54 protein-coding genes and 1 tRNA gene (1 of these 55 only partly in view) are annotated in these 49,204 nt (G+C 61.6%); 26 read left to right on the forward strand and 29 right to left on the reverse strand.

Features of this window, described 5'->3' with window-relative positions; translation table 11 throughout:
- Together TRP66_RS16395 and TRP66_RS16400 are read right to left on the reverse strand one after the other, a co-directional pair.
- Positions 1-921, reverse strand: the 5' portion of a protein-coding gene (locus TRP66_RS16395) for a benzoate/H(+) symporter BenE family transporter (protein WP_333404614.1). The gene continues 270 nt to the left of window position 1, outside the view; the window shows 921 of its 1,191 coding nt (coding positions 1-921); it begins with the start codon at positions 919-921; the stop codon falls past the left edge of the window.
- A gap of 144 nt (positions 922-1,065) precedes the next feature.
- Positions 1,066-1,518: a MarR family winged helix-turn-helix transcriptional regulator gene (locus TRP66_RS16400; RefSeq protein WP_333404616.1), complete on the reverse strand. Its 453-nt coding sequence runs from the start codon at positions 1,516-1,518 to the stop codon at positions 1,066-1,068.
- Positions 1,519-1,599: 81 nt separating this feature from the next.
- On the opposite strand from TRP66_RS16400, the gene TRP66_RS16405 reads away from it, so the two are divergent.
- Together TRP66_RS16405 and TRP66_RS16410 are read left to right on the forward strand one after the other, a co-directional pair.
- The gene (locus tag TRP66_RS16405; protein WP_333404618.1) at positions 1,600-2,766 is read left to right on the forward strand and encodes an aminotransferase-like domain-containing protein; all 1,167 of its coding nucleotides are present in this window, start codon (positions 1,600-1,602) and stop codon (positions 2,764-2,766) included.
- A gap of 24 nt (positions 2,767-2,790) precedes the next feature.
- Positions 2,791-3,177, forward strand: coding sequence for a lysozyme inhibitor LprI family protein (locus TRP66_RS16410; RefSeq protein ID WP_333404620.1), 387 nt, complete (start codon positions 2,791-2,793; stop codon positions 3,175-3,177).
- A gap of 17 nt (positions 3,178-3,194) precedes the next feature.
- Here TRP66_RS16410 and TRP66_RS16415 read toward each other — a convergent pair whose 3' ends face one another.
- The 5 genes from TRP66_RS16415 to TRP66_RS16435 all read right to left on the reverse strand — a co-directional run bounded on the left by TRP66_RS16415 (position 3,195) and on the right by TRP66_RS16435 (position 6,279).
- A complete protein-coding gene (locus tag TRP66_RS16415; protein ID WP_333404622.1) occupies positions 3,195-3,560 on the reverse strand; it encodes a glutaredoxin family protein in 366 nt (121 codons plus the stop codon).
- A 71-nt stretch (positions 3,561-3,631) separates the two neighbouring features.
- Positions 3,632-4,177, reverse strand: a complete 546-nt coding sequence (gene folE, locus TRP66_RS16420; RefSeq protein WP_333404624.1) for a GTP cyclohydrolase I FolE — start codon at positions 4,175-4,177, stop codon at positions 3,632-3,634.
- 423 nt (positions 4,178-4,600) lie between these two features.
- A complete protein-coding gene (locus TRP66_RS16425; protein WP_333404626.1) occupies positions 4,601-5,158 on the reverse strand; it encodes a Smr/MutS family protein in 558 nt (185 codons plus the stop codon).
- A 45-nt stretch (positions 5,159-5,203) separates the two neighbouring features.
- Positions 5,204-5,524 (reverse strand): hypothetical protein, encoded by a 321-nt coding sequence (locus TRP66_RS16430; RefSeq protein ID WP_333404628.1) that lies wholly within the window; start codon positions 5,522-5,524, stop codon positions 5,204-5,206.
- A 164-nt stretch (positions 5,525-5,688) separates the two neighbouring features.
- Entirely contained in the window at positions 5,689-6,279 is a 591-nt protein-coding gene (locus tag TRP66_RS16435) for a cysteine hydrolase family protein (protein WP_333404630.1), read from the reverse strand.
- Between the two features lie 201 nt (positions 6,280-6,480).
- Between TRP66_RS16435 and prmB the strand changes: the two genes are divergently transcribed.
- Positions 6,481-7,389 carry a 50S ribosomal protein L3 N(5)-glutamine methyltransferase gene (gene prmB / locus TRP66_RS16440; RefSeq protein ID WP_333404632.1) on the forward strand — a complete coding sequence of 303 codons (909 nt, stop codon included), beginning with the start codon at positions 6,481-6,483 and terminating at the stop codon, positions 7,387-7,389.
- 49 nt (positions 7,390-7,438) lie between these two features.
- Here the strand turns inward: prmB and TRP66_RS16445 are convergent, their stop codons facing one another.
- Positions 7,439-8,236 carry a hypothetical protein gene (locus TRP66_RS16445; RefSeq protein ID WP_333404634.1) on the reverse strand — a complete coding sequence of 266 codons (798 nt, stop codon included), beginning with the start codon at positions 8,234-8,236 and terminating at the stop codon, positions 7,439-7,441.
- A 106-nt stretch (positions 8,237-8,342) separates the two neighbouring features.
- On the reverse strand, positions 8,343-9,338 hold the full coding sequence (locus TRP66_RS16450; protein WP_333404636.1) for an alpha/beta hydrolase: 996 nt from the start codon (positions 9,336-9,338) through the stop codon (positions 8,343-8,345).
- Between the two features lie 143 nt (positions 9,339-9,481).
- On the opposite strand from TRP66_RS16450, the gene aroC reads away from it, so the two are divergent.
- From aroC to TRP66_RS16470, 4 genes are all read left to right on the forward strand, one after another.
- Positions 9,482-10,573 carry a chorismate synthase gene (aroC, locus tag TRP66_RS16455; RefSeq protein ID WP_333404639.1) on the forward strand — a complete coding sequence of 364 codons (1,092 nt, stop codon included), beginning with the start codon at positions 9,482-9,484 and terminating at the stop codon, positions 10,571-10,573.
- 37 nt (positions 10,574-10,610) lie between these two features.
- A complete protein-coding gene (locus tag TRP66_RS16460) occupies positions 10,611-11,795 on the forward strand; it encodes an MFS transporter (RefSeq protein ID WP_333404641.1) in 1,185 nt (394 codons plus the stop codon).
- Positions 11,796-11,815: 20 nt separating this feature from the next.
- Positions 11,816-12,361: an acireductone dioxygenase gene (locus tag TRP66_RS16465; protein WP_333404643.1), complete on the forward strand. Its 546-nt coding sequence runs from the start codon at positions 11,816-11,818 to the stop codon at positions 12,359-12,361.
- A gap of 205 nt (positions 12,362-12,566) precedes the next feature.
- A complete protein-coding gene (locus tag TRP66_RS16470) occupies positions 12,567-13,289 on the forward strand; it encodes a helix-turn-helix transcriptional regulator (RefSeq protein ID WP_333404645.1) in 723 nt (240 codons plus the stop codon).
- A gap of 117 nt (positions 13,290-13,406) precedes the next feature.
- Here the strand turns inward: TRP66_RS16470 and TRP66_RS16475 are convergent, their stop codons facing one another.
- Positions 13,407-13,685: a DUF3509 domain-containing protein gene (locus tag TRP66_RS16475; protein ID WP_333404647.1), complete on the reverse strand. Its 279-nt coding sequence runs from the start codon at positions 13,683-13,685 to the stop codon at positions 13,407-13,409.
- Between the two features lie 326 nt (positions 13,686-14,011).
- Here TRP66_RS16475 and TRP66_RS16480 point away from each other — a divergent pair, with 326 nt between their 5' ends.
- Both TRP66_RS16480 and TRP66_RS16485 read left to right on the forward strand, forming a co-directional pair.
- Positions 14,012-14,542 carry an ankyrin repeat domain-containing protein gene (locus TRP66_RS16480; protein ID WP_333404649.1) on the forward strand — a complete coding sequence of 177 codons (531 nt, stop codon included), beginning with the start codon at positions 14,012-14,014 and terminating at the stop codon, positions 14,540-14,542.
- A 242-nt stretch (positions 14,543-14,784) separates the two neighbouring features.
- Entirely contained in the window at positions 14,785-15,309 is a 525-nt protein-coding gene (locus TRP66_RS16485) for a hypothetical protein (RefSeq protein ID WP_333404651.1), read from the forward strand.
- Here the strand turns inward: TRP66_RS16485 and TRP66_RS16490 are convergent.
- Complete coding sequence (locus TRP66_RS16490; protein ID WP_333404653.1) at positions 15,306-16,232, reverse strand: ZIP family metal transporter; 927 nt, start codon at positions 16,230-16,232, stop codon at positions 15,306-15,308. The two genes, TRP66_RS16485 and TRP66_RS16490, sit on opposite strands and share 4 nt — an antisense overlap.
- A gap of 148 nt (positions 16,233-16,380) precedes the next feature.
- Between TRP66_RS16490 and TRP66_RS16495 the strand changes: the two genes are divergently transcribed.
- From TRP66_RS16495 to TRP66_RS16510, 4 genes are all read left to right on the forward strand, one after another.
- Positions 16,381-16,572: a PLD nuclease N-terminal domain-containing protein gene (locus TRP66_RS16495; RefSeq protein ID WP_333404655.1), complete on the forward strand. Its 192-nt coding sequence runs from the start codon at positions 16,381-16,383 to the stop codon at positions 16,570-16,572.
- A gap of 198 nt (positions 16,573-16,770) precedes the next feature.
- Positions 16,771-18,864 carry an LTA synthase family protein gene (locus tag TRP66_RS16500; RefSeq protein ID WP_333404657.1) on the forward strand — a complete coding sequence of 698 codons (2,094 nt, stop codon included), beginning with the start codon at positions 16,771-16,773 and terminating at the stop codon, positions 18,862-18,864.
- Between the two features lie 136 nt (positions 18,865-19,000).
- Positions 19,001-19,234: a hypothetical protein gene (locus TRP66_RS16505; RefSeq protein ID WP_333404659.1), complete on the forward strand. Its 234-nt coding sequence runs from the start codon at positions 19,001-19,003 to the stop codon at positions 19,232-19,234.
- Between the two features lie 240 nt (positions 19,235-19,474).
- Positions 19,475-19,816, forward strand: a complete 342-nt coding sequence (locus TRP66_RS16510; protein WP_333404661.1) for a ribonuclease E inhibitor RraB — start codon at positions 19,475-19,477, stop codon at positions 19,814-19,816.
- Positions 19,817-20,089: 273 nt separating this feature from the next.
- On the opposite strand, the gene TRP66_RS16515 is transcribed toward TRP66_RS16510, so the two are convergent.
- Complete coding sequence (locus tag TRP66_RS16515; protein ID WP_333404663.1) at positions 20,090-20,461, reverse strand: rhodanese-like domain-containing protein; 372 nt, start codon at positions 20,459-20,461, stop codon at positions 20,090-20,092.
- A 67-nt stretch (positions 20,462-20,528) separates the two neighbouring features.
- Positions 20,529-20,792 (reverse strand): hypothetical protein, encoded by a 264-nt coding sequence (locus tag TRP66_RS16520; RefSeq protein WP_333404742.1) that lies wholly within the window; start codon positions 20,790-20,792, stop codon positions 20,529-20,531.
- 281 nt (positions 20,793-21,073) lie between these two features.
- Here TRP66_RS16520 and TRP66_RS16525 point away from each other — a divergent pair, with 281 nt between their 5' ends.
- Complete coding sequence (locus TRP66_RS16525; RefSeq protein WP_333404665.1) at positions 21,074-21,802, forward strand: amidotransferase; 729 nt, start codon at positions 21,074-21,076, stop codon at positions 21,800-21,802.
- A 24-nt stretch (positions 21,803-21,826) separates the two neighbouring features.
- On the opposite strand, the gene TRP66_RS16530 is transcribed toward TRP66_RS16525, so the two are convergent.
- The 3 genes from TRP66_RS16530 to TRP66_RS16540 all read right to left on the reverse strand — a co-directional run bounded on the left by TRP66_RS16530 (position 21,827) and on the right by TRP66_RS16540 (position 24,090).
- Positions 21,827-22,798 carry a magnesium and cobalt transport protein CorA gene (locus tag TRP66_RS16530; protein ID WP_333404667.1) on the reverse strand — a complete coding sequence of 324 codons (972 nt, stop codon included), beginning with the start codon at positions 22,796-22,798 and terminating at the stop codon, positions 21,827-21,829.
- A 117-nt stretch (positions 22,799-22,915) separates the two neighbouring features.
- Positions 22,916-23,605: a crotonase/enoyl-CoA hydratase family protein gene (locus TRP66_RS16535; protein ID WP_333404669.1), complete on the reverse strand. Its 690-nt coding sequence runs from the start codon at positions 23,603-23,605 to the stop codon at positions 22,916-22,918.
- 191 nt (positions 23,606-23,796) lie between these two features.
- A complete protein-coding gene (locus tag TRP66_RS16540) occupies positions 23,797-24,090 on the reverse strand; it encodes a DUF6388 family protein (RefSeq protein WP_333404671.1) in 294 nt (97 codons plus the stop codon).
- Positions 24,091-24,236: 146 nt separating this feature from the next.
- Here TRP66_RS16540 and TRP66_RS16545 point away from each other — a divergent pair, with 146 nt between their 5' ends.
- Positions 24,237-24,557, forward strand: coding sequence for an EthD family reductase (locus tag TRP66_RS16545; protein WP_333404673.1), 321 nt, complete (start codon positions 24,237-24,239; stop codon positions 24,555-24,557).
- A gap of 132 nt (positions 24,558-24,689) precedes the next feature.
- On the forward strand, positions 24,690-24,848 hold the full coding sequence (locus TRP66_RS16550; RefSeq protein ID WP_333404675.1) for a DUF6021 family protein: 159 nt from the start codon (positions 24,690-24,692) through the stop codon (positions 24,846-24,848).
- 46 nt (positions 24,849-24,894) lie between these two features.
- Here TRP66_RS16550 and TRP66_RS16555 read toward each other — a convergent pair whose 3' ends face one another.
- From TRP66_RS16555 to TRP66_RS16565, 3 genes are all read right to left on the reverse strand, one after another.
- Positions 24,895-25,272 carry a c-type cytochrome gene (locus TRP66_RS16555; protein WP_333404677.1) on the reverse strand — a complete coding sequence of 126 codons (378 nt, stop codon included), beginning with the start codon at positions 25,270-25,272 and terminating at the stop codon, positions 24,895-24,897.
- Between the two features lie 153 nt (positions 25,273-25,425).
- A tRNA-Ser gene (locus TRP66_RS16560) sits at positions 25,426-25,515 on the reverse strand.
- A 153-nt stretch (positions 25,516-25,668) separates the two neighbouring features.
- Entirely contained in the window at positions 25,669-26,418 is a 750-nt protein-coding gene (locus TRP66_RS16565) for a 3-oxoacyl-ACP reductase family protein (protein WP_333404679.1), read from the reverse strand.
- Between the two features lie 162 nt (positions 26,419-26,580).
- On the opposite strand from TRP66_RS16565, the gene TRP66_RS16570 reads away from it, so the two are divergent.
- On the forward strand, positions 26,581-27,135 hold the full coding sequence (locus TRP66_RS16570) for a cysteine hydrolase family protein (protein WP_333404680.1): 555 nt from the start codon (positions 26,581-26,583) through the stop codon (positions 27,133-27,135).
- Between the two features lie 11 nt (positions 27,136-27,146).
- On the opposite strand, the gene TRP66_RS16575 is transcribed toward TRP66_RS16570, so the two are convergent.
- The 3 genes from TRP66_RS16575 to mfd all read right to left on the reverse strand — a co-directional run bounded on the left by TRP66_RS16575 (position 27,147) and on the right by mfd (position 33,936).
- Positions 27,147-29,882, reverse strand: coding sequence for a DEAD/DEAH box helicase (locus TRP66_RS16575; protein WP_333404682.1), 2,736 nt, complete (start codon positions 29,880-29,882; stop codon positions 27,147-27,149).
- A gap of 67 nt (positions 29,883-29,949) precedes the next feature.
- On the reverse strand, positions 29,950-30,474 hold the full coding sequence (locus TRP66_RS16580; RefSeq protein WP_333404685.1) for a CsiV family protein: 525 nt from the start codon (positions 30,472-30,474) through the stop codon (positions 29,950-29,952).
- A gap of 3 nt (positions 30,475-30,477) precedes the next feature.
- Positions 30,478-33,936: a transcription-repair coupling factor gene (gene mfd / locus TRP66_RS16585; RefSeq protein ID WP_333404687.1), complete on the reverse strand. Its 3,459-nt coding sequence runs from the start codon at positions 33,934-33,936 to the stop codon at positions 30,478-30,480.
- A gap of 190 nt (positions 33,937-34,126) precedes the next feature.
- Here mfd and TRP66_RS16590 point away from each other — a divergent pair, with 190 nt between their 5' ends.
- Positions 34,127-35,590: a glyceraldehyde-3-phosphate dehydrogenase gene (locus TRP66_RS16590; protein ID WP_333404689.1), complete on the forward strand. Its 1,464-nt coding sequence runs from the start codon at positions 34,127-34,129 to the stop codon at positions 35,588-35,590.
- 78 nt (positions 35,591-35,668) lie between these two features.
- Here the strand turns inward: TRP66_RS16590 and TRP66_RS16595 are convergent, their stop codons facing one another.
- Entirely contained in the window at positions 35,669-36,952 is a 1,284-nt protein-coding gene (locus TRP66_RS16595) for an MFS transporter (protein WP_333404691.1), read from the reverse strand.
- A gap of 409 nt (positions 36,953-37,361) precedes the next feature.
- On the opposite strand from TRP66_RS16595, the gene sthA reads away from it, so the two are divergent.
- Positions 37,362-38,756, forward strand: a complete 1,395-nt coding sequence (gene sthA / locus TRP66_RS16600) for a Si-specific NAD(P)(+) transhydrogenase (RefSeq protein ID WP_333404692.1) — start codon at positions 37,362-37,364, stop codon at positions 38,754-38,756.
- Between the two features lie 42 nt (positions 38,757-38,798).
- On the opposite strand, the gene TRP66_RS16605 is transcribed toward sthA, so the two are convergent.
- Positions 38,799-39,521: a glycerophosphodiester phosphodiesterase gene (locus TRP66_RS16605; RefSeq protein WP_333404694.1), complete on the reverse strand. Its 723-nt coding sequence runs from the start codon at positions 39,519-39,521 to the stop codon at positions 38,799-38,801.
- Positions 39,522-39,579: 58 nt separating this feature from the next.
- On the reverse strand, positions 39,580-40,167 hold the full coding sequence (locus tag TRP66_RS16610) for a PilZ domain-containing protein (RefSeq protein WP_333404695.1): 588 nt from the start codon (positions 40,165-40,167) through the stop codon (positions 39,580-39,582).
- A gap of 110 nt (positions 40,168-40,277) precedes the next feature.
- Here TRP66_RS16610 and TRP66_RS16615 point away from each other — a divergent pair, with 110 nt between their 5' ends.
- The 4 genes from TRP66_RS16615 (at position 40,278) to queF (ending at position 44,462) form a co-directional block, all read left to right on the forward strand.
- Positions 40,278-41,528 (forward strand): lipoprotein-releasing ABC transporter permease subunit, encoded by a 1,251-nt coding sequence (locus TRP66_RS16615; protein ID WP_333404697.1) that lies wholly within the window; start codon positions 40,278-40,280, stop codon positions 41,526-41,528.
- Positions 41,529-41,535: 7 nt separating this feature from the next.
- Complete coding sequence (gene lolD, locus TRP66_RS16620) at positions 41,536-42,219, forward strand: lipoprotein-releasing ABC transporter ATP-binding protein LolD (RefSeq protein WP_333404699.1); 684 nt, start codon at positions 41,536-41,538, stop codon at positions 42,217-42,219.
- A 59-nt stretch (positions 42,220-42,278) separates the two neighbouring features.
- Positions 42,279-43,523: a lipoprotein-releasing ABC transporter permease subunit gene (locus tag TRP66_RS16625; RefSeq protein WP_333404701.1), complete on the forward strand. Its 1,245-nt coding sequence runs from the start codon at positions 42,279-42,281 to the stop codon at positions 43,521-43,523.
- Positions 43,524-43,631: 108 nt separating this feature from the next.
- Positions 43,632-44,462, forward strand: coding sequence for an NADPH-dependent 7-cyano-7-deazaguanine reductase QueF (gene queF / locus TRP66_RS16630; RefSeq protein ID WP_333404703.1), 831 nt, complete (start codon positions 43,632-43,634; stop codon positions 44,460-44,462).
- 62 nt (positions 44,463-44,524) lie between these two features.
- Here queF and TRP66_RS16635 read toward each other — a convergent pair whose 3' ends face one another.
- Both TRP66_RS16635 and TRP66_RS16640 read right to left on the reverse strand, forming a co-directional pair.
- Positions 44,525-44,794, reverse strand: a complete 270-nt coding sequence (locus TRP66_RS16635) for a DUF4404 family protein (protein WP_333404705.1) — start codon at positions 44,792-44,794, stop codon at positions 44,525-44,527.
- A gap of 96 nt (positions 44,795-44,890) precedes the next feature.
- Positions 44,891-45,508, reverse strand: coding sequence for an HAD family phosphatase (locus TRP66_RS16640; RefSeq protein WP_333404707.1), 618 nt, complete (start codon positions 45,506-45,508; stop codon positions 44,891-44,893).
- Positions 45,509-45,711: 203 nt separating this feature from the next.
- Here TRP66_RS16640 and TRP66_RS16645 point away from each other — a divergent pair, with 203 nt between their 5' ends.
- The gene (locus TRP66_RS16645) at positions 45,712-46,413 is read left to right on the forward strand and encodes an MlaA family lipoprotein (protein WP_333404709.1); all 702 of its coding nucleotides are present in this window, start codon (positions 45,712-45,714) and stop codon (positions 46,411-46,413) included.
- Positions 46,414-46,491: 78 nt separating this feature from the next.
- Here TRP66_RS16645 and TRP66_RS16650 read toward each other — a convergent pair whose 3' ends face one another.
- On the reverse strand, positions 46,492-46,791 hold the full coding sequence (locus tag TRP66_RS16650) for a PilZ domain-containing protein (RefSeq protein ID WP_333404711.1): 300 nt from the start codon (positions 46,789-46,791) through the stop codon (positions 46,492-46,494).
- Positions 46,792-47,062: 271 nt separating this feature from the next.
- Between TRP66_RS16650 and rssB the strand changes: the two genes are divergently transcribed.
- Together rssB and rssC are read left to right on the forward strand one after the other, a co-directional pair.
- Positions 47,063-48,247 (forward strand): two-component system response regulator RssB, encoded by a 1,185-nt coding sequence (rssB, locus tag TRP66_RS16655; RefSeq protein ID WP_333404713.1) that lies wholly within the window; start codon positions 47,063-47,065, stop codon positions 48,245-48,247.
- Positions 48,244-48,729 carry an anti-sigma factor antagonist RssC gene (rssC, locus tag TRP66_RS16660; protein ID WP_333404715.1) on the forward strand — a complete coding sequence of 162 codons (486 nt, stop codon included), beginning with the start codon at positions 48,244-48,246 and terminating at the stop codon, positions 48,727-48,729. Before rssB ends, rssC begins: the two co-directional genes overlap by 4 nt.
- A gap of 381 nt (positions 48,730-49,110) precedes the next feature.
- On the opposite strand, the gene TRP66_RS16665 is transcribed toward rssC, so the two are convergent.
- Positions 49,111-49,204 (reverse strand): IS3 family transposase (locus TRP66_RS16665; RefSeq protein ID WP_333399869.1); only part of this gene is annotated, 94 nt, incomplete at its 5' end.

Genomic DNA, 49,204 nt, shown 5'->3' on the forward strand with positions numbered 1-49,204 from the left:
GTAGAAGATGCCGCACCAGATAGCTGCCGTATAGCGCTTGCTCTTGTCTTCGTGGGCATGGGGGCCTGTGCAGATCGCGGCGCTGATGGCGGCCAGATTGATCCCGTGCGAACCGAAAGGCGCGGTCAGTAGCGAGGCGATGCCGGTCACGGTGATCAAGGGCGATGTAGGGGTGTCGTAGCCATCGGCGCGCAGCACCGCGACGCCGGGCATATTCTGGGAAGCCATCGCGACCACGAACAGCGGAATGCCGATACTGATGGTCGCCGCCAGAGAAAAGCTAGGCGTAGTCCAGACCGGCGCTGCCAGTTCCAGAGCAAAGCCACTGAAATTCAGCAAGCCGAGCATGCCTGACACGGCAATGCCTACCAGCAGCGCGGCAAGCACGGCGTAGCGCGGCGATACCCGTTTGATAATCAGGTAGGTGAAGAACATGCCCAGCACCAGGGACGTTCGATGTTGCGCGGCAATGAAGATTTCACTGCCGATCTTGAACAGGATACCGGCCAGCAAGGCGGCGGCAAGCGATGCGGGCAGGCGGCGTACCAGGCGCTCGAAACTGCCGGTCAGGCCGCAGATCGTTACCAGCAGCCCGCTGGTGATGAAGGCACCAATCGCTTCCGGATAACTGACCCCGCCCAGACTGGTGATCAGCAGCGCGGCACCCGGCGTCGACCATGCCACAGTGATCGGGGTGCGATAGCGCAGGGACAAGCCGATGCTGCAGATTGCCATGCCGAGAAACAGTGACCACAGCCATGACGAGATCTGCCCTCCGGTCAGGCCCGCCGCCTGGCCCGCCTGGAACATCAGCACCAGCGAACTGGTGCAACCCGTCATCATGGCGATGAATCCGGCCACCACGGCCGAGGGCGAGCTGTCGGCCAATGGGCGCAACGGCGCTCTGAGAATCACGGTCATGGATGCTTCCTTGTGTCTGCGGATCGAAACTGCATCAAGCCTAATCGCAAGCGTTGCGGGCGCTACGATACAGCGATCCCTTGAATGACCAGCACAGTTGCTCCAGGCCCTCCCATTCGTGGAGTGTGTACCGGTACGCTTTCATCACTCGGGCTTGGGAGTCTGCTGGGTCTGGCCCAGCGCCTGATTAACTGTCAGCCAGCCGTCCACCGCCTCCTGGCCGGCTTCGGCGAATACCCGTTGCAGAAGTTTCACCTGCTCGCGGCGCAAGGCCTGCTCGAACTTTACCCCTTCGTCGCTCAGCCCTAGCAGGCGTTTGCGCTTGTCGGTTTCCGGAGTAGTGCTGCGCACCAGGTTCATGGCGATGAGCTGCCGCAATGGTGCATTGAGCGCCTGCTTGCTGACGCCCAGCACGGTGAGCAGTTCTTTCACGCTCAGCCCCGGATAGCGCGCGATGAAAAACACGATGCGCTGGTGGACTCTACTGAAGCCGCGACGCTCAAGCATTTCATCGGCCTTGGCCGTGAAAGCCTGGTAGCCGAAGAAAAACGCTTCCATAGCAATTTGTTGATTGGCGGGATTTTTAAGGTCAAGCATGTTGACGTTTCCGGCAAGGCTGTCGTAATTTGAGTCAACCAGTTTGACTCATTTCCCTTCAGTACCGCCAGAGGTGTCCGCATGGCTTTCTCCGAACGCGTTGCCCGTCTCAAGAGTTCCTTGATCCGCGAAATCCTGGCAGCGGCGCAACGTCCGCAGGTCATGTCGTTCGCCGGCGGGTTGCCCGCCGAAGCCATGTTGCCCAAAGTGGAGTGGGCGCAGATGCCGGTCACTCTCGGCCAGTATGGGATGAGCGAAGGCGAACCGGCGTTGCGCGAGGCGCTGGCAGCGGAGGCGCGGGCACTGGGCGTGCCCTGCCAGGCAAGCCAGGTGCTGATCGTCAGCGGCTCACAGCAGACGCTCGATCTGGCCGCCAAGCTGTACATCGACAAGGACACCGAGATCGTCATGGAAGCGCCGACCTATCTGGCGGCACTGCAGATTTTTCAGCTGTTCGGCGCTAATTGTCTGACCGTACCGCTGCAAGCGGACGGGCCGGACCTGGCGGCCCTGCGCGAGCGTCTGGAGCGTCACCGTCCGGCGTTCGCCTACCTGATTCCGACCTTTCAGAACCCGTCGGCGGTGCGTTACAGCGAGCAGGCGCGGGACGCGGTCGCGGCGTTGCTGGACGAATTTGCCGTCACCCTGATCGAAGACGAGCCCTACCGGGAGCTGACCTTCGACGGCGCGAGCGCGCGGCCCGTCGTCAGTCGCCTCGCCCGCGCCAGCTGGATCTATACCGGGACGGTTTCCAAGACTCTGCTGCCCGGCCTGCGGGTCGGCTATCTGATTGCCAGCCCGGACTTGTTCCCGCATTTGCTGCGCCTCAAGCAGTCAGCGGACCTGCACACCAACCGCATCGGCCAGTGGCAGGCGCTGCAATGGATCGGCAGCGAGCGCTATCAGCGTCACCTGCTGGAGCTGCGGGCATTTTACCGTGAGCGGCGCGATGCGTTCGATGCCGCGCTGCAGCGCCACTTCGGCGATCTCGCGGACTGGAATACACCGCAGGGCGGCCTGTTTTTCTGGCTGACGCTCAAGCAACCGCTGGATACCCGGACGCTGCTCGATGCCGCGCTGGCGCAGGACGTCGCGTTCATGCCCGGCGAACCGTTTTTCGCCGACCCGGACGTCAACCCGGGCCATCTGCGCTTGAACTTCAGCCACATCGATCCTGCGCGCCTGGATGAAGGACTGGGTAGACTGGCCGCAGTAGTACGCAATGCTCAATTGATCGAGGCAGCTTGATTGCCAACCTTTAAGGAGATATCGATGCGAATGACCATGACGATCCTGGCGGCCCTGATGGCGTTGGGCGTGGGCTGCTCCGCTCAGGCGCAGGACTGTGACGCCAGTCAGGCCAGCATGAATCAATGTGCGGCAAAGGAACTGGCCAGTCTCGATGCCAGGCTCAACCAGCAGTACAAGACGCAGATGGCCTGGTTGCAGAGTCCTGCGAAAAAGCAGGCGTTGAAGGATGCGCAGGTGAAGTGGATCGCGTTCCGTGATGCCGACTGTGGCTACGAAGCGGGCAACGCCGGCGATGGCGGCTCGATGTGGCCGCTGGTGCAGTCGAACTGCCTGATCAAGCACACGCGGGTTCGCGTCGAGCAGCTTGAGAACTATGTGGTCTGCCGCGAGGAGGGCTGTCCTCGCTGAGGCAGACCAAGCGACATTCAGAGGGCGCCGAAGCGCTGATCGAGGTAGGCAATGATGGCTTTGGACTCGTACATCCAGGTCGTCTTGCCGTCTTCCTCGATGCGCAGGCACGGCACCTTGATGCGGCCTCCGCCTGCCAGCAGAGCCTGACGATCGGCTTCGTTGTTCTTCGCGTCCCGCAGCGCCACCGGAACATTGAGGCGACGAAGGCTGCGACGCGTCTTGACGCAGAACGGGCAGGCGTGGAACTGGTAGAGCGTCAGGGCCCTGGCCGACTGGTCGACCGCGGCCTGAGCCTGGGGAGTACGCTGCTTCTTGCCGGGACGGGTGACGAAATCACCCGCGATGATGAGCTGGCCGAGACCAACCCTGAGCGCTTTCATGAGCACAGTGACGACTCCGGGGCTATCGAGGCCCGCGCGCCCTGATCGTCAGGGCCGCGCGGTTTCTGGGATCACTTGATGAGGCTGAGAAATTCGCTGCGTGTGGCAGCGTTGGCGCGGAACTCGCCCAGCATGACCGAAGTGATCATGGCCGAATTCTGCTTCTCGACGCCGCGCATCATCATGCACATATGCTGCGCCTCGATGACGACCGCAACGCCCAGCGCGCCGGTGACCTGCTGAATGGCTTCGGCGATCTGGCGGCTGAGGTTTTCCTGGATCTGCAGGCGACGGGCATACATGTCCACGATACGGGCGACCTTGGACAGACCCAGCACTTTGCCGTTGGGAATATAGGCGACGTGCGCCTTGCCAATGAACGGCAGCAAATGGTGCTCGCACAGCGAATACAGCTCGATGTTCTTGACCATCACCATTTCGCTCGCATCGGAGCTGAACAGCGCGCCATTGGTCACTTCTTCGAGGGTCTGCTCGTAGCCGCGACACAGGTACTGCATGGCCTTGGCGGCACGCTTGGGAGTGTCGCGCAGACCTTCGCGCGAAACGTCTTCGCCCAGTTGACCCAATATCGCGGTGTAATTCTGTTCCAGTGTCACAGGGCTGTGTTTCCGTGTGGGTTTCGATGAACGCGAAGGCCAGGCCCTCGCCGAGGCGCACATAGTAGCCCAGGCATGGCCCGAGGTGTATGGCGGACGAGCAAATCCTCGTTGCAAATGCTTTGTATCGAGCTGCTTACCAACGAACGACCAGTCCGATACCCACTTTCGACTCCGGTCAAGGTCAGATGCGGCGGTTATCTACTGTACGTTGGAGCGTTTACCCGGATGTTGAATCGAGTTTGCAAAATTGCACTGTTGGCTGCGGTACTGTCCGCCATGTCGGGCTGCTGGCCGTTCTGGGGACCGGGGCCGGGCGGCCACGGAGGCGGACATGGCGGCGGTGGCGGCCATCATGAAGGCGGCGGTCCTGGCGGTTTTGGCCCGGGAGGCGGCGGACCTCGTTGAGATCGGCGGCCGCAGCTACTCGTCGCGGCCTTCCATCATGTTGCGCCTGAGCAACACGTAAAGCGCGCCGGCGCCGCCGTGCCGGGCCTGGCATGAGCAGAAACCCAATACCTGCGGGTGCTGGCGCAGCCAGGTGTTGACGTGGCTTTTGATCATCGGCCGCTTGCCGTCAAGACGCACCGCCTTGCCGTGGGTCACCCGCACGCAGCGGACCTCCAGTCGGGTGGCTTCGGCGAGAAATTCCCAGAGTGTTTCCCGCGCCAGCTCGACAGTCATGCCGTGCAGGTCAAGGCTGCCCTCGAAAGCGATCTGGCCGAGCTTGAGCTTGCGCATCTGGCCTTCCTGCACACCGTCACGGCTCCATTGCAGGACATCTTCCGGACCTACGTCGATCACGAATTGATCCGACAGCCCGTCCACCGTCACCGAATCGGTGCGTACCGTGGCCGACTGACGCAGTCTGGCAAGCAGCTTGCGGTCGGCCTTCGGTTTGCCGACATCGGCATGCTCGTGCTTGAGCGGCTTGATGCCACGCGTCTCGTTTCTGAACAGGGAAAAATCGTCGTCTTGCATGGGGCCTCCGCGAAGGAGGTCAGTTTAACCGCAGACGAGGGCGGTTCAGTCGTGTTTTTTCATCAGGTGGGCCGACATGCTCAAGCCGTGGGCCTGACGACGGCGCCGGCGGCAGCGACGCCACAACGCGATACCCAGATAGAGCACGAACAGACCGGCGACGGCGATCGCCGCCGCGCCGCCCGGGCTGGCATCCAGGTCGCCGAGCGCCTGGGGATGACCGATGAGCCCGGAAATGCCGGCCAGCATCAGCAGCACGCCAAATACCGCCAGCAAGGCGGCAAGGAGGATCATGATCCGCATGCCCCAATTGCGCCTACCCTTGGGCCGCAGGCGGCGAGCGTCGAAACCGTCGGATATTTTCATCCAGCTATCTCCTTCAGGCATCGTCAGACAGAAATTGACAGCATATCGGCGGTCTGACCAGAAGCGGCAGAGGTGGTTCCCGGCCAGCCGGCTCGCCGCCGGTGCAGTGGATGGGCGGCGAGGGCGCGGTCGCGTGATCCCGGCGCATTCCGGCCGGGACAGTGTCAGATCAGGTCCTGGGTCAGCGCCAGGGTAGCGAAGTTGTCGGCCATGATTGCCATTTCGGTGCGGTGCACGACCTGTGCGCTGACCACGCCCTGAGGGCTGGGCAGGTCGCGGGTGGCGCAGGCGTCGTCGACCAGCGTGCAGCGGTAGCCGTAGTCCTTGGTGGCGCGGACCGTGGTGCTGATGCTCGAATGGCTCATGAAACCGCACACGATCAGGTCCAGATGCCCCAGGCTCTGCAGCAGTTCATGCAGTCCGGTGCCATTGAAGGCGTTGGGCAGGCGCTTTTCCACCAGATGCTCGTCGCCTTGGGGAACCAGCTCCGGTACCAGCTGGCCGCGTTCGCCCTGAGGGTCGAACAGTCCGCCCACGGTCCCCAGATGACGCACGTGCACGATCGGGCATTTGACGGCGCGTGCCCTGGCGACCAGAAGACCGATGTTGGCCAGCGCTTCATCGATGCCGGTCAGCGCCAGCGGGCCGCTGAGGTATTCTTTCTGGGCGTCGATGATGATCAACGTGGCATTGCTCAGACTGGCCGGCGCGTGGACGCGGCCGCTGAGTTGAAACATGGTCTTGATGGGGGACATCCGGGTGCTCCTCGGGATGGGGCTTTTGCGCCATTGTCCTCTGGCTGAGCCAATCTGTGAATGGCAAGAATCGCAGGCCGCGATTTTCGTGGCCTGTAGGGCAGGCGCAGGTCCTGGCTGCTGGCGGTTTGCCTTGATGACGGGACACGAATGTTGGACACTTCCACGCCAACCGGCCGTTTCCCAAGGAGTCTGTTTCCCATGATCACTTCCCGCCTGCGCACCGTGCGCGACCACATTCGTTGGGCCGTCAGCCGGTTTCACGAGGAGGACGTGTTTTTCGGACATGGCACCGACAACGCCTGGGACGACGCCCGGCAACTGGTGTTGGGCGCGCTGCATCTGCCCTGGGAAATCGCCGATAGCTATCTCGACTGCCGCCTGGAAGTCGACGAAATCGCCGAGTTGCAGCGCCTGATCAAGCGCCGTATCGATGAGCGGGTGCCGACGCCTTACCTGCTGGGCGAGGCGTGGTTCTGCGGTCTGTCGTTCATCGTCGATGACCGGGTACTGATTCCGCGCTCGCCGATCGCCGAACTGATCCAGGACCGTTTCGCACCCTGGCTGGGCGCCGATCCGGCCCGCATCCTGGATCTGTGCACCGGTTCGGGCTGCATCGGCATCGCCTGCGCCGACGAATTCCGCGAAGCCGAAGTGGTCCTGGCCGACCTGTCCTACGACGCGCTGGAAGTCGCCAATCAGAATATCGAGCGTCACGGTCTTGAAGAGCGCGTCTACACCGTGCAGGGCGATGGCTTCGACGGCCTTCCGGGTCAGCGCTTCGACCTGATCGTTTCCAACCCGCCCTACGTGGACGCCGAAGATTTCGCCGACATGCCGGACGAGTACCAGCACGAGCCGGAACTGGCACTGGCCTGCGGCAGCGACGGGCTGAATCTGGTGCGTCGCATGTTGAGTGAAGCAGCGGATCACCTGACCGAGAAAGGCCTGCTGATCGTCGAAGTCGGCAATAGCCAGGTGCATGTCCAGGCACTGTACCCCGAGGTCGATTTCGCCTGGCTGGACTTCCAGCGCGGCGGCCACGGCGTGTTCATGCTGACGGCCGAACAGTGCCGTGAACACCAGGCGCTGTTCGCCTCGCGGGTCTGATACGCCGTCGTGGATGCGGGGCAATTGATGGCCCCGTTGCCATGAATCCTCAGCGGTGGGTCGCGATCCAGATCAGCAGACCCGCCTGAAACACCGCGAAGGTCACCAGACAGGCGATCGTGAAGCGCAGCCCGCTGTCTTCACGCTTGTACTTGTTGACCCGGTCTTCATGCTTGCGAATCGTCACTTCCTGCTCGATCAGATTCTGCTCGGCCTTTTCCAGCATGTGCGAGGCTTCGAGGATCTCCACGATCTGCACCTTGTCGTTGTTCCAGGTGCTGTGCAGATTGCCGACGTGCACATCCTTGATGCTGCCTTTCATGTGCTGGGCATCGGCGTACGCCACCTCGAAGCCCAAGGTGCGCAGGAAGTGGTCACGACGCAGCCGGGTGTCTTCGTTGAGTCCGTCCTTGCTGGCCAGCGGGACGCTTTCGATCTTGTAGGAAGACCATTTCTTCTGCGCCCAGTGCACGGCGTGGGCAATGAGGAAGCGGCCGATGCCCCGGTTCCAGGGTTCGATCTGCAGGCCCGACTCGGGGCCGAAGCGTACGGTGCGCTTGTCGTGATCGACCCAGATGTCCAGGGTGTTCTGTTCCTTGCGAACCCGCTGGCCGGGCAACTGGATGTTGATGCGCAGCAGGCTCAGTGACTTGCTGTGGCGTTCGGCGCGGCCGAACTGTACGAAACGCAGCGGCCGGCCTCCGGTGGCGCGGTCGGTGGCCAGCGGCGCCAGGCGCAGCATCTGGAAATGCTCGGGCTGTACGTCTTCCCAAGGCAGCAGCGGCATCGCGGCTTCAGCCTGGGCGCTTTCCTGGGCGGTATCGGTCATGGTAGCGGTGTCGGTCATTAGCGGTGATCCTGTCCTTGGCTCTGCGCAGCAGACACAGAGCCAGCACCCGACATATCGGCCGCACCTGCCAAGTCTTAAGGGAATTCACCCTGTTTGACGTCAATCAGCTATCACGCAACCCATTAATGAATTTCACGATCCTGTCGCTGAGTTCATCGGCCAGTGGCGCAGTCGGGTTGCGGTAGGAAAGCATCTGTTGTTCGAGATCGACGGGCACGATGCGAAATACATGATTCATGCCCTCGATCAACGCCAGCTCCGCATCCGGCCGGGCTTTGTGCAGCAGCAGGGCATCGTCGACACCGACCTGAATGTCGTTGCGGCCCTGAAGGATCAGGGCGGGCATCTTCAGGCGTCCGAATGCCGCCGCCGGGTCCTGGCGGAACAGCGAGATCAGGTAGGGCTGCACGCTGGGTCGGAAGACCACCTGCAGTTGCTCCGGTACATCGGCCTCGGTGCGTCCGGCTTTCAGGCTGTCGAGCAGGTGGTCGGCACGCTGCAGCAATTCGGGCGGCAGACGCTCCTGGAACTGCTCGCGCAGCACCGCATCCACCGGGCGTCCGCTGCCGGCGACGGAAATCACCGCGGCGGCCCTGGCCTTGTCGGCCGCCAGCGAAGCGATCAGCGCGCCTTCGCTGTGACCGAGCAGGATCAGCTGGCTCAAGCGCGAGTTGGCCCGCAGCTTGCGCGCCCAGGCCTCGGCGTCGGCCACATAACGCTCGACGCTGAGATCGCGCTCGTCCGGGGTGGCCGCCTTGCTCGCCGCGACGCCGCGTTTGTCGTAGCGCACGCTCGCAATGTTATGCTCGGCGAGAATCACCGCCAGACGCTTGAGGTTATCGTTGCGGCCACCCTCGGGGTTGTTGCCGTCGCGGTCGGTCGGGCCGGAGCCGGCGATCAGCAGTACTACCGGGACCGGCTGGCTGGATTTGGGGAGCAGCAGCGTGCCGTGCAATTGTCCCTCGCCAGTGTCGAGGGTGATCGGGCGCTGCACGGCGCCGGGCGCATCGGCGCGGGCGGTGCCGGCCAGCAGGCCGAAGGCCAGGAGCAAGGCGGGCAGCACATTGAAAGAGCGGAGCGGGGAAGCAGCGGATAACATCGCAAGGCCATCATTGGTTCGGGTGAGCCTTTGACGCGGCCGCGCAGGGAAGGTTCGAGGATGAACTGCACGGCGAGGCTGCGTATACTGGCGCGCCTGATTTGATCGATCTGGTCCTTTAGCTGATTTTTCGGAGCGCCCGCATGTCCGGCAACACTTTCGGCAAGCTGTTCACTGTCACCACCGCCGGCGAAAGCCATGGCCCGGCGCTGGTCGCTATCGTCGATGGCTGCCCGCCGGGCGTCGAACTGTCCCTCGAAGACCTGCAGCGCGATCTGGATCGCCGCAAGCCGGGCACCAGCCGGCACACCACCCAGCGTCAGGAGGCCGATGAAGTCGAAATCCTCTCCGGCGTGTTCGAGGGCAAGACCACAGGCGCGCCCATCGGCCTGCTGATTCGCAATACTGATCAGAAATCCAAGGATTACTCGGCGATTCAGGACCTGTTCCGCCCGGCCCATGCCGACTACACCTATCACCACAAATACGGCATTCGCGACTATCGCGGCGGCGGTCGCAGTTCGGCGCGGGAAACGGCCATGCGCGTGGCGGCCGGCGCCATCGCCAAGAAGTACCTGGCGAGTCAGGGCATCGTGGTGCGCGGCTACATGAGCCAGCTCGGGCCGATCCAGATCCCGTTCAAGACTTGGGACTGCGTCGAGCAGAATGCCTTTTTCTGCCCCGACCCCGACAAGGTGCCAGAGCTGGAAGCCTACATGGACCAGTTGCGTCGTGATCAGGACTCGGTTGGCGCGAAGATCACCGTGGTCGCCGAAGGCGTGATGCCAGGCCTCGGCGAGCCGATCTTCGACCGGCTGGACGCCGAGCTGGCCCATGCGCTGATGAGCATCAATGCGGTCAAGGGCGTGGAAATCGGCGCCGGTTTCGACTGCGTGGCCCAGCGTGGCACCGAACACCGTGACGAACTGACCCCCGAGGGCTTCCTGTCCAATCAGGCGGGCGGCATCCTGGGCGGCATCTCGTCCGGCCAGCCGATCATTGCCCATCTGGCGCTCAAGCCGACCTCCAGCATCACCACGCCGGGTCGTTCCATCGACATTCACGGGCAGCCCGTCGAAGTCATTACCAAAGGCCGTCATGACCCTTGCGTCGGCATTCGGGCCACGCCAATCGCCGAAGCCATGATGGCGATCGTATTGCTCGATCACCTGCTGCGCCACCGTGGCCAGAACGCCGACGTGCGTGTCGCGACGCCCGTGCTGGGCCAGCTCTGATGTCAGCATGCGCCGCCGCTGACGCTGGTGTCTGAGGGTGGCGCGCTCCGCTAGCGGGCCGCTTCCTTACTGGCGGCTGTCCGGCTTTTACCTGTGCTACTTCTCGCTGTTGGGCGCATCGGCGCCTTACCTGGCGCTGTACTTCCATTACCTGGGATTTTCCAGTGCGCGTATCGGCGAGCTGGTAGCGATTCCCATGCTGATGCGTTGCGTCGCCCCCAATCTGTGGGGATGGCTGGGTGATCACACCGGTCGGCGTCTGGCAATCGTGAGACTGGGCGCGGTCTGCACCTTGCTGGCGTTCTCGCTGATTCTGGTCGACAAGAGCTATGGCTGGCTGGCGATGGTCATGGCGCTCTATGCGTTTTTCTGGCACGCCATTCTGCCGCAGTTCGAGGTCATCACCCTGGCGCATCTCAAGGAGCAGACCTCCCGCTACAGCCAGATCCGGCTCTGGGGATCGATCGGCTTCATCCTCGCGGTGGTCGCCCTGGGCAGTCTGTTCGAACGGTATGGCCTGAGCCTCTTTCCCTATGTCGTACTCGCGATCATGGCTGGCATCACCCTGAGCAGTGGCTGGGTACCGAGCGCGCAACCGCCGGTCACCGAGCCGGTGCCCGGGCAGGGCGGGTTCATCGCGCAGCTGCGCCGGCCAGGTGTGATGGCGTTCTACCTGAGCGTGGCGCTCATGGTCCTCAGCCACGGGCCGTTCTATACCTTCCTGACCCTGTACCTGGAAACGCTGGGCTACAGTCGCGGCGTGATTGGCCTGCTGTGGGCGGTGGGCGTGGTGGCCGAAGTGTTGATGTTCATGGTCATGAGCCAGGTCTTGCAGCGCTTTTCCGTGCGTCAGGTGCTGGTCGCCAGCTTTCTGCTCGCGGTCCTGCGCTGGGGACTGCTGGGCGCGTTCGCCGATCAACTGTCGGTGCTGTTGCTGGTGCAGGCCATGCACGCTGCGACCTTCGGCAGTTTCCACGCGGCTGCCGTTCACTACGTGCAGCGCAGTTTCGGCGCCAGGCAGCAGGGACAGGGGCAGGCGCTGTATGCCGCGCTGTCCGGTATCGGCGGCGCGCTGGGCGCGCTGTATTCCGGCTACAGCTGGAGTGCGCTGGGTGCTAGCTGGACCTTTGCCATCGCCAGCATCGCGGCGCTGGCCGCTGCCTGCATCATGGTCCTGTCAGGCGCGCGTACGCCGGCGCAGGCCGATCCGATCCTCAAATAACCCAGTCGAGGAGGGCTGCCATGAGCACCCTGTTTGTGTACCACGTTTCCAGCCCGCAAGTACCCGACAAGATCCTCACGAACCGGGAGGACATCGCTTCTACCCTGGCCGATCACGGCGTCAGGGTCAGCCGTCTGCAGGTCACGGCGCCCGTCAGGCCGGGTGCTTCGGAGCAGGACGTGGTCGAGACACTGCGCGGTGACATCGATCGTCTGATGGCCGAGCCGGGCCATGACGCGCTCGATGTGATCAGCGCCGATGGCGGCAGCGGGGCGGCCGGGCCGGACACGCCCCTTCAGGAACAGGCGCTCGCGGTGCCGCAGACCCTGTGGATGGTCGACGGGCAGGGACTGTTGAGTCTGCATGTCGGCGACTACGTATATGCCATCCTGTGCGAACGCCATGACCTGGTATCCGTGCCCGGCGGAGTGGGCCACTGGTTCGACAGTGGCGAACGTCCCCGGCTATGTGCGTTGCGGATGTACAGCGGCTTACAAACGCAGTCACTGGCGTCGGCGAGTGACGGGTTCGCATCGAGGTTTGCGCGGCTGGACGACCTGGCCTGACCCTGGTCGAAACATTTCTGCCTCCGGTTGCCCTGTATTTGTAAGGAGTTTCCCGGACTTCAGTGCGAAACAGCCTGTTTATTCGTGTGTAAATCCTGTTTGTTTCATTGCATGTATTTAAACGAAATTATTCGTGTAAGTTCTGCGCCGTCGACCCCCCCCCTCATCGGATCAACAGCGGTTCGGGGTCGCGAAGGAGCGGCAGATGTGCAGTGCCAGAACATTCAATGCAACGATGGATTTACTGATACAGCAAATGGTGAGCAGTCTTACGGAAGTCGATGGCAGGGTGTCCATCGAAAACGCCCTGCGCTGGCTGATGAGAGAATGCGACAGTCAGCGCGCCATGTTCTACCAGTTCAGGGGTTCGATATTGCTGACCCTTGTCACAGTCGGGGTCGACGATTGCTGGGAGGAGCACTTCGAGCGCGAACGTCTGGTGTCGGAAGATCCTGTCATTCGCTACTACCGTAACAACATGGGATTCGTCGACTGGCGTGAAGCGCTTCGTCAATACGCGCCTCCCTGTGGCTACGAAACGATGGTCGAGTCCTGTGGACTGTTGCCCGCCTTGTCGTATGGCTATACCAGCCAGAGCCGCGGCAGTCATGACGTGACGTCAGTGTGTACCCTCAACGCGCTGCAACGGACGCTGACGACGCAGGATCGGTATCTGATCACCAGTCTGATGCCGGTATTGCATCTGGTGGGCCGGGGCACTCCTTTGCGTTCCCGGAGTCTGACTGCCAGGGAGCTGGAGATTCTGCAGTGGGCTCGGGAGGGCAAGACCGCCTGGGAAATCGCTCTGATTCGACAGGTATCGGAGTCGACGATCAAGTATCACTTCAAGACTATCTACGGAAAACTGGGTGTGGCCAATCGTGCTCAAGCGGTGGGAGAAGCCTTGTGCCGAGGGCTGATTCGGTGAAAAAAAGAACCGCGAATCGACAGAGCGATCGCGGTTAGCAGGGAGAGAGCGGGGGAGATCCATCTACCGCCCCGGTTACGGGGCGGTACGGTCGACACTGGCGGCAGGCCGGGGTCATTAACGAGTGTGGTAAGTCGGCAGATCGAAGCGGTGCTGGCTTTGCAGCATGGAAATGGCTGGCAGTTCACAGGCCTGGGCTGCGAGGTCTCGGCGAATGGCGCTGATAACCCATTCGAGCTGAACCGGAGTGTGCAGTTGAGCGTAGGAGACAGAGCGGCGGATCTGCTTGCCTTCATCGTTACGCAGGCACAGCAGCACGCCGCCGTCCGGACGGGCCTGGGTGGTGACTTCGTAGTCGGAAAAGACGGAAGCGAATTTTTCTTGGATGAAAGTCATGTCTCAAAGGCTCCATAGCTCAATGGGATAAAAGCGTGCAGAGACTATTGCAGTGACTGTGCCAATTTCGGCTGCTAATAAAATCCTTACAAATCAATGATTTAAAAATTCAGTCAAAATGGAGTGTCGTGCAATTTGCATGAAGCCCTGTGGCGTGCACTGCATTTTGCCGGTTGTCGTATGAGCGTCGAAGCTGTGCGAATCGCTTAGGCAGGAATCTATCGAGCGGATAGCTTGACCCGTGCCGGGCGGGCAGGAAGACTGGCAGTCATCGATAACGCGACAGGCTGTTCCTGATTCAGGATGAACGCCCCAAGGAGTGACACATGAGCGACACCCCGAACAACGGACCGGCCGCCATGACGGACGACGAGGCCATAGAGTTTGCCGAGCAGGTGATGAACGTCGCGCGCCAAGGCGATGCCGGGATGCTGGATCGTCTGCTGGAAAAAGGCCTGCCGGCCAACCTGCGCAATCACAAGGGCGACACGCTCCTGATGCTTGCCAGCTATCACGGTCATCAGGACGCGGTGCGGGTGTTGCTCAGGCACGGCGCCGATCCGCAGATCGCCAACGACAACGGCCAGATGCCGATTGCCGGGGCTGCGTTCAAGGGCGATCTGGCCATGGTCAGGCTCTTGATCGAAGGCGGGGCGCCGGTCGATGGCGCGTCCGCCGATGGCCGGACGGCATTGATGATGGCTGCCATGTTCAATCGCACGGCTATCGTCGATTACCTGCTCGAACAGGGTGCCGATCCGCAGGCGCGCGATGCGCGTGGCCTCAATGCGTTGGGCGCCGCCCAGACGATGGGCGCGGTCGAAACGATGGAGCAGTTGGCCAGGCTGGCCGGCTGACGACTGCCGCAAACCACCGAGACGGCACTGATAGAGGCGCGAAGGTTTTTACGTTATCCTTCGCGCCTCTTTTTTGTTACCCCGCTCAGAGGGTGTTTACAAAATGGCTGCACTCGGCAATACGGCGTTGAAATCGGTCTCAAAATGCTCATTTACTCCATGTAAACTCCGCTTTTTCGACCGATTTCGCCTTGTCTTGCCTTCGCTCGCCGATTTTGTAAACACCCTCTCAGGAACGCCTCATGATCGACAACCTCATTGAATTAATCAGCAAAATCAGTTCGGGTTGCATGGGCGACGAGGAGATCAGGCGAATCGCTGACGAGGCCGCGCAGGCCTACGCCGACCCCGCGGTTTTTCTGAGCGCCAACCCCGACATCAATTACGACGACACTTTCCCGATTCCGCTTGGCGAGTGGGTAGTAGTGGGCAGCCTGCCCGAAACCGTGCTGTTCCAGGCCGACACCTATATGGAATTGTTCGAGCAGATCGTGCAGTCCTTCGGCAAGGACGTGCCCTTCAATATCAAGCCCCGGCAACTGGCCAAGGTCGAACCGCGGGTGGCGCTCAACCGGATTCAGATCCAGCTGAGCAGTATGAACAAGGAAATGGGCGGCTATGTGCTGATGAACTTCAGCCAGCCGCTGGACGACGAGCTGCAAGCGGTGCTCGTCTACGGCAACGACGAGGCGCGGGTGCTGGAGCTGGCCGGCGAGGTTGGCATTCATGCCGCCCCCGCGCTGGCGAGTCTGCGCGCGGCCGACTAGCCCAGCGCAGTATCAAGAAACATCATTACCGCGAAGCCGCCCATGACACCCAGGGTGGCGGAGGTCTGGTGGCCGTTGCGATGCGTCTCGGGTATCACTTCATGGGACACCACGAACAGCATCGCGCCGGCCGCCAGGCCCAGGCTGAGCGGATAGGCGATCGCGAAGCCGCTGGAAATACCCAGCCCGATCATCGAACCCAGTGGCTCCATCAGGCCTGAACCCACGGCGACCAGCATGGCCTTGAGTGGTGACAGGCCGGTAGCGCGCAGTGCCAGGGCGATCGCCAGACCTTCGGGAATGTCCTGAATGGCAATGGCGGTGGTCAGTGGCAACCCCACGTTCATGTCGCCACTGGCGAAACTGACGCCGATCGCCATGCCCTCGGGAAGGTTGTGCAAGGTGATCGCCAGAACGAACAGCCAGACCCGGTTTATGCGCTCCGAATGGGGACCCTGACGACCGACGCTTTCGTGTTCGTGGGGAATGAACCTGTCCAGGCCCAACATCAACAGCACGCCCAGACCCAGCCCGGTCACCACGGTAGCCGCCGCGAGCGGGCCGGTGCCGGTGATTTCGCGGGCAGCGGCCAGGCCGGGCAGAATCAGCGAGAACGAACTGGCCGCCAGCATCATGCCGGCCGCAAAGCCCAGCATAATGTCCTGGGTGCGCTGCGCGATATCCCGAAAGGCGATGGCCATGATCGCGCCCAGCGCTGTCGCACCGAAGCCGCCCAGCCCGCCCAGTATGGCGTGTTCCAGGTTGACCTTGTTCACGCCGAAGAATGCGTTGTACAGACTGGCGACGCCCAGGCCCAGCAGGGTCAGCATCACGACGGCGAATCCGAGACTCACCAGCGGGCTGTTCTGAGCCTGGGCATACCATGTCGCCAATAACGTTCGGGGTTGGGCGGGTGTTTGCATGAGAGGTGTCACCTGTCTCGAATGGCGAAGGCTGATGAATGAAGATGTCGACTCAATTTCCGAACATTAAAGCAGCCGGTTGGTTCAACGGAACCCCTCATGGCACACGGCGATCATACGAGCACAATCATCGTTCGGGGTTACTATCATGGGGTCCACTTTCAACAGCCTTGTCGGTCTGATCATTCTGGCACTGGATATCTGGGCGATCATCCACGTGTTGAAGAGTGGCGCCGAAACCGGGATCAAGGTTCTCTGGGTGTTGCTCATCGCTCTGCTGCCGGTGCTGGGTCTGATCATCTGGGCGATTGCCGGCCCGCGTGGCAACGTGCGGATCTGAGCCGCGCGATCGAGGCCCGCACGCGTCCGCGGCGGGCTTGAAGCTGCCGGTTCCGGCGACAAATTTTTCACACCTGTCTGTTCAGAATTGCGCGCCACGCGCAGCTCCCTGTTATCCGTGAGGTTCCTCGTAACCCATGTGATCGATACGGTCCGCGCCTGCCTGACTCTCAACTTCTGAATCGATCGGATCACAATAATGGCTATAACGGACGCCCGGACACAACGGCACGCTGTGTCCCGACCGCACCTGATTGACGTGAAATCACATCTGGCGTACATGCTGCTCAGCGGTCTGGCGCTGATGGTGATGTACAGCCTGCTGCGCGCCGGACTGCTGGCCTACAACCGGGAAATGATCGGTGACACGCCTGCACTGACTTTCCTCGAAGCCTTCTTCAACGGTCTGCGCTTTGACCTGCGCCTGACTGTTTATCTGCTGATCCCGCTGATGCTGGCGCTGTTCAGCGCACGTGCCATGGCGGCGCGCGGCTTCTTCCGCTTCTGGCTGACACTGGTGGGCAGCATCACGCTGTTCTTCGGCCTCATGGAAATGGACTTCTATCGCGAGTTCCACCAGCGCCTCAACGGCCTGGTTTTCCAGTACGTCGAAGAAGACCTGGGCACCGTGCTGAGCATGCTCTGGTACGGCTTTCCCGTGGCACGCTATCTGCTGGCCTGGGCCGTCGTGACCTGGCTGCTGAGTCTGGTGTTCAAAGGTGTCGACCGGCTGACGCGTCCGCGTGTCGATGCAGAGCGGGAACAGGGTGCGCCACGTCCGATAGCTGGATGGCCGGTACGCGCCGGGGTGTTCCTGCTGGTTCTGGTCGTCGCCGTGATCGCCGCTCGCGGCACCTTGCGTCAAGGCCCGCCACTGCGCTGGGGCGACGCCTATACGACCGATTCCAACTTCGCCAACCAGCTGGGGCTCAACGGCACTCTGACGCTGATCCGCGCCGGCAAGGCGCGCCTGTCCGCCCACCGCGACAACGTCTGGAAAGCGACACTGCCCGACGACGAAGCCCGGCAGACCGTGCGTGACATGCTGCTCACGTCCCACGACACCCTGGTCGATGGTGACATCGCCGCCGTGCGTCGCGAATTCAACCCGCCCGCCGATAACACCCTGCCGATCCGCAACGTGGTGGTCATCCTTATGGAAAGCTTCGCCGGGCATTCGGTGGGAGCGCTGGGCAGCGATGCGAAGATCACGCCCTATTTCGACGAGCTGACCAAGCAGGGCCTGCTGTTCGATCACTTCTTCTCCGCCGGGACCCATACTCACCAGGGCATGTTCGCCACCATGGCCTGCTTCCCGAACCTGCCCGGCTTCGAGTACCTGATGCGCACCCCTGAAGGCAGTCACAAGCTGTCCGGCCTGCCGCAGTTGCTGAGCACCGGCCGCAACTTCAATGATGTCTACGTCTATAACGGCAACTTCGCTTGGGACAATCAGTCCGGTTTCTTCAGCAACCAGGGCATGACCAACTTCGTCGGGCGAGAAGATTTCGTCGATCCGGTGTTTTCCGATCCGACCTGGGGAGTCTCGGACCAGGACATGTTCGACCGGGGTGCCCAGGAGCTCAAATCCCGCGCGGGCGGCAAGCCGTTCTATGCGCTGTTGCAAAGCCTCTCCAACCATACGCCTTACGCGCTGCCGGAAAATCTTCCCGTGGAACGCGTTACCGGGCACGGTACCCTCGACGAGCACCTGACGGCCATGCGCTATTCGGATTGGGCGCTGGGGCAGTTCTTCGAGAAGGTTCGCAAGGAGCCGTACTACAACGAGACCCTGTTCGTGATCGTCGGCGACCATGGTTTTGGCAATAATCGCCAGTTGACCGAAATGGACCTGGGACGCTTCAACGTGCCGCTGCTTCTGATCGGTCCGGGCATCCAGGAAAAATTCGGCAAGCGCAGCAGCATCGTCGGAACCCAGATGGACGTCGTGCCCACGATCATGGGCCGGTTGGGTGGTCAGACTCGCCATCAGTGCTGGGGGCGCGATCTGCTTAACCTGCCCGAGGGCGACAAGGGCTTTGCCGTCATCAAACCTTCTGGAGGCGAGCAGGTCGTGGCAATCATCGAGGGCAATCGCATTCTGATCGAGCCTGTCGACATGCCCGCCAAGGTGCTGGATTACACCCTGGGCGCCACGCCAGGCGCCGAACTGGTGGAGGATGCGCCGGACGCCGAAAGCCTCAAGCGCAAGCTGGACAGTTTCCTGCAGACCGCGACCAAGAGCCTGCTGGACAATACCGCAGGTGTCGAGGCCAGCAAGAACCGCAACTGAGGTTTCGACTCTCCTGACAGTCCCCGGCGTGGCCGCCGGGGACTGTGCCTCGAAGGCAATCCCTTTGAACGAATATCCGCCGCCAAATGTCCGAATCGTGTGAGCCAGAATCACTGGCTGCCATCCGGAGACATTGATGAAACAGTGGGCCATTTCGTATCTCGATAAGGACGGTGTACAACAACGCGTCGATATTGATTTCCAGGACCGCCCCAGCGAGGAGGAGGTGGCGCGTCTGCTGCGCAAGGACTTGTTTCCGGTCACAGATGAGCTGAACCTCAATGACCTGGAAGGTCGAACCGCCGAACCGACGGTCAAGACGTTGAAGGATCAGAACAGTGTCCAGATCATTTCCATCACAGAAGTCTGAACAGACTTCGCCGCGGGTCGGCGCTGCCGGCCCTCTGGCAGCGAGCCTGCGATAGGACTACGCTGCAAAACGAGGTCTCTGTCCGGCCTCGGTCCTGTCTACACCGGCCCATCCAGCCAGGCTGGGCCCGGTGCGCTACATGCTTGATTCCCACGCCGGTTTGACCGTCGTGCAGCGGGCTCCGCAAGCCTGCACCGGAAGAGTTGAAACTCTATCTATCGTTGCATAGGAGGACGTTTCATGAGCACAGCCTATCAAGAAGACATCAGCACCACCGTACTGCGCCGCATGAAGGAAGGCGGCTTCGACTTTGCGCGAATCCACCCCATCGAGTTCTATGCCGTATTTCCGGACGAGGCCCGGGCCCGGCAAGCCGCTCGACAGTTTCGCGGCGAGTCGCTCAATACCCAGGTCAACATTCGAGATGATGGCGCCTGGCACTTGCAGTTGAGCAAGGTGATGTACGCCACCTACGACGGCATCGGTGATTTCGAGCAGGATTTTCAAACGCTCATTTCGCCTCTGGACGGGGAAGTCGAGGGCTGGGGCGTGACCCAGGAAATCCGCAAACTTCACGCTTGATTGCCAACGCCCAGAATCAGGTCAACAACAGTCCGGCCGGCTCGCTTCATCGGGGTCGGCCGGTTTTGCATGGAAATGCGGGCAAAAAAATGCCACTCAATGGAGTGGCGTAAAGGGAATTCATCGAAGAGCGGAGCAATCGCAGATCGGCGTCTCGACCCGCTGTGTCTTGCATGGCCGTAAGTATGGACGGGGAGCAGACACGCGGGAAATCGACTGTCGCTATGCCCATGATAGATTTCGGCGTAGAGGAGGATAGGCCGCCGGCTCCATTCATTCGGCGGGATCGTCCGTAATGTCATAGAGCGCGTTATGCAGCTCTTCGTAATTGCCCCCGTTGATCACGCTGAAGTAACCGGCCTGGCGCAGCTTGTCCTGGGCTCGACTGGCTTTTTCATTGGTGCTGCTGAAAATCACGAAAGACGCGTTGCGATCCACCATGACCTGTTTCATCTGGTTGACCAGGCGCAGTTCTTCCACCCGCACTGCGTTGAGCACGGTGCCGGCGTCGTATTCGCTCTGACTGCGCACGTCCACCGCCAGCCGGCCTTCCTTCAACGCGCTCACGGCCGCGGCCTGGTCGACTTCCCCGGCGACGCTCAGGGCACTGCAGGTCATGATGCCAATCGCTATCCACACACGCATGGGCCAGCTCCCTTCGATCAAAAGGTGAGGTTGGCACAGTTGTGCATCCCCTGAAAGCTTGAAATCGCTAGCCGAACAATCGGTTGAGGTTCGGCAGGATCAGCAAAAGTGTGGTTGCGAAAACGATGAGTCCTGCCTGACGTACTTTTGAACCTTTGAACATGGCTGACTGCCTTTTGTTGTTATTCCTGAGCGACTGAAGCCTGACGAACACGGCATCCGGAATCGGCGGGCTGGCTGAGGCATCGCGAAAATGAACAGGTGGCGCCGCAATGAGCGGCTGCCAGGCGCTGAAGGTGTTTTTATTGCGCCTCCCAGTTACAGATTTCACCTTAGAGCCGGCGTTGCATCTGATTTAGAACGCTTGAGACTTTTCGGAAGGCTGGAAATATAAACCAGTTATAAGCACAAGGACTGGCTGCCGCATATGTGCTGATTAGACGTCTTGCGGAGCATTCGTTAGCTGTCTACCGTTCGTCCGGGTCAGAAAGGTCTTACACCGCTTCCACACTTGGGAATGCGCGTAATACCTCGCATCTCTTGATTTGCCGAACAGCTCGCGGCAGGCTTGGGACACCGCTCTACCGTTCCTTACTTGCCTCAGGTCCCTTTATGTCGCTACGCATTTGCATCCTGGAAACCGATATCCTGCGTCCCGCGCTGGCCGAGCAGTACAAAAGCTACGGCCGCATGTTCGAAGCCCTGTTTTCCCGCCAGCCAATTGCTGCCCGTTTCGAAATCTACAACGTGATGGAGGGCGTCTACCCGCCGGAAGGCGAGCGTTTCGACGCTTATCTGGTGACGGGCAGCAAGGCCGATTCCTTTGGCACCGATCCCTGGATCCTGACCCTCAAGGAGTACCTGCTTGGCCTGTACCGGCGTGGTGAAAAGCTACTTGGTATCTGTTTCGGCCATCAGATCCTGGCGTTGGCGCTGGGCGGCAAGACCGAGCGCGCCAGCCAGGGCTGGGGTGCGGGCATTCACCACTATCAGCTGGCTCCGGCCACGCCCTGGATGAAACCGGCGGTGGACCGTCTGACCCTGTTGATCAGCCATCAGGATCAGGTGACCAGCCTGCCCCCCGGAGCCGAAGTGATCGCCTCCAGCGAATTCTGTCCGTTCGCCGCCTACCACATTGGCGATCAGGTGCTGTGTTTCCAGGGGCACCCCGAATTCATTCACGACTATTCGCGCGCGCTGCTGGATATCCTGCAATCCACGCTCGGGCCGCAACTGTACGAAAACGGCATCGCCAGCCTGGAGCATGACCACCACGGCACGACGGTCGCCGAATGGATGATGCGCTTCGTTGCCAACGGCACCGACGTCAAGGTGGCCTGAGGTCCGTATAGCGTCGGGGTTCGGTTACAGCCACCCCGACCGCTTGAAGCTGGCGAACAACGCCGTACAGCCGCCCACGATCACGCCCAGGACAATGAAGTAGCCGTAATGCCAGGTCAGCTCCGGCATGTTCTCGAAGTTCATGCCGTAGATGCCAGCGATGGCCGTGGGGAAGGCCAGGATTGCCGCCCACGCCGCGAACTTGCGTTGCACGACGCTCTGTCGGGAAGATTCCAGCAGCAGGCCGATTTCGATGGTCTGGCTGGCGATATCACACAGATTGCCAAGGTCCTCCATCTGCCGTTTGACGTGGATTTCCACGTCGCGGAAATAGGGGCGCATGTTCTTGTCGATGAAAGGGAACCTCAGTTTCTGGAGTTCTTCGCCCACCTCGACCATAGGCGCTACGTAGCGGCGCATCCGTAGCAGATCCCGTCGCAGACTGTGGATATGCTGGATGTCCCTTTCCTCAAGAGCACCGCCGAGCACGTTCTGTTCCAGCACTTCCAGTTCGGCGTGAATCGCCTCGGTGACCGGCTGATAGTTTTCGGTGACGAAATCCAGCAGGGCATAGAGCACGAAATCCTCGCCATGCTCCAGCAACAGCGGTCGGGCTTCGCAGCGCTTGCGCACCAGGCCGTAGGATTTGGAGTGGCCATTGCGCGACGTGATGATATAGCCCTTGCCGGCAAAGATGTGGGTCTCGATGAACAGCAGTTTGCCGTTCTCCCGGACCGGCGCGTAGGTCACGATGAAGAGCGCATCGCCGAAGGTTTCGAGCTTGGGCCTGCTGTGCACTTCCATGGCGTCTTCCAGCGCCAGTTCATGCAGATTGAACTGCTCCTTGAGGCTGGCCAGCTCCTGGGCATCGGGCTGCTCCAGCCCGATCCATACGAAATGCCCCGGCCGGGCCGCCCACTCGGCGCCTTCTTCGAGTGAAATGTCCCTGACTTTTCTGCCTTTGCTGTATGCCGCGGCGGCAACGACTCGACCCATGGTGTCTCGCTTCTTCAGTGAGGGCGGCGTGCCGAATGATCACGCCTCAGCTCATCAGAACAATCCTGGCTTCGGGAGTTCTAGGGCCAGATCCGGCCTGGCCGGACCGGTAATGATTCACAAGGTGTGCTGGCGGTCCAGTTCGATGGCTTTGTCGAGCGCTTCCAGCAGTCCGCGGCGAACCTTGAGCTTGGTATCGCGATGAGCGCGCATGTTCAGCTTCTGCAATTGGCGGGCGACGACCCTGGCGGTTTCCTGCAACTGCTCGGTGGTGACGACCGTGTCCAGGAAGCCTGCTGCCAGTGCGCCCGCCGGATCGAACATCTCGGCGTTGATGACCGCGCGCTGAAACGCCGACTTGCGCAACCGGTCGCGCGCCAGTTCGATGCCCGCGTGGTGCATGGTCATGCCGATCTGCACTTCGTTCAGGCCAATGCTGAACGGGCCCTCGACACCGATACGGTAATCGGACGACAGCAGCAGAAACGCCCCCTTGGCGACCGCATGCCCAGGGCAGGCCGCAACGATGGGGAAGGGGTGTGCCAGCAGGCGTCTGGCGAGCGCCGAACCTTGAGCGACCAGTTCGATCGCCGCCTGGGGGCTGGAGGTCATGACCTTGAGATCGTAACCGGCCGACAGTACGCCGGGCTGTCCGGTCAGGATCACGACGGCGCGATCCTGCTCCGCCCGATCCAGCGCGGCGTTGAACGCCACGATCAGATCCGGAGAGATGGCGTTCACCTTGCCGTTGTTCAACGTCAGGGTCGCGATGCCTTCTTCCAGGCTGTAGGAGACCAAGTCACTCATGGCAGCATTCCTTGTTATTGAAGTGTCCAGACGTTACCCAGCCTTGGGAAAACGGTAAAGCACTGACTGCTCGGTCACGGGGCTGCGCTTCGCTTTTAGCTTCAAGCTTCAAGCTTCAAGCTTCAAGCCTCAAGCCTCAAGCCTCAAGCCTCAAGCTTGCCGCTTGCCGCTTGCCGCTTGCCGCTTGCCGCTTACAGCTCAATCTCATTGAGCGCGCAGTATTCTTCCCACTCCATGCCCAGCGCCTCGGCCACCTGAGCGTGCGCTTCCAGTCGCATGCTTTTCAGCTGCTCGGGTGTTTCGGCAATCAGCTCCAGCGCCAGCTCCCAAGGCTCAATGCCCTGGCTTTCGGCTTCGTCTTCGAACGCCCACTGCGCCTGCTGCTGTTGCTCGGCCGGGCTCAGATGTTTGATCTCATCCTGCAAGTCCGGATGGCTGGCGAGGTATTTCGCAACTGCGGCCTGGTTCCAGTCCTGGGTATCCATGGCGTTCTCCTTAATTGTGGTGCCGGGCTGCGGATGCGCGCTCGGCAAAAGCGGCGATTGTGGGGCAAGCATCGCCGACCTTCCAGTGTGATATCGCCAGCGTATCGCGTTAGAGTGACGCTTAACTTCACTGTCTGGAGCACACGATGATCAAGGTCAGCATCCTTTACCCCTATCAGGAAGGCGTCCGGTTCGATCACGACTACTACCGCGACCGCCACATGCCGCTGTGTCAGGAGCTGTTGGGCGAGCATTGTAAAGGCTATACCGTCGACCGAGGGCTGGCCGGCGCTACCCTGGATACGCCGCCGCCCTACATCGCCATGTGTCATCTGTTTTTCGAGTCGCTCGAGACCTTCCAGATCGCTATGGGCGCGCATGCAGAACGTCTGAATGCCGACGTCATCAACTACACCGATTTGTTGCCGCAGGTGCAGGTCAGCGAAGTCCGGGCCGGGCGTGACTGAGGCTGGGTGCCAGGCAGCTGCTGAAGTGTCCGACCGAACGCCCGGACCCGCTCGTCAGTTTCACTGCACTCTCGGGTCTGACAGGTCTCTGACATTCACGTATGACTTATTTCCTGCACAGTTGGAGGCTTCATGACCGGCAAACCGAACAGCGAAAACGACAACGATCTGGATTTCGACCCTGAATCGCCGGATGCCGATGATCCGCAAGTCGACCCGACCGAACCGGCTAAAACGCCGGGGCGGGAAAACGACAGCGATGATCAATACCCACCTTACGACGACAAGTGATCATGCTTCGCTCCGGCTGCGGCCGGGGCGTATCCCAAGGGTCGGCTCAGTCCGCGTCGGCCTGGCTGGCTTCCAGATAGTCCAGCAAATCCTCCATGCGTTGGTCACTGCCCATCCACCACAATTTCATGCGAGTGCCAGGCACGATCTCGCTCGGGTCTTCGACGAATGCGGCAATCTTTTCCCGCGTCCAGATGATTCCCGAATCCTTCATTCCAGACGTGTAGACGTAATCGGCGTGTTGCCCCGCATGCTTGCCAACGATGCCGGTCAGCGGCGGGCCGAAGGCGTTGCGTGCCGCCGGACCGATCTTGTGGCAGCCGGAACACAGGCGGGTGAAAACGGCCTTGCCGGCGTCAGGATCGCCGGCCTTGACCTGGGTGCAGGTCAACAGAATCAGAAGGGAAAGTGCAGCTTTTCTCATCGGTGAGCCGTGACGGCAGCCTCTGCGGATATGAAGCGCGGGATATTAACCCAGTGCTGGGCAGGGAGGCACGACGCAGGTCAGTCCGCTTTGCTACGGAAACGAAAAAGCCCCGGTTCCATGGGAAGCCGGGGCTTTCGCTTACATCGAATATGGCGGTGAAGGAGGGATTCGAACCCTCGATACAATTTCTTGTATACACACTTTCCAGGCGTGCTCCTTAAGCCACTCGGACACCTCACCGTAACTCGCGACACGTTGTGTCTGTCGAGGCGCGCTAATGTAGTCGAAAGCTTTGTCGAAAGCAAAACTTTTTTTCAGAAATTTCATGCGCTTATGCTGTCAGGCCGGTTTTCCGGCGGCAGCGGGGCGTGGGGTCGCCCCGTTGCTCGGGTTTCAGGCGCCGAATCCGCCATCGATGGTCAGACTGGCGCCTGTGATGTAGGCCGCTTCGGGACCGGCGAGGTAGGCGACGAAACCGGCGATCTCTTCGCCACGGCCGTAGCGGGGCAGGGCCATGAAAGTCTTGATGAGCTGCGCGAACTCGCCTTCGTCCGGATTCATGTCGGTGTCCACCGGCCCAGGCTGCACGTTGTTGACGGTGATGCCCTGAGGCCCGAGATCACGGGCCAGGCCTTTGGTCAGGCCGACCAGCGCCGATTTGCTCATCGCATACACGCTGCCGCCGCCGAAAGGCATGCGGTCGGCATTGGTGCTGCCGATGTTGATGATGCGACCGTCTTCCTTCATGTGGCGGGCGGCTTCCTGGCTGGCGATGAACACGCTGCGCACATTGACCGCCAGGGTGCGATCCAGGTCTTCGATGGCGAATTTATCCAGCGCCGCGATCGCCAGCACGCCCGCGTTGTTGACCAGAATATCCAGCCCTCCGAAAGCATCAACTGTGCTTTGCACGGCCTGGCGGACCGCCTGTTCATCAGCGCTGTCGGCGCGGATCGCCAGAGCCCGTCCGCCGCTGGCGACGATGCTGTCCTGCAGTTCGAGCGCCTTGCCTTCGGAGCTGACGTAGGTGAAACCGACCGCGGCGCCTTCCTGGGCGAGTCGCGTGACGATGGCCGCGCCTATGCCACGGGAGCCGCCTTGTACCAGAGCCACTTTGCCGATGAGGTGTGCGTGAGCGTTCATGATGTTCTCCAGAGCCGGTTGGACAGGAGTAATCACAGTAGCAGCCGCCGGGAAAAACGCAGGTCAGTGACAATGCTGTGCGACTCGGCCAAATCAGGCTGGACGCAGAGAGAGGTTGTAAATAAGGTTATGGATTGTGCAAGGACTCACAGGTGGCTCTGGATGGACATCGACAGCAACTGCGCCCTGATCATCATCGACATGCAGCAGGGGATCAATCATCCCCGGCTGGGACGGCGCAACAATCCCCAGGCAGAGCAGCAGATGATTTCGTTGCTACAGGCCTGGCGCGAAGCCGGGCGGCCGGTCATTCACGTGCGCCATTTTTCCACCTCGCCGGAATCGGTGTTCTGGCCGGAGCAGTCCGGGGTCGAGTATCAGCCTGCGTTCCTGCCACAGCCCGGCGAGCGGGAGCTGCGCAAACAGGTGCCCGATGCCTTCTGCGGCTCCAGTCTGGAAGGCTGGTTGCGTAACGATGGCATTCGGCAGGTGTTGATCGTGGGTGTAGTCACCCACAATTCGGTGGAGTCGACAGCGCGAACCGGCGGCAATCTGGGTTTTGACGTGCGGGTGGCGCACGACGCCTGTTTCACCTTCGATCAGCCGGACTTTTTCGGAACACCGCGCTCCGCCGAGGACGTTCACGCCATGTCACTGGGCAATCTGCACGGCGAGTACGCCACCGTAGTCTCGACCGCGCAGATTCTGGAAGCCTGAAACAGGCTCGTCTATTTGCGAGCCTTCTTCGGGATGGGCGGCAAAGGCGCGAACAGCGCCTGCAGGTCTTCTTCACGAAGTTTCCAGTCACCGCTGGTCCGGCCGTCCAGCACGCCCGCGGCCAGTTCCGACTTCTCCAGTTGCAGGCGCTGGATCTTTTCTTCCACCGTGCCCCGGGCAATCATTTTGTACACGAACACCGGCTTGTCCTGACCGATACGGTAGGCGCGGTCGGTGGCCTGATTTTCCGCCGCCGGATTCCACCAGGGGTCGTAGTGGATCACGGTGTCGGCGGCCGTCAGGTTAAGCCCGGTGCCGCCGGCCTTGAGACTGATCAGGAAGATCGGCAGCTTGCCGCTCTGGAAATCATGAATGGGCGTGCGCCGGTCGCGTGTGGCGCCGGTGAGCAGGGCATAGCCCATGCCGCGTTGCTTGAGCTCCTGTTCGATCAGGCCCAGCATCGAGGTGAACTGGGAAAACAGCAGAATCCTGCGACCTTCGGACACCAGTTCTTCAATCATTTCCATCAGGCTGATCAGCTTGGCCGAGCTGCCATGCTTGCTGTTGACCGGGATGTCCTGATTGACCAGGCGCAGGTCGCAGCACACCTGGCGCAGCTTGAGCAGGGCTTCGAGAATGATGATCTGACTGCGCGCCACGCCCTTGCGGCTGATTTCGTCGCGGACCTTCTTGTCCATCGCCAGTCGCACGGTTTCGTACACGTCGCGCTGGGCGTCGTTGAGGTCCACCCAATGGACGATTTCGGTCTTGGGCGGCAATTCGGTGGCGACCTGTTCTTTGGTGCGCCGCAGCAGAAAAGGCTTGATGCGCGCATTGAGGTGTTGCAGGCGATCCCGGTTGCCATGCTTTTCGATGGCGGTGCGGTAATTGCTGTTGAACTCCTTGCTGCTGCCCAGCCAGCCGGGCATCAGGAAATGGAACAGCGACCAGAGTTCGCCCAGGTGGTTCTCTAGCGGCGTGCCGCTCAAGCACAGACGTTGCCGGGCCTTGAGCTGGCGCGCGGCCTGGGCCGCTTTGCTTTTCGGGTTCTTGATGTACTGCGCCTCATCGAGAATCAGCACGTGGAACGGCTGCTTTTCCAGCAGTTCGAGATCCCGGGGTAGCAGCGCGTAGGTGGTCAGGATCAGGTCGTAATCCTGAAGATCGGCGGCATCCTGACGTCGGTTGGCTCCATACAGGGCCAGCACCTTGAGTTGCGGGGTGAAGTGCTCGGTTTCGTCCATCCAGTTGGGAATCAGGCTGGTGGGCATCACCGCCAGCGCGGGCCGGTCCAGGCGTCCGGCCTGTTTCTCCATCAGCAGATGGGCAAGGGCCTGCAGTGTCTTGCCCAGTCCCATGTCATCAGCCAATACGCCGCCGACTTCCAGCTCTCGCAGTGCCTGCATCCAGCTCAGGCCCTCCAGCTGGTAACCGCGCAAAGTCGCGTTGAGGCCTTCGGGCAGGCTGACCGGGGCGTCCTTGATATGCACCAGACGTTCGGCAAAGTCCCGCAGGCGGTCGCCGCCTTGCCATACCAGCGGCAGATCGTCGAGTTCGGTCAGGCGCGCCGCGTCGGCGGTGCTCATGCGCAATGAGTTGCGGCCTTCCTCGCGCCAGTAGAAGTCGCCCAGGGTCGCCAGCACCGGCTTGAGCCGGCCGTAGGGCAGGGCGATCTGCACCGGACCGCCGCCGCTCTGGGTGAAGTGGTTGAGTTGCACCAGCAGTTGTTCGTCGTCGCCGCGCCGGGCGACGGCCGCGGGGCTCATCAATTCCGGATGGCTGCGGATCAGGTTGATGAGGATCGGCAGCAGGCTCAGGCGCTCGCCGTTGACGATGATGCCCAGTTCCAGGTCGAACCAGTCGCGCTCATTCTCGTCCTCGATGACCGCGTACCAGTCCTGCACGGGGGTGACGTCGAAGCCGAAGTCGTCGTGTATCTCGATTTCCCAGCCCTGCTCGCGCAAGGTCGGCAGATCATTGAGCACGAAATGCAGCCAGGCCTTGTCATTGGGCAGCTCGTACATATCGCCGGCGCTGTCGGGCAGGGCCTTGCTCTGGCGCGTGGCGACCTTGAAACCCAGGTCGCTCAACTGCTGGCGCAGCAGGCGTTCCTGCTCGCCCTGGCGGCGGATACGCAGGGTCTCGGTTTCGGTGTGCTCGATGATGTCGCTCTTCTGATTCACCAGGTCGCTGCCCAGCGAGCTGACCAGAATACTGACGTTGGTCGTGCCTGTCGCGTAGTGCTTGCCATAGGCGAAGGCCAGCGCCGCGCGGTGCTGGGTGTGCCGCTGCATGCGGCCATTGCGCGGTTCGTAGGCGGTGTACTCGATGCTGGCCAGGATCAGCCGCGGCACCGGCTTGATGGTGTCGACCAGACGTTCCGGCAGGCGCGGTATGGCCGGCGCTTCGGGCTCGCGTTCTTCACCCAGCGCGGCCTGCAGCTGCGATCGGTTTTCCGGGGCCTGCAGGAAGAACATCGCCGCCGCGCAATGCTTGCATTCGTTGCGGACCGGACAGGTGCATTTGCATACCAGGAAATTGCGATAGCGGTCCGGGTCCTTGAACATCAGGGTCTGGGTATAGATTTCCAGTCCAGAGCCGCGGCACGCGGTACGAATGATCTGCGGGCTGGAATCTTCGAGCACGATGCGCTTTTGCCGCGCATAGTCATACCCGCGTTCAAGCGTCTTGGATGTGAACAGCTCTGTCCAGGCCGCGGCCAGGACTTTTTCGAGAATGGACGACACAGTGTTGGAAAGCCCTACGCCGTAGCGATGCTCAAAAGAAAGGGAGCGCCATGGCGCTCCTGGAAACCTACAGAGGAGAAATCCGGACCAGCAGCGCCAGGCTGCCGTTGTCCAGGTACGTCAGTTCACCGTTCCTGACCCGTACGGTCTGTTTCATCCGTTCGCTGCCGGCCAGAACGCCATGGGCGTCGAGCTGATTGACCCAGAAGTCTGCGGCAATGTCAGTGAAGCGCGCCAGCGCAATGCTGATGGTGCCTTCGATAGGGAAGTGTCCCAAACGTTCCTCGCCACCGGTGACCGCCATGGCAGAGGGCTGCTCCCCCAGCGTCTGGCGCCAGGCGCGCTGCAACAGCACCTGATAGTCGCCGCTGTCCTGCAGGCGGGACGCAACGTCATTCATGGTAGGGCTGCGTTCGTTTTCGGGGCCTACCCTGGGGGCGCCGGCATCCCAGTCCTCGGGAGCGAACTGCCGGGTGGCCGGTGGCTCGCCGTTCTGGCGGAACAGGATCATCTCGACCTGATACGAGCCGTCTGCGAAGGCGGCGGGTGCGACAAGCGTCAACAACAACATCAATGAACGAAACAGACGCATGAATCAATCCTTGGCGGTTTTCGGGGTCAGGCGCTCGAGCAGTGCCTCGATCGTATTGAAGCGCTCGTCCGGGCGCTCCATGGGGACCGAGAACTTGAACAGCGTCGCGCCTTCGAACTTGTAGCGGTTGGGCTGGCTCTGGATCAGCTTGATCAGGGTCAGCGGGTCGACCGGCGTGTCGGCGGCGAATTCGATACGGCCACCCTGCGGGCCGGCGTCGATCTTCTTGATACCCAGCTGCTCGGCCTTCAGCTTGAGGCTGGTAATGCGCACCAGGCTCTTGGCGGCTTCGGGCAGCAGGCCGAAACGGTCGATCATCTCCACCTGGAGATCCTTGAGGCCGTCTTCGTCGGCGGCATTGGCGATGCGCTTGTAGAGGATCAGGCGGGTATGAACGTCCGGCAGGTAGGCTTCGGGAATCAGCGCGGGCACCCGCAGGTTGATCTCCGGCCCGCCACCTAGTGGCTGCTCCAGATTCGGCTGTTCGCCCTTGCGGATCGACTTGACCGCGCGTTCGAGCATTTCCATATACAGCGTGAAGCCCACCGCCTGGATCTGCCCGCTCTGGCCTTCGCCGAGCAGTTCGCCGGCGCCGCGAATTTCCAGGTCGTTGGTCGCCAGCACGAAGCCGGCGCCCAGGTCCTGGGTGTTGGCGATGGCTTCCAGGCGCTTCTCGGCATCCGGCGTGATCTGCTTGCGGGGCGGTGTCAGCAGGTACGCATAGGCCTGGTGGTGACTGCGCCCGACGCGACCGCGCAGCTGGTGCAGCTGCGCCAGGCCGAACTTGTCGGCCCGCTCGATGATGATGGTGTTGGCGCTCGGCACGTCGATGCCGGTTTCGATGATGGTCGAGGCGATCAGCACGTTGAAGCGCTTGTGGTAGAAATCGCTCATCACCTGTTCGAGTTCACGCTCGCGCATCTGGCCGTGACCGATGCCGATGCGCGCCTCGGGAACCAGCTCGGCCAGGTCGGCCGCGCATTTCTCGATGGTCTTGACGTCGTTGTGCAGGTAATAGACCTGGCCACCGCGCAACAGCTCGCGCAGCAGGGCTTCCTTCACGGTGGGCTTGTTCTGCTCCATCACGAAGGTGCGCACCGACAGACGCCGCGCCGGCGGCGTGGCGATGATCGACAGGTCGCGCATGCCCGACACGGCCATGTTCAGCGTGCGCGGAATCGGCGTGGCGGTCAGGGTCAGGATGTCGACTTCGCTGCGCAGCGCCTTGAGCTGTTCCTTCTGGCGCACGCCGAAACGGTGTTCCTCGTCGATGATCACCAGCCCCAGGTTCTTGATCTTCACATCGTCCTGCAGCAGCTTGTGGGTGCCGATCACGATGTCGATCTTGCCCTCGGCCAGATCGGCGACGGCCGCGTTGACCTCCTTGGCGGACTTGAAGCGACTCATCACCTCGACCCGCACCGGCCAGTCGGCGAAACGGTCGCGGAAACTGTTGTAGTGCTGCTGGGCCAGCAGGGTGGTGGGCACCAGCAGTGCCACCTGACGCCCTCCATGGACCGCGATGAACGCCGCACGCATCGCCACTTCGGTCTTGCCGAAACCCACGTCGCCGCACACCAGCCGGTCCATGGGGCGTGGCGCGAGCATGTCGGCGCGAACCGCCTCGATGGTGCTCTGCTGGTCGGGCGTTTCCTCGAACGGGAAACCTGCCGCGAAAGTCGCGTAGTCGGCCTTGGGGTCGTCGAACGCATAGCCTTCGCGCGCGGCGCGGCGTGCGTAGATGTCGAGCAGCTCCGCGGCCACATCGCGCACCTGCTCGGCGGCCTTGCGCTTGGCTTTCTGCCAGGCTTCGGAACCCAGACGATGCAGCGGCGCCATTTCGTCGTCGCTGCCGGTGTAGCGGGCGATCAGATGCAGGTTCGCGACCGGGACGTACAGCTTGGCGTCGTCGGCGTAGGCCAGCATCAGGAATTCCGCGACCTGGTTTTCGACTTCCAGCGTCGCCAGCCCCAGGTAGCGCCCGACGCCGTGGTCGATATGCACCACCGGCGCTCCCTCGCGCAGCTCGGTGAGGTTCTTGATCACCGCGTCGTTGTTGCCACCGTCGGTGCGTTTTTCACGGCGGCGGCGTTGCATCACTCGCTGGCCGAACAGCGGGCTTTCGGCGATCAGGGCGATGGCCGGATCTTCCAGGACCAGACCCTTGTCCAGCGGCGCGATGGTGATCGCCAGGCGCTCCTTGCCGGTCGCGAACTCCCCCCAGCTGTCGACGGTTTTGGGGCGCAGCTTGAGGCGTTCGAGCAGTTCGAGCAGCACCTCCCGGCGGCCGGCCGACTCGGCGGTGAACAGCACCCGGCCCGGGAACTGGTCCAGAAAACCGGACAAGGCCGCCAGCGGCTGGCTGGCCTTGGCTTCGATGGCCAGGTCCGGCAGCTCGCGGGCGTCGAAGCGTTCACGGCCTGTGCCCGATTCGACGTCCTGTTCGCTGGCAACCACACGCGGCCAGCTTTTCAGGCGCGCAAAGCAGTCTTCCACCGGCAGGAACAGCTCGACCGGCGGCAGCAGCGGGCGCATGGGGTCGACGCGACGGTCTTCGTAGCGGTTGCGCACGTCGTTCCAGAAATTCTCGGCAGCCTGTTCGATGCCCGGCAGGGAGAACACCTGGGTGTCCTGGGGCAGGTAATCGAACAGGGTCGAAGTTTCTTCGAAGAACAGCGGAATGTAGTACTCGATACCCGCCGGCGTGATGCCACTGCTCAGGTCCTGGAGCAGTGGGCTGCGGCGGAAGTCGACGTCGAAGCGCTCGCGGTAGCGCGCCTTGAAGCGGGTGACCTGGTCTTTCTGCAGGGGAAACTCGCGGGCCGGCAGCAGTCGCACCGAGTCGACCTTGTCGATGGAGCGCTGGGTCTCGGGATCGAAGGTGCGCAGCGTCTCGATCTCGTCGTCGAACAGATCAATGCGGTAAGGCACCTTGCTGCCCATGGGGAACAGGTCGATCAGGGCTCCGCGCACGGTGAACTCGCCATGCTCGTAGACCGTGTCGACGTACCGGTAGCCGCTGGCCTCCAGACGTGCGCGCATGGCCTCTACGTCAAGCTTCTGACCGACGTCCAGGACCAGGCTGCTGCCCAGCAGGAATTTGGTCGGTGCCAGTCTATGTAGGGCCGTGGTGACAGGTACTACCAAAACGCCATGGTCCAGTTCGGGAAGCCGGTAAAGGCTGGCGATTCGCTGCGAAATGATGTCCTGATGCGGCGAGAACAGGTCATAGGGCAGGGTTTCCCAGTCGGGGAAATGCAGGACCGGCAGGTCAGGGGCGAAGAACTTCAGCTCCTGTTCCAGACGCTCCGCGCTCTGGCTGTCGGCGGTGAGCAGCAAGGTAAAGCGCCGGGCGGCGCTGGCGGCCTCGGCGATGGCCAGGCTCAGGGCGGCACCGGGGAGATTGCCCCAGTAGTGTTTGCCGGCGGTGGCCGGAAGATGCGGTAGACGCAGAACTGGCACGGAAGGTCGGGCTCCAGGCATTGCGACAGGGGCCGCGATTGTAGCGGGCGAAGGTGTCGGCTGTCAGGTTTCGAATACATTTGCGCGAATTTGTCACCCTGAACTTATGTAGCAGGCAAAGATCTGACAGTCGCTCATTGCCTATAAACATGGGCGAAGTCATAATGTAGCCCCTTTTTTCAGCCCCTACATGTGGAAGGTTCCCGTGACTCAGAAGCCCGACCAGTGTCTTGGTGAATGGATCGATCGTGAAGCCCTCGCCGAGGCGATGATCCCGCTTATCGGTCAGCTCTACCGCAATAACAACGTGGTGAGCTCGATCTATGGACGTACCCTGATCAATCGATCGGTGATCGCGATTCTCAAAGCCCATCGCTTCGCCCGTCACCGCCAGGCCGACGCCTGCGAGCTGTCCGTACACGAGACTTTCCCGCTGCTCAAGGCGATGAGCGAGCTCAAGCTGGGCGCCGCTTCCGTGGATCTGGGCAAGCTGGCCGTCAAGTACAAGACCGAAGGCAACGGCCGCAGCGCCGAGCAGTTCGTGCGTGAAGAACTGGCCAGTGTCGTGGGTCAGCAGAGCGCCAGTCCTCGCAAGGGCACTGACGTGGTGCTGTATGGTTTCGGCCGGATCGGTCGCCTGCTGGCCCGCATCCTGATCGAGAAGACCGGTGGCGGCGAAGGCCTGCGTCTGCGTGCCATCGTCGTGCGCAAGGGTTCCGACAACGACCTGATCAAGCGCGCCAGCCTGCTGCGTCGTGACTCGGTTCACGGTCCGTTCGACGGCACCATCACGGTCGATGAAGCCAACAACACCATCACCGCGAACGGCAACCTGATCCAGGTCATCTACGCCAAGAACCCCACCGAGGTGGACTACACCCAGTACGGCATCCAGAACGCCCTGCTGGTGGACAACACCGGTGTATGGCGCGATGCCGACGGTCTGGGTCAGCACCTGGCCTGCCCAGGTATCGACCGCGTGGTCCTGACCGCGCCGGGCAAGGGCAAGCTGAAGAACATCGTGCACGGCATCAATCACGGCGAAATCACCGCCGATGACAAGATCGTGTCGGCGGCGTCCTGCACCACCAACGCCATCGTGCCGGTGCTCAAGGCGGTCAACGACAAGTTCGGCATCGTCAACGGCCACGTCGAAACCGTTCACTCGTACACCAACGACCAGAACCTGATCGACAACTTCCACAAGGGCGATCGCCGTGGCCGCAGCGCCGCGCTGAACATGGTCATCACCGAGACCGGTGCCGCCACCGCCGCAGCCAAGGCCCTGCCTGAGCTGGCCGGCAAGCTGACCGGCAACGCGATCCGCGTACCGACGCCGAACGTGTCGATGGCGATCCTGAACCTGAACCTCGACAAGCAGACCACTCGCGAAGAAATGAACGAGTACCTGCGTCACATGGCGCTGGATTCCGAACTGCATCGCCAGATCGACTTCGTCAACTCGCAGGAAGTGGTTTCCACCGACTTCGTGGGTTCGCGTCACGCCGGTGTCGTGGATGCCGAAGCGACCATCGTCAACGACAACCGCGCTGTGCTGTACGTCTGGTACGACAACGAGTTCGGTTATAGCTGCCAGGTGGTTCGCGTGATGGAAGACATGGCGGGCGTCAACCCACCGGCTTTCCCGAAGTAACGGCTGACTGAAGCTGTAACTTTCGAATAAAAAATGCCCCGACTGGTTCGGGGCATTTTTGTTTCCGCTATTGCTGGATCAGGCGGCGACCGGTGCCTCCAGCTGTTGGCCGCCGCGGCGGAACAACACCAGGGTCGCGATCAGCCCTAGCACCGCAGCGCCGGTCAGCCAGATCCCTGGCGCCGCCTTGTTGCCCAGCTCATGAATGAGGTAGGTGCAGGCTGCGGGCGTGAAACCGCCAAAGGTCGCGGTCGCGAGGCTGTAAGCGAGCGAGAACCCGGTAGTGCGCACGTCCACCGGCATGATTTCGGTCAGCGCCACGACCATCGCGCCATTGTACGAACCGTACAGGAACGAGAGCCACAGCTCGACCATCAGCAGATTGCCAAAGCTGGGATGGGCCACCAGCCAGGACAGGGCAGGGTAGGCGGTGGCGATCGCCAGCACGGTCGCGCCGATCAGCAGCGGCTTGCGGCCGACGCGATCGGAAAAAGCGCCCATGACCGGCAGCCAGATGAAGTTGGAAACACCGACACATACCGTCACCAGCAAGCTGTCCAGGTCGGACAGGTGCAGTTCGTTTTTGCCGAAAGTCGGGGTATAGGCCGTGATCAGGTAAAAGCTCACGGTGGTCATGACTACCAGCGCCATGCCGCCCAGCACCAGGCCGAAGTTCTGGCCGATGGAGCGCACCACTTCGCCCAGCGTGGGGCGATGTTTGCGAGCCGTAAACTCAGGGGATTCTTCCAGCGAGCGGCGGATCACGAAAATCGCCGGCACGATCAGGCAGCCGACCAGGAAAGGTACGCGCCAGCCCCATTCACCCATCTGCGCGGGATCAAGCCAGTGATTGAGCGCGACACCCAGCAGGCCTGCGAAGACCACGGCTGCCTGCTGGCTTGCCGATTGCCAGCTGACGAAGAAACCCTTGCGGCCGGGCGTGGAGATTTCGGCCAGATACACCGACACCCCGCCCAGTTCCACGCCGGCTGAGAAGCCTTGCAGCAGACGGCCGAGCAGTACCAGCAGAGGCGCTGCCACGCCGATGGTGGCGTAGCCCGGCACGCAGGCGATCAGCAGAGTGCCCATCGCCATCAGCGCGAGAGTAATGATCAGACCCTGGCGTCGACCGTGACGGTCGATGTAGGCGCCGAGAAAGATCGCGCCCAGTGGGCGCATCAAAAATCCCGCGCCGAAGGTCGCCAGCGACAGCATCAGCGAGGCGAACGCACTGTCGGAGGGGAAAAAGGTCTTGGCGATGGCTGTGGCGTAGAAGCCATAGACCATGAAGTCAAACATCTCTAGAAAGTTACCGCTGACAACGCGAAAGATCGCCTTGCCTTTACTGGTGGTGGAGGCCATTGAATTCACTCGCTCAGGCTTATCGGGTAGCAGTTATCGTTGTGGTCCCGTCGTTGCTGCGAAACCTTTTCGGCATCTGCTGCATTTGTAACAGTATGTGTAAAACATCCTTGGAACAACCGTTTCAGCGCCTCTGTGCGGCATTTTGTGCCTTGACAAGGCGTATATGGCGTCTTTTGAGCGCGTCACTGCAACCGGGTGTGCCCTGCGAGGCCCGCAGGAATCCTGCGTCGCTGTCGAGGGGATGCGCGGCGTGCGATGCTCGAAGGCCTCGCTGTGCGGCCACAAAAATTGGCCTTCGACGCGACCAAGGGTTAATGTTCGCAGCGTCGAAGCAGCGCTAGACTGCGCCGCGTGATTAAGCCGAAGATGCCGGAGTGGCGCCTCGGTCCGTTCTGAAGGAGTACGCATGGCTGTCTATAACTACGACGTGGTGGTGCTGGGTTCCGGCCCCGCGGGAGAAGGCGCGGCGATGAACGCTGCGAAGGCGGGGCGCAAGGTCGCGATGGTCGACAGTCGCCGGCAGGTAGGCGGTAACTGCACGCACTTGGGCACCATCCCGTCGAAGGCGTTGCGTCACGCGGTCAAGCAGATCATCCAGTTCAATACCAACCCCATGTTCCGGGCCATTGGCGAGCCGCGCTGGTTCTCGTTTCCCGATGTCCTCAAGAACGCCGAGCGGGTCATCTCCAAGCAGGTTGCTTCGCGCACCAGTTACTACGCCCGCAATCGCGTCGATGTGTTTTTCGGAACCGGCAGCTTCGCCGATGAAACCAGCATCAATGTGGTCTGCACCAACGGCGTAGTGGAAAAGCTGGTTGCCAACCAGATCATCATCGCCACCGGTTCGCGTCCGTATCGTCCGGCGGACATCGACTTCAGCCACAAGCGCATCTACGACAGCGACACCATCCTCAGCCTGGGCCATACGCCGCGCAAGCTGATCGTTTACGGCGCCGGGGTCATCGGTTGCGAATACGCGTCCATCTTCAGCGGCCTGGGTGTGCTGGTCGAGCTGGTGGACAACCGCGACCAGTTGCTGAGCTTCCTGGACACGGAAATTTCCCAGGCACTGAGCTATCACTTCAGCAACAACAACGTGATGGTTCGCCATAACGAAGAGTACGAGCGGGTCGAGGGCCTGGAAAACGGCGTGATCCTGCACCTCAAGTCGGGCAAGAAGATCAAGGCCGACGCGCTGCTGTGGTGCAACGGCCGTACCGGCAATACCGACCGGCTGGGGCTGGAGAACATCGGTCTCAAAGCCAATAGCCGTGGTCAGATCGAGGTCGACGAGTATTACCGTACCAGCGTTTCCAACGTGTACGGCGCGGGCGACGTGATCGGCTGGCCGAGTCTGGCGAGCGCGGCCTATGACCAGGGCCGCTCGGCCGCTGGCAGCGTCGTCGACAATGGCAGCTGGCGTTACGTCAATGACGTGCCGACCGGCATCTACACCATCCCGGAGATCAGCTCGATCGGCAAGAACGAACACGAACTCACTCAAGCCAAGGTGCCGTACGAAGTGGGCAAGGCGTTCTTCAAGGGCATGGCGCGGGCGCAGATTTCCGGCGAGCGGGTCGGCATGCTCAAGATCCTGTTTCATCGCGAGACCCTGGAAGTGCTGGGCGTGCACTGCTTCGGCGACCAGGCTTCCGAGATTCTCCACATCGGTCAGGCGATCATGAGTCAGGAAGGCCCGGCCAACAGCATCAAGTATTTCGTCAACACCACCTTCAACTATCCGACCATGGCCGAAGCCTATCGGGTAGCGGCCTACGACGGCCTGAACCGGCTTTTTTGAGCGGCTCCGGCCGGTGGCCTGAGCCGGCCGGAGAGACCGATTTCAGCGATTCCCGAGCGTGGCAGTGGCCAAACCGGGAAAGTCTGTAATCAGGCTGTCAGCGCCGAAGTCGGCGAGCCTGCGCATCAGCGCGGGCTCGTTGACGGTCCATACCGACACATGCAACCCCTGCCGCTGGGCCTTCGCCAGGCGCTCGGGCGTGCACAGCGTCCAGTTCAGCGCCAGAATCTCGCATCCATAGTTCTGCGCGACCTTCAGCGGATCGAGCCAGGCGTATTCCGCGACCAGTCCTCGGGAAATGTCCGGCGTCAGCTCCGTTGCCGCGCGCAGCACCTCGCGCGAGCTTGAAGTGATGGTGATGCGCTCCAGCAGGTCGTGACGCTGGGCCAGTTCGCGAATCGCCAGCACCGTGTTGGCGGCACGCGTGCGTGATGCGCTTTTGACTTCGAGCTGCCAGTGTTCGAAGTCGCACTGCTCGAACAGTTCTTCCAGGCGCGGGATCGGGCAGGGCGATACCCAGCCCGGCCCGCCCTTGCGCGCATCGTATTTCACCAGGTCAGCAGCGTCATGCTCGCTGACTCTGCCACGCCGCTCGGTGGTGCGCTTGAGCGTCGGGTCATGGATGACCATCAGCTCGCCGTCCCTGGAAAGATGCAGGTCCAGCTCGCAGCGGCGAACGCCGTGACTCAGGCATTGCTTGAAGCTGTTGAGGGTGTTTTCCGGTGCTTCGCCCTTGGCGCCGCGGTGGCCGTAAATGAGGGTCACGATTACTCCTGGCCTGAAAGGCGCCGATTACGTAGTAGGTCTGGGGAAAAGCAGGCCGTCAGGCGCCGGGCGCGGCGCTCTGTTCGAGTGCCTGACGCCGCTGTTGCGCCTGGCGTTGCAGAACATGTCGCGCCAGCAGTTGGCGCTGAGCGTCCGGCAGATCGACGAATTCGGTACCGATCAGATGGCGGTCGGCGGCGATGGTGTCGCAGTGGGTGACACGGGCGCGCAACAGCAGGCCGGAGGCCTGGGGCATCAGCACCATCTTGACCGACAGCAACTGGCCGGGCGCAAAATCCTGCAACGATTCGAATTCCACGCCGCCTTCGGACAGTTTCACCGGTTGCGGCTCGCCGATCTCGCCCATCGCGGTGTGCGCGATAACCCGACTGAGCAGGTCGATGCGCTTGCTGAGCGCCTTGAGAAAGCCGTTGAGCACCCGGTCCCGCTCATCGAGCTGACGCAGCAGGTGCTGGGATTCGAACTCGCTGATATGCAACTCGCTCAGCAGATCGAATAGCGCAGAAGTGTCTGGAGCGGCCTGCTCGTCGGCCTCCGCGGATGCTGACAGCGGGTGAATTTCCAGTGCGACCCTGTCTTCGATACGGTAGTATTCGCGGCGTTCTTCTTCATCTAATGTCGACATGGCGAACCCATGGTAGCGGCGGTGGTCGGAGATGTTCGAGTGCTTCGAGTGTAAAGCCGCACGTCGAGCCCCGCCATACGGACGCCCCATTCCTGCGAACAAATTCCCTAATGTTCAGACCTCTCTTTGTTTTCATCGGCACGCGCTACACCCGTGCCAAACGACGCAATCATTTCGTTTCCTTCATTTCCCTGACATCGATGATCGGCCTGGCACTGGGTGTCGTGGTGATGATCGTCGTGCTGTCGGTCATGAACGGCTTCGACCACGAAATGCGTACCCGTGTATTGGGCATGGTGCCCCATGCGACCATCGAGTCCGGCGATCCGATCAGCGACTGGCGCGGGCTGGCCGAGCAGGTTCGTGGCAATCCGCAGGTGGAGGCCGTCGCGCCCTTCACCCAGATGCAGGGCCTGCTGACCCATGACGGCAAGGTCCAGAAAGTCCTGCTCAACGGCATCGATCCGGCCCAGGAGCGCAACGTGTCGATCATCGACAGTTTCGTGCGCGAGGGCCGGCTGGACAGTCTGGCGCCGGGCAGCTTCGGCATCATGATCGGTGACAAGGCCGCCGCCAAACTGGGCGTGGGCGTCGGCGACAAGCTGACCTTCGTGGCGCCTGAAGTGACCATCACCCCGGCGGGCATGTTTCCACGCATGAAGCGCTTCGAAGTGACGGGCATCTTTCACGTCGGCGCCGGTGAAATCGACGGCTTTCTGGGCCTGACCAACCTGGACGACCTCGGCCGGTTGCACCGCTGGAAGCCCGATCAGGTCCAGGGTCTGCGCCTGAAATTCACCGACCTGTTCGACGCGCCGCGCACCTCCTGGGACATTGCCCAGAAACTGGGCGAAAACCGCTTCTATTCCCGCGACTGGACCCGGACCCACGGCAATCTGTATCAGGCCATCCGTATGGAAAAAGCCATGATCGGTCTGTTGCTGCTGCTGATCGTCGCGGTGGCGGCATTCAATATCATCTCCACGCTGGTCATGGTGGTGAACGACAAGAAAAGCGACATTGCGATCCTGCGCACGCTGGGTTCCACGCCCAGGCAAATCATGGCGATCTTCATGGTCCAGGGCACGGTGATCGGCGTTGTAGGCACCCTGATCGGCGCCGGGCTGGGCATCCTGGCCGCGCTTAACGTCAGCGCGGCGATCGCGGCGCTGGAAAAACTGATCGGCCACAAGTTTCTGAATGCCGACGTGTACTTCATCGATTATCTGCCTTCGCAGCTGATGGCCCAGGACGTGCTCCAGGTCTGCGGCGCTGCGTTGGTCCTGAGTTTCCTCGCCACCCTGTATCCCGCCTGGCGTGCCGCGCGCACCCAGCCGGCAGAGGCGTTACGTTATGAGTGAGTCGGGCATGTTGGATAAAGCTGTATTGAGTTGCCGCAACCTGGGCAAATCCTATGAAGAAGGCCCCGAGTCGGTGGTCGTGCTGTCCGGCCTGCAGCTGGAGCTGCATGCCGGTGAGCGGGTCGCCATCGTCGGCAGTTCCGGTTCGGGCAAGAGCACCTTGCTCAATCTCCTGGGCGGCCTGGACACGCCGTCCGAAGGCAGTGTCTGGCTGGCGGGCGAAGAACTGTCGGCGCTCAACGAGAAGGCGCGTGGTCAGCTGCGCAACCGGGCGCTGGGGTTCGTCTACCAGTTCCACCACCTGCTGCCCGAGTTCACCGCGCTGGAAAACGTCTGCATGCCGCTGCTGATCGGCCGGGTCGCGATTCCCGAAGCTCGTCAGCGCGCCACTGCGTTGCTGGAACGGGTAGGGCTGTCGCATCGTCTGGCACACAAGCCCGCTGAACTGTCCGGTGGTGAGCGGCAGCGCGTAGCGATTGCCCGGGCGCTGGTGAATCAGCCAGGGCTGGTGATGCTCGACGAGCCCACCGGCAACCTGGATCACCATACGGCGCAGGGCATCCAGGACCTGATGCGGGAACTGAGCACGTCGTCGCGCACCGCCTTTCTGGTGGTAACCCACGACATGAGTCTGGCCCGGCAGATGGACCGCGTCCTGCGTCTGGAAGACGGCCGTCTCATCGAAGCCTGATCCCGCGACCCGGCGCAATCGAGCGCGCCGGGTTTCCATTTCTCACACGGTGCTTGCGAATGTTCAGACCGTTACCCGCGTTCATCGGCTTGCGCTACACCCGCGCCAAACGCCGCAAGAACTTTATCTCGTTCATCTCCATGACTTCGATGATCGGCCTCGCGCTGGGCGTGCTGGCCATGATCGTGGTGCTGTCGGTCATGAACGGCTTCCAGCGCGAAATGAGCTCGCGCATCCTGGGCATGGTGCCCCATGCCATGATCGCCGGCACCGCACCGCTGGATGACTGGAAGCCGACAGCCGAAGCCGCGCTGAAAAATCCGCAGGTCACGGCTGCGGCGCCGCTTACCGAGATGGAAGGCATGCTGTCCTACAAAGGGTCGATGCAGCCGATCCAGATCAGCGGCGTCGATCCCGCGCTGGAGCACCAGGTCTCCATCGTGACCCGGCACATCACTCGCGGAAAGCTCGAAGACCTCAAGCCCGGCGAGTTCGGCGTGGTCCTGGGCGACCTTACTGCGCGTCGTTTTCGCCTGAGCGTGGGTGACAAGCTGACCCTGATCGTGCCGGAAGTCAGCAGCGCGCCGGGCGGCATCACGCCGCGTCTGCAACGTCTGACAGTGGTCGGAGTCTTCAAGGTCGGGGCCGAGCTGGACGGCTCGATGGCGCTGATCAACATCGCCGACGCCGCGCAGATGCAGCGCTGGCAGCCGGGTCAGGTGCAGGGCGTGCGTCTGGCGCTCAAGGACCTGTATCAGGCGCCGCAAGTGTCGTCGGCGATCGCCGCCGGGCTGGGGCAGGGCTATCGCGCCGATGACTGGACCCACACCCAGGGCAGCCTGTTCAGCGCCATGAAGATGGAAAAGACCATGATCGGGCTGTTGCTGTTGATGATCGTGGCGGTCGCGGCGTTCAACATCATCGCCACGCTGATCATGGTGGTCAATGACAAGGGCGCGGACATCGCTATCCTGCGCACCATCGGCGCCACGCCTCGACAGATCATGGGGATCTTCGTGGTCCAGGGCACCGTGATAGGAGTGGTAGGGACATTGATCGGCGGCGTGCTGGGCGTCATCGCTGCGCTCAATGTCAGCAGTCTGGTGGTCTGGATCGAGCGAGTCAGCGGCCAGCATGTATTCAGCTCGGATGTGTACTTCATCAGTAACCTGCCGTCCGAGCTGCAAGGCTTCGACGTGCTGCTGATATGCAGCGCCGGATTCATCCTCAGCTTCCTGGCGACCATCTACCCGGCATGGCGCGCGGCCAAGGTCGAGCCGGCGCACGCGCTGCGCTACGAGTGAAGCACGATGTATTGCGTCGCCCTGTTCAGGGCGGCGCAATTTCTCGCTGAAAGCCCCGGCCAAACCCTATAGACTCGCCGGGTTATTTCGCAAGCTTCAGGTATCGCCATGCATCCCGCCGCCGAACATTCGCCATTGGGCAAGTCCAGTGAGTACATCTCTACCTATACGCCCTCGTTGCTGTTTCCCATTCCACGGGCGGCAAAATGGGCGGAGCTTGGACTGACGGCCGAGACACTGCCTTATCAAGGTGTGGATTTCTGGAACTGCTATGAAATGTCCTGGCTGTTGCCTTCGGGTAAGCCGGTGGTAGCGATCGGTGAGTTCGCGATTCCGGCGGACTCGCCAAACATCATCGAATCCAAATCCTTCAAGCTGTACCTCAACTCGTTGAACCAGACCGCGTTCGCCGACCGTGCCCAATTGCAGGCGACGCTGGAGCAGGATCTGTCGGCGGCCGCCGGCAAGCCGGTGAGCGTGCGCATTCAGAGTCTTGCGGAAGTCGGAAATGACGGCGTGGCGGTATTGCCGGGCACCTGCATCGACGAGCTGGACGTGCAGATCAGCAGCTACGACCACCCGCAGCCCGAGCTTCTGCGGTGTGACGACTCGCGGATTGTGGAGGAGAGCGTGCACAGCCACCTGCTCAAGTCCAATTGCCCGGTCACCAGCCAGCCGGACTGGGGCAGCGTGGCGGTGGAGTACTGCGGCGCGGCGTTGGATCATGCCAGTCTGCTGGAGTACATCGTCAGCTTCCGCCAGCACTCCGACTTTCATGAGCAGTGCGTCGAGCGCATCTTCATGGACCTGCAGCGCCTCCTCAAGCCCGAGCGGCTGACGGTGTACGCGCGTTACGTAAGACGCGGCGGGCTGGATATCAATCCGTATCGCAGCACCGAAATGCTGAAGGTGGACAACGGCCGGCTGGCTCGGCAGTAGGAAGTATCGCCAGCAAGCTGGCTCCTACGTCCACGTGTCCGTAGGAGCCAGCTTGCTGGCGATCAGATCCCGATATTCCCCAGCGTCTGCACGATATTGCGCAACGTACCGGCAATGGCCGGATGTTCCAGCTCGAACCGCTCCACCGCCAGGTTCACGCCATCGGCCAGGCTCGCATCCTGTTCGTGGGCCGCGTTTTCCAGCTGGATTTTGGTTTCAATTTGTTGCATCAGCTCGCGCAGGTTGTCGCGTTCGGGTTCGGAAAGCGGCGGGTTCTGCTCCAGCTGATCGCGCAGGGTATTGAGTTGTTCTTGCAATTCGCGGGCAGGCATCGCGTGCTCCTTCTCTGATAAGTCTGAACCATGGACTCCGCCATCCGGCGAAAGGTCCCGATGTCTCAAGACTAATCCACTGGCGGGAAAACCGCCTCAGGGCTTCTCGCCCTTGCCGCGGCGCAGCGCAATGTCGTTCAGGCATGAAGGCAGTTCACCCAGATGGTCGATGACCGAATGCACGCCCAGCGCATAGAGCTTGAGTGTGGCATTGGCACGCAGGCGCTCGCGCTCGGCGGCGTCCAACGCCTGCCATTTGGTCGGGGAAAGTCCGCATAGTGGTCCGCAGGAGGCCAGGCCAATGGTCCACAGGCCGGCGTTGAGCCCTGACTGCAGAAGGCGCGGGTCACCGCTGATCAGCACGCAGCCATCGAGCCGCGTGACTTTCAGCGCCATCAGCGCCAGCCAGCAGGCATCCGGGGCAGGCCAGGGCGCGGCGCAACGAGGAGCCGGGGAAATCCAGCCGTTGAGCGATCCGGCCAACGGCTGGCTGACGCTCTCGGGCAATTCATCGATCCAGGCGCATGGCACGCCCTGTTCTTCGAGCGCCTGTAGGATACCGGCGGCGCCGGGCGTGACCTTGGACCACAGCTCCGACGGCTCCGAGTGCGTGCCGGGCCGGGACGCCTGGGCGCCGAAGTCCACCAGGCAGCCGCTTAGGCCGAACAGCAGGGCAGGAAAAACGGGCAAGGGGACGGCAGCCGGCGCGAGCATGGAAATATCTCTGAAATATCAACGCACGCTACCGGCGTTGTATGACAGTGCGATGAACTAATGGACATTGTGTTTATCGAACCGGCGGCGTGCACACAAGTGCCTTCGGAACTGCCTTATTTCAGGCGGAACGCTTTATACTGCCGTCTTCGCGAAGTGGGGGCGCAGCGCCCGCGTCACTATATCGATAAGGAGTGTCAGCTATGCCCGTGACTGGTGCAGGCTTTGTCAAACGTCTCGCCAAGCTTTCCCTGTGCGCCGGCCTCGTGCTGGCTCCGGTTGCCGTGCAGGCTGCCGAGGACGATCCCTGGGAAGGCGTGAACCGTGCGATCTTCCGCTTCAACGATGTTCTGGATACTTACACCCTCAAGCCAATCGCCCAGGGCTACCAGTACATCGCGCCGCAGTTCGTCGAAGATGGCGTGCACAACTTCTTCAACAACATCGGCGATGTGGGCAACCTGGCCAACAACGTGTTGCAGGCCAAGCCCGAAGCCGCCGGCGTCGACACCGCTCGCCTGATCGTGAACACCACGTTCGGCCTGCTGGGCTTCATCGATGTCGGTACCCACATGGGGCTTCAGCGCAACGAAGAAGACTTCGGCCAGACCCTGGGCTACTGGGGCGTACCGAGCGGTCCTTTCGTGATGCTGCCGCTGCTGGGGCCGAGCACTGTCCGGGATACCTTTTCCCGGGTTCCGGACAGCTACACCACGCCTTACCCCTATATCGATCACGTCCCGACCCGCAACTCGGCGCTGGCGGTCAATCTGATCGACACCCGTGCCAGCCTGTTGCAGGCCGAGAAGATGATCACCGGCGACAAGTACACCTTCATTCGCAATGCGTATCTGCAGAACCGCGAATTCAAGGTCAAGGACGGCCAGGTCGAAGACGATTTCTGATCGACCTGTGGTCCTGATTGTGAACAAGGCGACTTCGGTCGCCTTTTTGCTGAAAATGTGAAGCCGTTCCGTTGTGGCTCAATGCATCGCGACGATGGACAGCCCCAGACGCTGGCCGCCGCCGTCCTGATCCTCGGCCCACACGACTTCAGTGTCGGCCGCAAGGCCGGCGAGAGCCGGGTGATCGGAGTCGATCCGCACACTGATGCGGTCGCCCACCTTGAAAGAGCGGGGCGCCTGCACCTGCATGCCTGAGCTTGAAAGGTCGATGCATGTCGCGGCCACGACCTGTCCGGCGTGAATCAGGCTGACATCGGCATCGACGCGCATGCGAATGAAATCCCGCTTTTCTTCGTAGTCTCGATCGGTTCGGCTCACAGGCTGTCCTTCACTTTTGATTGCGGAGTCAAGGGTTCTTATAACTCCCGGTGATTTGTGATGTAAAGACGCAAACGGCGCGCGGACCTGTGCTTGAAACGCCCGGCGGATGGGAGTACCGTCTGCGCCTTGAAGGGCACCTCTGAGAGATGAACCGGCGGCCGGCATTTGCCCCGTACGGTCATTGCAGAGAGGCTAGAAGCGAATCCAGTAAGCAGGCCCGCAGCAGTCGGACCGTTTACGCCAACCTGATCTGGCGCCGTTTGCCCCCATGCCAAAATCCAGTGCTACGCTGCTGATAATCGATGATGACGAAGTGGTGCGCGCGAGTCTCGCCGCCTATCTGGAAGACAGTGGATTCACTGTCCTGCAAGCGAGCAATGGCTTGCAGGGTCTGGAAATATTCGAGCAGCAACACCCCGATCTGGTCATCAGCGATTTGAGAATGCCGCAGATGGGCGGGCTGGAGCTGATTCGTCAGGTCACGGGCATCTCCGCGCAGACGCCGGTGATCGTGGTGTCAGGGGCCGGTGTGATGAGCGATGCGGTCGAAGCCCTGCGCTTCGGCGCGGCCGATTACCTCATCAAGCCGTTGCAGGATCTGGCCGTGCTGGAGCACTCGGTACGCCGTGCGCTGGACCGCTCGCGTCTGCTCAAGGAAAATCAGATTTACCGCGAGAAGCTGGAAACGGCCAATCGCGAACTGGAAGCGAGCCTGCACTTGTTGCAGGAGGACCAGGACGCGGGGCGTCAGGTGCAGATGAACATGCTGCCGATCACCCCCTGGGCCATAGACGAATTCCAGTTCGCTCACCAGATCATCCCGTCGTTGTACCTGTCGGGCGATTTCGTGGATTATTTCCGGGTCGATGAGCGGCGAGTGGCGTTCTACCTGGCGGATGTTTCGGGCCATGGGGCTTCATCGGCGTTCATCACGGTGCTGCTCAAGTTCATGACCACGCGCCTGCTGTTCGAGTCGAAGCGTGGCGGGACACTGCCCGAATTCAAGCCGTCGGATGTGCTGGGGCACATCAACCGTGGCCTGATCAGTTGCAAGCTGGGCAAGCATGTCACGATGGTAGGGGGCGTGATCGACGAGGGGACCGGCAAGCTGACCTATGCGGTAGGCGGGCATCTACCCCTGCCGGTGTTGTTCAGCGGCGGCCAGGCCACGTACCTGCAGGGGCGCGGTCTGCCGGTGGGTCTGTTCAACGAAGCGACTTATCAGGACCATGAGCTGGAATTGCCGGCGTCGTTCAGTCTGACCCTGTTGTCCGACGGCATACTGGACCTTTTGCCCGGTGATACACTCAAGGAGAAAGAGGCCGTGCTCCCTGAACTGGTGAAGACGGCCGGCGGCAGCCTGGATGGCTTGCAGCGGGTTTTTGAATTGGCAACGCTAGGGGAGATGCCGGATGATATCGCCTTGTTAGTGTTAAGCAGGAATCTTGAATGAGTACCGGTAGAATCCAGTTCGCCGAACAGGAAGGCACCTTCGTCCTCAAATTCGTGGGCGAGGTACGCTTGACGCTGTGTTCGGCCTTGGATGCGACGATCGAGCGGATCTTCACCGCTCTGAATTTCTCGGCCGTGGTGATCGATCTGACCGAGACTCGCAGCATCGACAGCACCACGCTCGGGCTGCTGGCCAAGCTGTCGATCCTGTCCCGGCAGAAAGTGGGATTGCTGCCAACCGTGGTCACTACCCACGAAGACATCACGCGCCTGTTGCAGTCGATGGGGTTCGACCAGGTTTTCAATATCGTCGATCACCCGGTTCCTTGTCCTGAATGCCTGACCGACCTGCCGTCGCAGGATCAGGGCGAAGACGTGGTCAAGGCCAAGGTCCTCGAAGCGCACAAGATCCTCATGGGCCTGAACGATTCCAACCGTGAAGCCTTCCATGACCTGGTCAATGCGCTGGAAGGTCAGCGCTAGGAGCCAGCGAACCGCGCTCCCCAATCCGTAGGAGCCAGCTCGCTGGCGATTGATTCTTCGCCAGCAATCAGGAATGCTAATCGCCAGCAAGACGGATCGCCGCCCGCTGGCTCCTACGTCCTTTGACTTCTGCATGGACATGCGTTCCGTAGGAGACCGCCCGCCGCCCTGGCGCCGCGCTGTCGCAGCAAACATGGGGATCGCATTTACCCGCAATGGCGGTAATGCAGATACCGTTAAGGTGGCGAGACGTAGGTCTGGGTGCATATCCATTACCGCGTGTGCTGGACCTTCTGGTTCCGGCCCTTACGGCCGGGTCACTTTCCTTTCGGGGAAAGTAACCAAAGCCTGGACTGACCCCCAAAAGTTGGACGAGAAACGTTAAAAATTCATCGCCTGTGTTCGAAATTGTACCGGACTCAGGCCGTTGAGCTTGAGGCTGATACGTTCATGGTTGTAGTAGTGGATGTAATCC

Source organism: Pseudomonas sp. JDS28PS106 (assembly GCF_036706555.1).
GTDB lineage: Bacteria > Pseudomonadota > Gammaproteobacteria > Pseudomonadales > Pseudomonadaceae > Aquipseudomonas.

What these genes read in the sequence shown, in the direction of transcription:
- sthA (WP_333404692.1), top strand. Translation starts at nt 37,362, where the DNA reads ATGGCTGTCTATAACTACGACGTGGTGGTGCTGGGTTCCGGCCCCGCG.
- TRP66_RS16490 (WP_333404653.1), bottom strand. Translation starts at nt 16,232, where the DNA reads ATGCAAACACCCGCCCAACCCCGAACGTTATTGGCGACATGGTATGCC.
- TRP66_RS16615 (WP_333404697.1), top strand. Translation starts at nt 40,278, where the DNA reads ATGTTCAGACCTCTCTTTGTTTTCATCGGCACGCGCTACACCCGTGCC.
- TRP66_RS16565 (WP_333404679.1), bottom strand. Translation starts at nt 26,418, where the DNA reads ATGAACGCTCACGCACACCTCATCGGCAAAGTGGCTCTGGTACAAGGC.
- TRP66_RS16485 (WP_333404651.1), top strand. Translation starts at nt 14,785, where the DNA reads ATGATCGACAACCTCATTGAATTAATCAGCAAAATCAGTTCGGGTTGC.
- TRP66_RS16400 (WP_333404616.1), bottom strand. Translation starts at nt 1,518, where the DNA reads ATGCTTGACCTTAAAAATCCCGCCAATCAACAAATTGCTATGGAAGCG.
- TRP66_RS16530 (WP_333404667.1), bottom strand. Translation starts at nt 22,798, where the DNA reads ATGGGTCGAGTCGTTGCCGCCGCGGCATACAGCAAAGGCAGAAAAGTC.
- TRP66_RS16545 (WP_333404673.1), top strand. Translation starts at nt 24,237, where the DNA reads ATGATCAAGGTCAGCATCCTTTACCCCTATCAGGAAGGCGTCCGGTTC.
- TRP66_RS16415 (WP_333404622.1), bottom strand. Translation starts at nt 3,560, where the DNA reads ATGAAAGCGCTCAGGGTTGGTCTCGGCCAGCTCATCATCGCGGGTGAT.
- TRP66_RS16645 (WP_333404709.1), top strand. Translation starts at nt 45,712, where the DNA reads ATGCCCGTGACTGGTGCAGGCTTTGTCAAACGTCTCGCCAAGCTTTCC.
- TRP66_RS16410 (WP_333404620.1), top strand. Translation starts at nt 2,791, where the DNA reads ATGCGAATGACCATGACGATCCTGGCGGCCCTGATGGCGTTGGGCGTG.
- rssC (WP_333404715.1), top strand. Translation starts at nt 48,244, where the DNA reads ATGAGTACCGGTAGAATCCAGTTCGCCGAACAGGAAGGCACCTTCGTC.
- prmB (WP_333404632.1), top strand. Translation starts at nt 6,481, where the DNA reads ATGATCACTTCCCGCCTGCGCACCGTGCGCGACCACATTCGTTGGGCC.
- aroC (WP_333404639.1), top strand. Translation starts at nt 9,482, where the DNA reads ATGTCCGGCAACACTTTCGGCAAGCTGTTCACTGTCACCACCGCCGGC.
- TRP66_RS16595 (WP_333404691.1), bottom strand. Translation starts at nt 36,952, where the DNA reads ATGGCCTCCACCACCAGTAAAGGCAAGGCGATCTTTCGCGTTGTCAGC.
- TRP66_RS16555 (WP_333404677.1), bottom strand. Translation starts at nt 25,272, where the DNA reads ATGAGAAAAGCTGCACTTTCCCTTCTGATTCTGTTGACCTGCACCCAG.
- TRP66_RS16430 (WP_333404628.1), bottom strand. Translation starts at nt 5,524, where the DNA reads ATGAAAATATCCGACGGTTTCGACGCTCGCCGCCTGCGGCCCAAGGGT.
- TRP66_RS16610 (WP_333404695.1), bottom strand. Translation starts at nt 40,167, where the DNA reads ATGTCGACATTAGATGAAGAAGAACGCCGCGAATACTACCGTATCGAA.
- TRP66_RS16625 (WP_333404701.1), top strand. Translation starts at nt 42,279, where the DNA reads ATGTTCAGACCGTTACCCGCGTTCATCGGCTTGCGCTACACCCGCGCC.
- lolD (WP_333404699.1), top strand. Translation starts at nt 41,536, where the DNA reads ATGTTGGATAAAGCTGTATTGAGTTGCCGCAACCTGGGCAAATCCTAT.
- TRP66_RS16590 (WP_333404689.1), top strand. Translation starts at nt 34,127, where the DNA reads ATGTGGAAGGTTCCCGTGACTCAGAAGCCCGACCAGTGTCTTGGTGAA.
- TRP66_RS16635 (WP_333404705.1), bottom strand. Translation starts at nt 44,794, where the DNA reads ATGCCTGCCCGCGAATTGCAAGAACAACTCAATACCCTGCGCGATCAG.
- TRP66_RS16500 (WP_333404657.1), top strand. Translation starts at nt 16,771, where the DNA reads ATGGCTATAACGGACGCCCGGACACAACGGCACGCTGTGTCCCGACCG.
- queF (WP_333404703.1), top strand. Translation starts at nt 43,632, where the DNA reads ATGCATCCCGCCGCCGAACATTCGCCATTGGGCAAGTCCAGTGAGTAC.
- rssB (WP_333404713.1), top strand. Translation starts at nt 47,063, where the DNA reads ATGCCAAAATCCAGTGCTACGCTGCTGATAATCGATGATGACGAAGTG.
- TRP66_RS16480 (WP_333404649.1), top strand. Translation starts at nt 14,012, where the DNA reads ATGAGCGACACCCCGAACAACGGACCGGCCGCCATGACGGACGACGAG.
- TRP66_RS16510 (WP_333404661.1), top strand. Translation starts at nt 19,475, where the DNA reads ATGAGCACAGCCTATCAAGAAGACATCAGCACCACCGTACTGCGCCGC.
- TRP66_RS16550 (WP_333404675.1), top strand. Translation starts at nt 24,690, where the DNA reads ATGACCGGCAAACCGAACAGCGAAAACGACAACGATCTGGATTTCGAC.
- TRP66_RS16475 (WP_333404647.1), bottom strand. Translation starts at nt 13,685, where the DNA reads ATGACTTTCATCCAAGAAAAATTCGCTTCCGTCTTTTCCGACTACGAA.
- TRP66_RS16525 (WP_333404665.1), top strand. Translation starts at nt 21,074, where the DNA reads ATGTCGCTACGCATTTGCATCCTGGAAACCGATATCCTGCGTCCCGCG.
- TRP66_RS16445 (WP_333404634.1), bottom strand. Translation starts at nt 8,236, where the DNA reads ATGACCGACACCGCTACCATGACCGATACCGCCCAGGAAAGCGCCCAG.
- TRP66_RS16540 (WP_333404671.1), bottom strand. Translation starts at nt 24,090, where the DNA reads ATGGATACCCAGGACTGGAACCAGGCCGCAGTTGCGAAATACCTCGCC.
- TRP66_RS16570 (WP_333404680.1), top strand. Translation starts at nt 26,581, where the DNA reads ATGGACATCGACAGCAACTGCGCCCTGATCATCATCGACATGCAGCAG.
- TRP66_RS16495 (WP_333404655.1), top strand. Translation starts at nt 16,381, where the DNA reads ATGGGGTCCACTTTCAACAGCCTTGTCGGTCTGATCATTCTGGCACTG.
- TRP66_RS16470 (WP_333404645.1), top strand. Translation starts at nt 12,567, where the DNA reads ATGTGCAGTGCCAGAACATTCAATGCAACGATGGATTTACTGATACAG.
- TRP66_RS16515 (WP_333404663.1), bottom strand. Translation starts at nt 20,461, where the DNA reads ATGCGTGTGTGGATAGCGATTGGCATCATGACCTGCAGTGCCCTGAGC.
- TRP66_RS16580 (WP_333404685.1), bottom strand. Translation starts at nt 30,474, where the DNA reads ATGCGTCTGTTTCGTTCATTGATGTTGTTGTTGACGCTTGTCGCACCC.
- TRP66_RS16450 (WP_333404636.1), bottom strand. Translation starts at nt 9,338, where the DNA reads ATGTTATCCGCTGCTTCCCCGCTCCGCTCTTTCAATGTGCTGCCCGCC.
- TRP66_RS16405 (WP_333404618.1), top strand. Translation starts at nt 1,600, where the DNA reads ATGGCTTTCTCCGAACGCGTTGCCCGTCTCAAGAGTTCCTTGATCCGC.
- TRP66_RS16435 (WP_333404630.1), bottom strand. Translation starts at nt 6,279, where the DNA reads ATGTCCCCCATCAAGACCATGTTTCAACTCAGCGGCCGCGTCCACGCG.
- TRP66_RS16465 (WP_333404643.1), top strand. Translation starts at nt 11,816, where the DNA reads ATGAGCACCCTGTTTGTGTACCACGTTTCCAGCCCGCAAGTACCCGAC.
- TRP66_RS16640 (WP_333404707.1), bottom strand. Translation starts at nt 45,508, where the DNA reads ATGCTCGCGCCGGCTGCCGTCCCCTTGCCCGTTTTTCCTGCCCTGCTG.
- TRP66_RS16425 (WP_333404626.1), bottom strand. Translation starts at nt 5,158, where the DNA reads ATGCAAGACGACGATTTTTCCCTGTTCAGAAACGAGACGCGTGGCATC.
- TRP66_RS16535 (WP_333404669.1), bottom strand. Translation starts at nt 23,605, where the DNA reads ATGAGTGACTTGGTCTCCTACAGCCTGGAAGAAGGCATCGCGACCCTG.
- TRP66_RS16505 (WP_333404659.1), top strand. Translation starts at nt 19,001, where the DNA reads ATGAAACAGTGGGCCATTTCGTATCTCGATAAGGACGGTGTACAACAA.